This window comes from Pedobacter sp. GQ55, assembly GCF_059758925.1.
Map to the genome: position 1 here is coordinate 1 of NZ_JCAXEI010000003.1, position 57,671 is coordinate 57,671.

The window sequence follows — 57,671 nt, forward strand, 5'->3', positions numbered from 1 at the left end:
CGAGTTTCTGTCTTTTAAAAACCTTTTACGCTCGTTGCGTTTTGAGATTTCGGATGCTTTGAAAAAGAAAAATGCCAAGATATTGGGGGTTACAAGTCTTGATAGCAATGAGGGCAAATCCTTTCTGTCGGGCAGTTTGGCCTATGGTTTTGCAATGATGGGAGAAAAAGTGCTGTTAATTGGAGGAGAAACAAAAAAGGTGATGTCGGATTCAAAAGAACTGGCTATAAACCAGGATTTTGAGACCTTTTTAGTGAGGCGCGAAATTCAGACAGAAGATCTGATTACAATTTTGAATAAGAATGATGCGAATTCATCTTTATTGGAGAGCCAGAGTACAACAAGTTTAAGAAAGGGCTTTGAGGTTTTAAAAAACGAGTTTGATGTAATTATCATAGATGTAAACGGGCTTAAAGACATTAACAAAGCGAAAGAGTGGTTGCTTTTTACAGAGCTGAACTTAGCTGTTTTTGAATCCGGAAGATCTATATCAGATCCTCAAAAAGAGCTGTTGACATATATTAAGGGGCAACCTGGATTTATTGGTTGGGTTCTTAACAAAGTGAAATCATAAATAATCTATGTACCAATATTTATCCTCATTATCACAAACACGGCGCACAATAATTTTGTCGGTTTTAGGGATATTGGTTGCATTTGGGGTTAGTTTTCTAACCTATCTGAACCCAATGGGAGCGGTACTTTTGATTTTAGCGCCGTTATTTGTTGTTTTTTTGATCTGTCTTTTTAGAGAACCATGGATAGGTCTTTATGCGCTAACAGCTTATTGTTTTCTATTTGGGATCTTGTCGCGCGAAGTTGGTGGTATAGCTTATGGTATAGGAATAGAGGCCCTTTTATTGCTGATCTGGGTGATAGTAATCATTCAGCACAAGCGATATGACTGGACACGTTTAAATAACCCGCTGACCAAATTAATGCTGATGTGGTTTATCATTAGTGTAGTAGAAATTATAAATCCTGAAGGTGCCAGTGTGATGGGCTGGTTACAGGAGATAAGAAGTACAGCACTGTTTCCGATGCTGATCATCCCTTTGGTATTTCTATTGATTGATTCTGAAAAGAAATTGAACTGGGTGTTAATACTTTTGATGGCATTATCGCTGCTGGCGACTTTAAATGGTATTAAACAGCAGCATATAGGTGTTTCGTCTGGCGAGCAAAAATTTTTAGATGAAGTTGGAGCAGTTACCCACTTGTTATGGGGAAAGTTAAGGGCGTTTTCTTTTTATGGTGATTCGGGACAGTTTGGTGTTTCCCAGGCTTCCTTTGTAATGATTGCTATTGTGCTTGCAATAGCTCCGTTCAAATCGTGGAAAAGAGTGCTTGCCCTGGTTGCTGCCGGACTATCTTTTTACGGAATGTTGATTTCGGGAACAAGGGGTGCGTTTTTTGCTTTGGTGGTAGGTGCATTGTGTGTTTTCTTTCTGACCAAAAATTTGAAAGTAATCATTCTTGGGGTAGTTGTAGCTGTGTTGTTTTTTGGGTTTTTAAAGTTCACCACCATTGGTAATGGTAATTACGGTTTGTACAGATTACGAAGCGCATTGAACTTTAAAGAAGCCTCATTAAATGTTAGGTTTAACAACCAAAAGGTTCTTAGCGCGCGTTTGCATGACAAACCTTTTGGTGGGGGACTAGGCGTAATTGGTACCTGGGGTAAACTTTATAATAAGGATAAGTTTCTTTCGACAATTGAACCTGATAGCTACTGGGTTAAAGTTTGGGCTATGTACGGTGTTGTTGGACTAACAATTTGGTTTTCTATGATGATGTATATTCTGGGTAAGTGTAGTGGGATAATCTGGAAGATCAGGAATGTGGGGCTCAGGTATAAATGTATTGCAATGCTTTCGGCAACAGCGGGTATTTTTTTATGCAGCTATGGTAATGAGGTGATTAATTCAATGCCATCGGCCATTGTAGCAGCTTTATCTTTCGCACTTATTTTTCAGAGTGTGAATTTTGATAAAAGGGAGCCTTTGCCATCAAATAATAATAGTGAGCCAAGTAACGATACTGAAAGAAGTAATGATCAAGGGCTAATTATCATGTCCTAGTGCAATAGAATTTAATATTTATGTCGATAGTCAATAAAATAAAATCAAATCCCAGGCTAAAAAAGCTGCTGCATAAGATGTTGATACCTGAAAATGATCATAAGCCACGACTTTGGGTTAGACTTTTTGTGAATCCTTTTATACATAAAAAAGGATCAGGGAGCATTATCCGACGCCGAAATAGAATGGATGTTTTTCCATTTAATGAATTCAGTTTAGGTGAGAAATCTATAATTGAGGATTTTGTAACTATCAATAATGGAGTGGGTAATGTGTTAATAGGCAATAATACGATTATTGGAATTGGCAGTGTGGTAATTGGTCCGGTTGAGATAGGGAATACTGTAATGTTGGCACAGAATATAGTTGTTTCGGGACTGAACCATGGTTACGAGGATATTCACGTTCCGCCAAGTAAACAGAAGGAGATTCGGAAAAAAATTACCATTGGTGATGATGTTTGGATTGGTGCAAACAGTGTGATTACTGCTGGTGTAACGATAGGTAAACATGTTGTTATTGGGGCAGGAAGTATAGTAACCAAGGATATCCCGGATTACTGTGTAGCAGTAGGCAACCCGGCAAGAATAATAAAGAAGTATTCTGAAGATACTAAATCCTGGATGTCTGTTTAGTTTTTCTAAATGGCAGCAAGTAATTAACTAGACATGATCAATAGAGATGTAATTATTATTGGACAGCAACCCTGGGATACTGAAATTGGCAGTAACTGCAAAAATATTGCGCTCGAACTTTCAAAAAATAATAAAGTATTATATGTGAACTCCCCGCTTGATAGAATTACCCGATATAAAGATCATGACAATTTAAAAATTAAAAAACGTTTGCGGGTAATTGAGGGAAAAGAGAAAGGATTAATAAAAATTAAGGATAACCTTTGGAATCTGTATCCGGATTGCATGGTTGAATCTATAAACTGGATTGCAAATCCATCTATATTTAATTATTTGAATAAGAGAAACAATAAAAAGTTCTCTAATTCGATAAAAAAGGCTTTAGAGGAATTGGGTTTTAAAGATTTTCTGCTGTTTAATGACAATGAATTATTAAAAGGCTTTTATTTAAAGGATCTATTACATCCTTCACTAAGTATTTATTATTCTCGCGATTATATTCTGGCTGTTGATTACTGGAAAAAACATGGGAAAAGACTTGAACCTTTAATTATTGCTCAAAATGATTTGTGTTTGGCAAATTCTCTATACCTAACTGACTATTGCAAAAGCTATAATGAGAACTCTTATTATGTTGGCCAGGGCTGTGATATTGAGATGTTCAAAAATGCCCATGTAAGTGATAAACCTAAGGAGTTCGCAAATATTAATACCCCGGTTGTTGGTTATGTTGGCGCTTTAAATAGCATACGATTGGATATATCGCTATTATACCATATTGCAAATAAAAGGAAGGATTTAACTTTTGTTTTGGTAGGTCCAGAAGATGATGATTTTGCATTTAGTAATTTACATGATCTGGAAAACGTGATTTTTACAGGGATAAAGAGACCGGAAGAGCTTCCCTTGTATATGGGCTTTTTTGATGTATGTATTAATCCTCAATTAGTGAATATGGTAACAGTTGGTAATTATCCGAGAAAGGTGGATGAATATTTAGCAATGGGTAAGCCAATAGTTGCAACACAAACAAGAGCAATGGAAATTTTCTCTTCGTATGTATATTTAGCAGAGAATAAAGAAAGTTTTGCGCTGCTTATACAAAGAGCTATTGACGAAAATACTGAAGAGTTGCAGGTGGCGAGAAGAGCTTTTGCCTCAAGCCATAGTTGGGAAAATTGTGCCAATGAAATCTATAAAGCTATTTTTAAATCTTTAAAAACAAAAGAATCTTAATGGATATAATTTATACTCTCTTTATTGTTATTCAAGTTCTAATTGGGGTACATTTATTTACCCCCTTAATCTTGTTTCTTTTTAAGTTTTTTAATAAGCAAAGCATAACTAATAACTCAGCCGGAACCGATTTTGATTATGCTGTTATTGTTACTGCATATCAGCAGACCACTTTAATTCCAATGGTGGTAGATTCTATTTTGAAGGCGAATTATACCAATTACATTATTTATGTTGTGGCAGATAACTGCGATGTTAGTGATTTGAATTTTACAGACAACAAGGTTGTTGTTTTGAAACCGGAAGAAGTATTGGCCAGTAATACCAAATCGCATTTTTATGCAATAGACAGATTTCAAAGAGATCATGAAATAATAACAATAATTGATAGTGATAACTTAGTTCATCCCGAATATTTTATTGAATTGAACAAATTCCTTTCAGCGGGTTATACCGCAGTTCAAGGGGTAAGGGCAGCTAAAAATTTAAATACCCCATATGCGTGCCTTGATGAGGCGGGAGATATATTTTACAGGCTGATTGATCGAAAACTTTTATTTGAAGCTGGATCATCTGCAGCGCTTTCAGGATCTGGGATGGCTTTTACGACAACGGTTTATAGGGATTGTCTGGAGCATACACCAATTACGGGTGCTGGTTTTGATAAAATATTACAATATGAAATTTTAAATAGGGGTTACAAGATAGCATTTGCTGAGAATGCAATTGTGTATGACGAAAAAACAAGTAAAACCGGTCAGTTGGTAAACCAGCGATCAAGATGGCTGAATACCTGGTTTAAGTATTTTTTTCTTGGCCTGAATCTATTTGGCAAATCTATTGTGAATTTCAATCTGAATCAGGGATTGTTTAGCCTTATGTTGCTTAGACCGCCACTATTTATATTGCTAATTCTCTCAGCTACTTTTTTTGTATTGGACTTGTTTTTTATTCCACTATTCACAATTTATTGGCTACTTGGAGCGATCGTATTTATTGTTTCTGTGCTTTCGGCACTGAAATATTTTAATGCGGATAAAAGAATCTACAGCTCTTTAAAAAACGCACACAAATTTATGTATTACCAGGTTTTAGCACTTTTAAAAGTTCGAAAAGCCAATAAAATTTCGGTAGCCACAGAACACTATTATAAAGAAGAGATAAAGAAATAGACTATAAAGTAAAGAATCGATAGATGAAAAAGAAGTTGCGTATTGGGATAGAAGTTCAGCGTATTTTCAGAGCGAAAAAGCATGGGATGGAGGTTGTTGCATTAGAACTGATAAATGAAATCCAGAAGTTAGATAAGTACAACGAATATATTCTATATGCAAGAAATGACGTAGATAATACTTGCGTTAAAGAACAGGATAATTTTAAAATCAGGACGTTTTCTTCAAGTTCGTATCCAACATGGGAGCAATTTGCTTTACCAAATGCGGTAAAGAAAGACAACTTAGATTTTCTTCATTCAACATGCAATACTTCGGCGCTTAATCTGTCGGTTCCTTTAATACTTACTTTACATGATATTATTTACCTTGAGAAAACGGACTTTAAAGGAACTTCATACCAGAATTTTGGCAATCTATACAGAAGGTTTATAGTGCCTAAAATTGTGGATGAGAGTAAGTTGATCATCACCGTTTCGAATTTTGAGAAGGAGGTGATCCTGAACAAACTGAAATTGCCGGAGGATAAGGTTAAGGTGATCTATAATGCGGTGAATCCTAAATTTAACGCTGAATATTCTAATGAAAAGCTTCTTGCTTTTAGGAATACTCATAGATTACCGCAAGAATTTATCCTTTTTTTAGGAAATACTGCGCCTAAAAAGAATACTTTAAATGTAATTAAGGCATATACTGAATATCGTTCCGTTATTAGTGAGGGATTGCCTCTGGTTATTTTAGATTATGACAGGAAATTAGTTGAAGATACACTGAAGGAATTAGGTAAAGAACAATTTATTGAAAACTTTATTTTTCCGGGATATATTCCTTCTGATGAGATGCCTTTGCTTTATAATTGCTCAAGCCTATTTTTGTATCCGTCTTTGCGTGAAAGCTTTGGGTTGCCTATTTTAGAAGCTATGGCTTGTGGAGTACCTGTTATTACTTCAAATACTTCGTCTATGCCAGAGGTGGCTTCGAATGCAGCATTGTTTGTTAACCCATTTGATCATATTGAGATTAAAGACGCAATGATTCGTTTTTTTGCCGATAGTGCTTTGCGGTCGGAAATGAGGGAATTGGGATTAAAAAGAGCTGCGAATTTTACCTGGAAATCTGCAGCGGAGCAATTGCTCTCCATATATAATTCATTTATCCTTTAGCTAGTAATAAAAGAATGCTATGAATCGGAGACAGGTTATATATAGAATATTAGGAATTTCAGCAATAGCTGTAAGTGGAGCTGGATTTTGGAAATACCGGGCCATTTATAAGAAACCTGATCTTTTATATCTGATGAGTAAAAAATCGCTTATAGCCGAAATAGCTGAGACCATTATACCTGCTACAGATACCCCAGGGGCTAAAATGGCAAAGGTTGAGGACTTTATTATTAAGATGGTTAGAGATTGTACAGCAACAAAATCTCAAAATAATTTTATAAAAGGACTAGGTGATTTGGAAGCGTACACCGAGCAGAATTACAGTAAGCCATATATTTTATGTAATGTGAAAGAACGGGAAGCTGTACTAACTCATTTTGAGAATTTAGAAGAATCGCATTACCTGATTCGTAAACTGAAACAGAAAATACTAGGGGACAATTTCTTTTATATGTTTAAGTCTTACACGGTGACCGGCTATTGTACCTCTGAGCCGGGCGCTACCAAAGGATTATCATATGACTATTTACCCTCAACTTTTGAGGCATGTCTTACAATTGGGGATAAACAAAAATCTTGGGCAACAAAATAATTTGTAAATGATAAACGCTTTTGAAAAGTCTGTTTCTTATGATGCGATTGTGATCGGATCAGGAATTACCGGTGGTTGGGCCGCTAAGGAGTTGTGTGAGAAAGGCCTTAAAACACTTATGCTGGAGCGAGGAAGAGATATCCGTCATATTAAAGATTATCCAACGGCTAACTTAAATCCATGGGATTTTGAATATAGATTAAATAATACAAATAAGGAGTCAACAGAGAATCCGATACGAAGCGGAACATCTGACGAAAGTGATCGTATGTTTTATGTGAGTGATAAGGAGCATCCTTATATTCAGCATAAACCCTTTAATTGGATAAGAGGTTATCAGGTTGGTGGTAAATCTTTAATTTGGGGAAGACAATGTTATCGGTTAAGCGATCTTGACTTTGAAGCAAATATTAAAGATGGTGTTTCTATCGATTGGCCAATAAGATATAAAGATGTTTCTGGGTGGTATGACTATGTTGAAAGGTTTATTGGTGTTAGTGGTAAGCATGAAAACCTTCCGTATTTACCTGATGGCTGCTATCAGCCTCCGATGGAGCTTAACTGTATAGAAAAACATCTTGCCTCATCTATAAAAAAGAATGATGAGCATAGGTTGCTAACTATTGCCCGTGTTGCAAATTTAACAAGGGGACTGACCGATAGAGGACCTTGCCAGAATAGAAATTTATGCACCAGGGGATGCCCTTACGGCGGATATTTTAGCAGTAATAGCGCTACAATACCGGCAGCAGCTGCAACAGGAAATTTGACAATCAGGCCTTTTTCAGTTGTTAAGGAAATTATTTATGATGAAAAACTTCAAAAAGCCACAGGGGTAAGGATAATAGATTTGAACACGCTTGAGGAGTTTGAATTTAATGCGGGGATTATTTTTGTTAATGCTTCGACAATTGATACCACTTCGATTCTATTAAATTCTAAATCGTCGAGATTTCCAAATGGACTTGGTAATGATAGTGAGCAATTGGGGCATAACCTGATGGATCATCACTCTTCTTCAGGAGCTTCTGGGGTGCATGAGGGTTTTAAAGATGAATATTATAAGGGGAGGAGACCCTGTGGTTTTCTTATCCCAAGATTTAGAAACATAGAAAAGGGAGACAACGTCGACTTTTTAAGGGGATACAATTTTCAGGGAAGAGGCGAAAGAGAAGGCTGGCAAGAGAAAAAAAATAATTTAAAGGGATTTGGATCTACCTTTAAAGATCAATTAACTAAACCCGGATCTTGGTCTGTATGGATGGGGGGATGGGGCGAATGCCTTCCGTATTTTGACAACAAAGTAGCGCTTTCGGAGAATGAGAAAGATAAATGGGGATTGCCTTTGATTGAGATAGATTTCTCATTTAGAGAAAATGAACATTTAATGATGAAAGATATTCAGAATACAGGAGCGATTATGCTTGAAAAGGCTGGATTTAAAGATGTTAATACTTTCTCTTATAACACACCAGGTGGAGCAACAGTGCATGAAATGGGAACTGCGAGAATGGGCAATGATCCTAAAACATCTGTATTAAATAAACATAACCAAATACATGCTGTAAGAAATGTGTTTGTTACAGATGGAAGTTGTATGACTTCATCTGCATGTCAAAATCCTTCATTAACCTATATGGCGTTAACTGCCCGTGCATGTGATTATGCTGTTAGTGAAATGAAAAAGGGAAATATTTAAATTTTAGCTTAAAGTAGATCAATACAATGAAATCGAAGATTGCCTTCTTGTTAAGTTTAGCTAAAAGTAAACATATCTTATCTCTAACCAGTAACGGCATAAACGCCGTAATTGGAGTTGTAACGCTGTCTATTCTTTTTAGACATTTAACAAGGGAGGATATGGGTAATTGGGGTTTCTTTTTAACGATTTTGTTATTGGTGGATACCTTTAGATCCGGATTTTTGTCTACCGCCTTTGTAAAGTTCTTTTCGGGATCAACTGAGAACAGAAAAAAGGAAATAATAGGTTCAACATGGTTTATCGCGATTATGATAACGCTGTTTTTTGCGGTATTGAATGTTCCTGCTTATTTTGCTTCAGGTTATATTGCCGACCCTAGTTTTAAGCTTTTTCTCCAATTCTTTAGTGTTAATTACATCTTATCACTTCCATTTTTTGTTTCAAATTGCATTTTGCAGGGAAAACAAAGGTATGATCGTTTATTATTCTTAAACTTTGCTAATCAAGGTTGTTTCTTGTTGTTGATTCTTCTGAATTTAAAAGGAATTACCATACACACGGTTTTGTATTGCTATTTGTCTGCAAATTTTGTGTCGAGTTCAATAGCTTTGTTTTTTAGATGGACCGATATTAGCATGCTGAAATATAAAACCAGGTCCGCTATATCCGAAATCTATAATTTTGGAAAATACAGCGTGGGAACAAATTTGAGTGCAAATCTGTTAGGTTCTGTTGACTCGTTTATCATCAAACTTTTTCTTGGCCCCTCGGTTCTGGCGGTATACAATGCAGGAACTAAATTGGTGCAGATTATCGAGATTCCTTTAAGAAGTTTTGTTTATACAGCTATGCCAACCTTATCAGCCTGCTTTAATTCAAATGAAAAGACGAAGGTTATTCTTGTTATGAAAAAGTACATTGGAATGATAACGGTAGCACTGATGTCGGTTAGTGTGTTAGTCATCATTTTTGCAGATTTAGCTATATTAATTTTTAGCGGACCCAAATATGTTGCAACTGAAGCACCAAATATATTGAGGATATTTATGGTTATTGCATTCCTTTACCCAGCTGAACGCTTTTTTGCTGTTACATTAGATGTAATTCATATGCCTAAGGTTAATTTGCTGAAGATTATGCTTATGCTGTTCGTAACGGTATTAACCGACTGGCTTGCAATAGTGATTACAGGAAACGTTTATGTAGTAGCTACAGCTTCTGTTTTTTCTACGCTTACAGGACTTATAGTGGGATATTTTGCCTTAAATTATTATTATCAAAAATTTACTTTCTTTGATATGTTCATAAACGGGTATAGAGAAATAATTTTATTGTTAAAAAGATATTACTCAAAGTTTTTTGGTAAGAAATATCAACTTAAATAAGAATATCTTTTATTCTACTGCCCCAATTGAAGGATTGCTTGTTGATCTCGTTCTACCGTAATAGTCTACACTTATTAGTTTGATTAAAGAAGCATCGAAATTTTGAAGCGAAATTGCTCCTCCTGAACTTTTGGCTGCCGAATTGGAAGCTAAACCAAACTTTACATTGTCCGTTATTCCGGCATCCGTATAGGTTTTGAAATATTTGTTGGAATATGAGGTGGGTTTGGTACTACCCAACTGATTCCAGATAGGGTTTGTATTATACTGACCAACCAAAGGGAATTGGTACCCCAGGTTATTAAAAACCTCGCACTTTCCACCTTCCTGTGTATATAAGTCTAAAATCTGAGCAGGGAAGGTACCTGATTTTGGTAGTAAATTTCCACATGTATTATTAAATACTTTCGCATTTACATATGTTGTTTTCCCTGGCATAATGTTTCTTTTGAACGTTTGGAGTTCAAAGGCACTATATTCTCTTGAATTGGCAACAATATTATTGAATATTAAAACTTCTTTGGGACTATCACCTAAGCTAAAACACCAGGCTCTTATAGCATTTCCCTGATGATCTTTTACGTAATTATTATAAAATTTACCATTACCAATCAGATAGAAGATTCCGTTGTGATTGCTGCTCTCTTGATTGATATCTTTTATAGAATTATGATGGATATTATAGGAATCTACGCTCTCTAATACCACTGCACTTCCTACTTTTCCGGAGTTTTGAAATGTAACATAAGCAATTTCAATATCCTTTATCAGTCCTTTTATAACGTTGTCCTGAGCAGATCCCCTGAATCTGATTAATGTACCTGTGTTGTCACAATCAATGTTCAGAAATTTTAAATTTTTACTATAAGAAGTTTCTGAGCCATTGTAGATGTTTTGTGGGATATATTGAATACAACCATACGTTACAAGATTTTGAAATGATACATTTTGCAGCGTGAAGTTGTTGATGTTGTCTGTTAATTGAACTGGGGCTCCATCTACAGTTCTATCTTTAAAAAGAAATCCTCTTGAGATTCCCGGGGTTCCATTTCCACTAATAGTAACATTGTTTAAATTGGAGAGTTTTATTTGCTTGTTTCCAATCAGTTGAACAAGTCCGTCGTTTTGAACTATTACCGGTTTGTTAGCACCATTAATATTACTTATTTGTATACCATTATAGGACCCGCCTTTTATTTTGATTATAGTATTTGATGTTATTCCCAGTGTTTTTCCATCGATAGATAAATTACCTGAACCGGTTCCTAAATTTAAGATAGCTGCATCTGCTGGAGCAGCCACTGTATCTTTTGGAGGAGGGGCCGGTTTTTCAGTTTCAGGGAGTGGGACTTCCTCTACAGGAATTGTATTTTTTTTACAGGCTAATAAAATGATAATTGTAAATAAGAATAGATAACTCCTTGTTTTTACTGTCATAATTTAGATGTAAAATAATTTTTAATTACTATTGATTTTCGTTCGAAACAAATAACATTTACCATTACGACACTGTTTAATTATGAATCCCTATCTAATAATTAAGTGGCGTAATATTTGTAATGGGGAATGTTTTTCTCACTAAAAATAGTTTTTTTTCTTGAGAAAGAATGTTTTTTTATTTTTTTTTAAGCTTTAAAGTGCTTAAAGCTTCATTTGCTAAATTAATCGACAATAATATGTGTTTTGTGTGGAAAATTTTCCCCAATTTTTAATGTTTATTTCATCTAAATTGGACTTTCATTGAACTTATATCATTAATCAAATGCGGTAATGAATTGTTTCTGTTTCTAATTTAAGTTGTTAATTGTGAAAGCTTTATCACCTGTAAAAAGTTGTGGTATTACTTAGTTTAGGTTATCTTTAAAGGATATTGAAAACAATCGCAGTAAACAGACCTGTTTTGGATAGCTTATTGTTTTGAGTTTAATTGTATCTTATCGATCTACCAGTTATTAAATAGATATAAAAGCGTATTTTAATGAATTTTGTTTTTGTCAGTTTGCAACGAATAAATACAGATCGGGAGTCAACTTCCACAAGCTTAGCTAAAGAATTGGCAAAAAAGCACAGAGTATTATTCGTAAATCCTCCTATTGATAGAAAAACACTACTGTCAAAACACAACGACCGTTATGTAAAAGAGCATATTGAGCTTATAAAAAATGGCGGTACAGGAACAAGGAGTTTAACTGATAATCTATACGTATTAAATACGAATAGCTTGTTAGAGTCAATTAATTGGATTCCCTCAACAAAAGTATTTTCGCTTTTCAATTATGTAAATAACAGGCGTTTTGCCAGGGACATTAAGCACGCATTATTGGCCCTAAACTTTGACTCCTTTATCCTTATCAATGATAAAGATATATTCAGGAGCTTTTACCTAAAAGAATTATTAAAACCTGACCTATATATATATCTTGATAGGGATTATACGCTTGGTGTTGATTATTGGAAAAGACATGGTGAGGCGCTGGAACCTAAATTGATAAAAAAGTCGGATCTTGTAATTTGTAACTCTAATGACTTTGTTAGAAGCGCCAAAAAATATAACCCAAATAGTTTTTACATTGGAAACGGCGTAGATCTTAAACTTTTTAATAACGATATATTACATGATATCCCGGAGCGGCTAAAAAATCTGGATAAACCAATAATAGGTTATGTTGGGGCGCTAAGTTCTTTAAGACTTGATCTGGATTTAATCGTCAGGATAGCAATTGCAAAACCAGAATATAATTTTGTTTTAATTGGTGAAGAGGATAAGGAATTTAGTAAGAGTATTTTACATGAGATGAAAAATGTTCATTTTTTTGGTAAAATAGATAAGAAAAATATTCCTTCTTATGTGCAATATTTTTCCGTTTGTATAAATCCACAGTTACTTAATGAAATTACTATTGGTAATTTTCCTTTAAAAATAGTAGAATACCTTGCGATGGGGAAACCTGTAGTTGCAAAGTCTACAAATACAATGAAAGAAGTATTTTCAGAATACACTTATCTTGCTGATGATGCGCTAGAGTTCGCAAATTTAATAACAAAGGCCTTATCTGAAGATAATTCTGCCTTACACTCGGAACGGATTTCTTTTGCAAAGGGCTTTAGCTGGGATAAGGTTGTTTCGTTGTTAAATGAATCAATAAGGTCTTGTACCAACAATAATCAAACGCTGATCTAAATGTTAGCATAAATATTGATTTACTATAATTTTTATTGGCAATCCAAACTACTACGCTCATAGATGAACCGAGACAAACAGTATAATAAATGGCTAGAAACGTCCCATCTGACGCAAGACTTAAAATCGCATTCTATTTCAGGTGGTTTTAATACTGTTGCCGGTCAGGTATTGTCTTTTGGGATAAATATTCTGTCTACCATTATACTAGCCAGATTATTGGTGCCCGGAGATTATGGTTTGGTAGCTATGGTAACCACAATAACCGGGTTTATCACGGTTTTTAAAGACTTAGGTTTATCATCGGCAGTTATTCAAACAAAGGAGCTCAAGGACGAGCAGGTGAACTCTATCTTTTGGATAAGCATCGGGGTTAGTTTTGTTATAGCACTAATTGTTTCACTTTTAGCACCGCTTTTAGTTGCCTTTTATAAGGAAGAGCGACTGCTGAATATGACGCTTGTGTTTGCCGCAAGTATTTTTATTACGGGATTTTCCCTTCAGCATAATGCGTTAATGAAGCGGCAGATGAAGTTTAAAACTTTGTCGAGAATTCAGATTTTAAGCACTATAGGTAGTTTACTTACAGGTATGTTTCTGGCATGGAAAGGATTTGGTTATTGGTCAATTGTAGCTATTTCCGTCTCCAGTCCAATATATTCGACTATATCACTCTGGTTTTTATGCGATTGGCGGCCTCGACTTGGTTTTAATTCAAAGGGAATAAAAACATTAGTGTCTTTTGGCGCTGGTTTAACCGGATTTGATCTGGTAAATTATTTTTCCCGAAACATGGATAATGTTTTAATCGGAAAGTTCTCAGGATCAAGTGCATTGGGGATGTACTCAAAAGCCTATCAGTTGTTGCTTTTGCCAATTACTCAACTCCGGGATCCATTAAATGCGGTTGCGCTGCCGGCTCTAAGTAATCTTCAAAATGATAAATGGAAATACAATCATTTTTTTTGCAGATACCTTTTTACACTGGCCTTTTTCTCTATGCCCATTGTGATTTATTTTGCAATTTTTTCGCACGAAATTATCTTTATTGTTTTAGGACAAAAATGGATTGCTGCATCTGCTATATTTAAATTGCTAGCTGTATCTGCTTTTATCCAGCCTGTTGCAAGTACTCAGGGACTGCTACTGATAACTACCGGGAAAGCAAAAAAATACTTTTACCTAGGTATTATCAACTCTACTTTAGTTGTAGCCGGATTCTGCATTGGAATAAATTGGGGTACCACTGGTATTGCCATATCGTATGCAATTGTGACTTATGTATTGTTTATACCATTATTGCTCTATAGTTTGAAAGATTCGCATCTTTCTATTTTACAATTTCTAGAGGAAATTTTCTTGCCTGCAGTGTTTGCGCTAATTAGTGGTGCGGGTATGTTTTTTGTAAGAGCAAATTTGGGTGGCAGCAATTCATTTCTGACTTGCATTATAGGTTTTTTTGTGGGGGCTATTATCTATATAGGATTATGGTTTCTGACAAAGTTTACCAGAAAAAAAATGAATAGGATTCTTGAGATTGGTCAGTTCCTAATTAATAAGAATAAATTAAAAGCTTAAATAATCTAAAAAATGAACTACAGATCAATTGAAGATTTAAATCACACAATTACTACCAATCTTTCTAAAGTACCTTTGGAGATAGATTTAATTGTGGGGGTTCCCAGAAGTGGATTGCTTGCAGCGAATTTGCTGGCCTTACATTTAAATCTTCCCTTTACTGACGTAGAAGGATACGTTAATGGAAGAATCCTTCAGTCAGGAGAGCGATTAAAATCTTATATCAAGCCTTTTAGTGAATATAAAAATGTACTTATTGTTGAGGATAGCATTTGGTCTGGCAGCTCCATAATTAATGTTAAAAATAAGCTTAAAGGACTTTATCCGGAAAAGAAAGTACTATACACCGCTGTGTATGCTGTAGAAGAGACTAAAGATAATATTGACTTTTACTTTGAAATATGTCCGGGACCAAGAATTTTTGAATGGAATATGATGCACCATGATTTACTTGAGAATTGTTGTTTTGACATCGACGGTGTATTGTGCATAGATCCAACGGAAGAGGAAAATGATGACGGATCTAAGTATGAACATTTTTTAGAAAATGTAGAGCCATTTTTTAGACCAAGTAAAACCATTGGCTATTTGGTTACCAATAGGTTAGAGAGGTATAGAGCGCTAACCGAGGCTTGGCTAGCGAAGCACAATGTAAAATATAATCATCTGATTATGTTAGATCTTCCTGATAAGGCAGCAAGATTAAAGGCTAATAATCATGGCGGTTTTAAAGCGTCTGTATACGTGAAATATGATTGCTATCTGTTTATTGAAAGCTCTATATGGCAAGCAAAACAAATAGCTGACCTTTCAGGGAAGCCTGTTTATTGCACTGATGAAAGAAAAATGGTTTTCCCTAATAGTATGGGGAAATCGAAATTTCTATTAAGAAAAGTAATTAAAAAGCTAATTAGAAGATAAAAGTTAAATTTTTATAATAAAAAGATGAAAAAAACAAATCGAATTATTAATAGCATTTTAATAACATTTATCGTTTTTTTTACTTGCTGTACACCTGATAGAAAGGAGTATGTAGAAGTTGAACCCCTTAGGGATAAGCAGGTCAAGATTAAGGATATGTTTGGTATTAATGGCTTTGAATGGGATTTTTATGATCTGCAATATAATTTTGATACCACAAAATATAATCTGATAACCAATTTTGATGGCTTTAGACATTTTTTGGATTGGGAAAGGATCGAACCTGAAAAGGATGTCTTTAGATTTAACCATAAGCCTGAGGGCGGATGGAGTTATGATGAGATTTATCAAAAGTGTTTTAAAGATAGCATGTTGGTTGTAGTAGATTTACAGGTTACACCCAGCTGGCTAATAAATACGTACCCTGAACCCAGGCGTCAGAGAGATTTGATGCCGATAAAATTCGGCGATAAAAGAGATGCTCCATTATCATACATAGAAATTGGAAAGGCAGGATTTCAATTTGCAGCCAGATATGGTCAAAATAAGAAAATTGATAAAAATCTAATAAAAGTTCCTAAGGAATCTCATGAACCAATTATAGGTCTAGGTTATATAAAATACATAGAAAGTAGTAATGAGCCAGATAAGTGGTGGAAGGGTAAAGATTGTGAACAAAGTCCTGAAGAATATGCAGCTCAGCTTTCCGCATTTTACGATGGTCACAAAGGCAAATTAGGAAGAGGTGTGGGGGTTAAAACGGCCGATTCTACTATGAATGTGGTTATGGGAGGGCTGGCAAAACCAAATGTAGAGTTTGTAGAGCGGATGGTTGAGTGGTGTAAGAAGAATAGGGGATACAAAAAGAATGGTGAAGTTGATTTATGTTTTGATGTTATAAATTATCATATGTATTCTAATGATTATACAGGATGGTTTGCCAAATTCAAAAGTAAAAAGAGAGGAGTTGCTCCTGAAACTAATGAAATGACTGAAATTGCGAAAAGTTTCGCTGACTTGTCTTCAAAACTAGGAAATATGCCGGTATGGTCTACTGAAACCGGATATGATATAAGTGAAAAAAGTGTTCAAAGAGCCATTCCGATAGGATCAAAGTCTAATCTGATTACACAAGCAGATTGGTTACTTCGTTTAGGGTTATTGTATGCCAGATTAGGAATTGATAAGGTTTTTTATTACCAATTATATGATAATAATGATCCGGGGACTGATCCTGGAACTTCATTTGGATATTCAGGTCTTGTAGAAAAAAATAAGAAAAGGAGACCCGCTGCAGATTATATCCATCAAGTTACTAACCTAATGGGCGACTATTATTATTTCAATTCTATTAATGAAGATCCGGTAGTTGATATTTACCAGAATGGGAAAAAAAGAATGTATGTTTTAGTTGTTCCTGATGAAACAGATAGAAAAGAGAAATATTTGTTAGACTTAAATCAGGCAAAAAAGGCAGTAATACATCAGCTGAATCCTGGTTCTGATCAGATGATAACCAAGGAAGTAGCGACTAAAAATGGGCTGTTGGAAGTTGAAGTAACAGAGACCCCAATTTTTATAGAGGCAAAATGAGTCAAATTACCATAATTACTGTAAATTTTAATCAAATTAGGGTAACTGAAGATTTTTTAAGATCTGTATTGCGCAATGCCCCGAACGAAGACATTGAGCTTATTTTGGTTGATAATGGGAGTAGTGATGACAATGAAGCTTATTTTAAAAAGATATATCCTGAGGTAGTATATATAAGATCGGATAAAAACCTGGGATTTGCCGGAGGCAACAACCTGGGAATACGAGCTGCTAAAGGTGAATATATTTTACTGCTAAATAACGACACGGAAATAACTGAAAATATGATTCCGGCTCTTTTAAATGAAATGGAGCTGCGTCCAGATATTGGGTTGATTTCGCCATTAATCTTGTATTATGAAGACCCGAAAATTATTCAATATGCGGGTTTTACGGAAATGAATTATTTAACAGGTAGAAACAGGGGCATAGGGAATAAGGAGGTTGATCACGGACAATACAATTTGGACAGCAGAGAAACCGGTTATTGCCATGGGGCAGCAATGATGTGCAGGAAAAAAGATCTTGAACTTGCGGGTTTAATGTCTGAAGACTTTTTTCTTTATTATGAAGAATTGGATTGGTGTGATAAGTTTAAGAAAATAGGTAAAAAAGTATGGTTTACCGGCAAATCGAAAATTTACCATAAGGAATCGATGAGTGTAGGTAAGGAAAGTAGAATTAAGACATACTTTATGACTAGAAATAGAATGCTATATATTAGAAGAAATACATCTTTATTAAATACAATTATCTTTAGCATCTATTACATTTGTTTTGCATGCCCAAAGCAGATTATATCTTATATCTTCAAAAAAAGATTGGATTTAGTAAAGTGGGTGTTTAAGGGCGTGTTTTGGAATCTTACAAATTCAAAAAGCAGCAATAAATTAGGATTTAAAATTTAGGGAGAAATGATAATAGCTTTTTGGGTTTCCCTGTTTATTATTCTTTACACATTTATTGGGTATGGATTTGTTTTATTTTTACTTGTTAAAATAAAGAGACTATTCTATACCCCAGCTTCATTTGATGCTAATCTGGAGTTTCCTAGCGTAACCATACTTGTAGCTGCTTATAATGAAGAAGACATTGTTGAGGCTAAAGTGGAGAATACTTTAAGATTGGATTATCCGCAGGAAAAAAAGCAAATTATTTTTGTAACTGATGGCTCAACGGATAGTACTACTGATAAGCTTAATAGATTTAATGATGTCTTGGTATTACATGAAGATTCAAGAGCTGGAAAGATGGCGGCTATTAAAAGGGCAATGCCATTTGTTGAGGGTGAGATATTAATTTTTACGGATGCCAATACCTTTTTAAATAATGAAGCGATTAAGGAATTGGTTAAGCATTATAGGAATGATAAAGTTGGGGCAGTAGCCGGAGAAAAACGAATTTTTGTGGATCAGACTGCTGACGCGAGCTCTGCCGGTGAAGGGTTTTACTGGAAGTATGAGTCGTTACTAAAAAAATGGGATTACGAATTATATTCAAATGTTGGAGCTGCAGGAGAATTATTCAGTATAAGAACTAAGCTTTATGAGAATGTTGAATCAGACACTATCATTGACGATCATATGATTGCAATGAGGATAGCTGAGAAAAGTTACATTATAGCTTATGAGCCAAAAGCCTATGCAATGGAGACTGCTTCTGCTAATACCGCTGAAGAATTAAAGCGGAAAATAAGGATTGCCGCCGGAGGGATACAATCTATTTTTCGTTTAAAAAAAGCTGCAAATCCTTTTAATAATCCGGTTTTTACATTTCAATACATTAGTCATCGTGTTTTAAGATGGACCATAACACCATTCTTATTAATCGCTTTGTTCGTTGTGAATGGACTTATAGTATATTACTACGATTCCTTATTCTATAATACTGTATTTATTTTACAGGTATTATTTTACATCTTAAGTGCGCTCGGGCTCATTTTTGAACGTAAAAATATTCGTGTAAAAGCCTTTTTTGTTCCTTATTACTTTTGCTTGATGAATTATGCCGTAATCGCCGGAATAATCAGGTATTTTAAAAAGAGCCAAAGCGCTGCCTGGGAGAAATCAAAAAGAAAATAGCTTTGTAACTTATTTATTTATAATCCCAGTAATTCAAACTCGCTTCTTGTTCTTCAAAAGCAATGCAACCAGCATATTCTTTATCAGGCATAAAGCTTTTGAGAATGTATTTAACTTGTTTTCTGGTAATTGAAGTGTTCAAGCTGTTAAGCTCATTCATATTGTCAATTAGACCTTCGCCCGAAGCTTTGAGCACAGCCTCTTTTCTTGTCCATATGGAATAGAAGCTTGAGCTTGTATTTTCATTGCTTATTAATTTTAATTCCTCTGGGCTAAAACTAGAAGAGGTTATGTCGTGATAATTGAAATGATGGTCTATATATTCAATATCAATTCCTATTTTAAATGGGCTGGTTCCAATGAGGATGTAGTTTTTACTATGGGTAACATTAAATTCAATACCACTAACTGCTGGCTTCTTGTTCTTTGATTTATAGATGCATATTTTTGCTGGTGATATTAAAAGAAATTCTGATAAAATATTTCTTAAGGCATATTTAGAAACAATGTATCTTTTTCTGTCATTTTCTCTGAAGAAACGAAAGGCCTTTTCAATTTCTGTGTATGAGAGATTAGACTCATACACATTGCAGATTTGATTGAAATATTCATTTACATTTATTCGAAATATATTAATTGTGCTCTTATCGTATGCAACGTTCATTGTTGTGGCAATCCACTTTACATTGTCATTAACATTTAATAGCTCCATAACTTAATAATTCTAAACCTTAGTATTAATTACTCTCTGCAGAACTTTTGCTAGCTTTTGATCATTAGGTGAAGCTAAAAATGTTTTGTGATCGCCTGGAACAGAGTGAATATCTATACCTTTTTTGCCATACTTCCGCCAACCTAAGTAAACACGATCGTCTAGAAAATAGATCCTTTTTTCTACTCTAAAGAGATCAATTGTAAGATCTACAGGTTTTAGTTGATATTTTTTGTAAGCCATTTCATAGCTTTCATAAACCTCTCTTTTATATGTAAAAACCTCTTTGTCTATCTCCTTGTTTTTTAAGAAAATAGGTTTTAATTTTCTTTTGGATATTCGCAATTGGTAAGACAGCGTTTGCATAGGATTATCCAAAAATAATTTAGCTATAAAAGGACCCTTTTTTAACTGACGAACTATTTTCTCTTTAACCTTTTCTATGCCAGTTGCAGATGATCCGGCATAAGTGTCGAATATTCCGAGCATTTTTATCTCTTTGCCCTTTTCAAGTAATTGTTTGGCCATCTCATATGCTATTTTACCTCCCATAGAGTACCCGGCAATTAAATATGGTCCATCCGGATTTGCTTCCAGAATCTCAGCATTATATTTAGTAGCAATTTCTTCAATTGTGTCAGGCACGTCGCTGTCCCCATTTAACCCCAGGCCTTGAAGTGCATAAACCGGCTGATCTTCATCCATAAATCTAGAGATAGATTTGAATACGAAAACATTTAAGCCTCCACCATGAACCAGATATATTGGAGGTTTATTTCCACTTGTTTTTAATGGGACCAGAGAATCCCAATTTAATTTATCCTGTGGGGTTAGTAGCTTAGCGAGTGTTTCAATTGTCGGGTTTTCAAATAGGCTGGATAGGGGCAAACGGAGACCTGTTTTCTTTTCTATCGCGCCCATTACCTTAACAGCAATTAAGGAGTGTCCTCCTAATTCAAAGAAGTCGTCTGTAATTCCTATTTTACTAACATCAAGATTGGAAGCCCATATTTCTATAAGTAGATTTTGCTCAGAGGTTCGAGGGGCAACATAATCATTTTCTGTGATCTGGTTCATTGCCACTTTTGGGAGTGATTTTCTATCTAATTTTCCATTCGCAGTTAGTGGGATTTTATCTATCTGAATTAAAATCCTTGGTACCATAAACTCTGGAAGCGTCAATTTTAAATGTTTTAATATTGCATCCTTATTAAAAATAGAATCAACCACAACATATGCTACCAGCCTTTTTTCATCATTAGTATCTTCATCCACAATTATTGCACATTGCCGTATATCTTTACACTTAAGCAATGCATTTTGTATCTCGCCGAGTTCTATTCTATTGCCTCTAATCTTAACCTGATCATCTATACGACCTAAAAACTCTATATCTCCATTAGCTAGCCATCGTACCAAATCGCCGGTTTTGTAAAACCGGGTTTCTATTTCTTCAACATAGCGATCTATAAACATTTTACTGGTCAATTCAGGGTTATTTAAATAACCCCGTGCCACCCCAAGACCACCAATATACAATTCTCCAGGAACGCCAATTGCACAATAATTTGCATCTTTATTGAGAACATGAGGGATGGTATTTCCAAAAGGTTTACCAATGGGAGCTGATGTTGGATAATCCACATCTTTATCTACTAAATGTATTAGCTTACCTATTGTAGTTTCGGTAGGTCCGTAGTGATTTACAACTACACATTCACTATTGGCCTTTCGAATTTCTTTAATATACTCGCCAGGCAATGATTCTCCGCCAAACATTAATAGTTTTGAAGGTAAAAGGAAATTGCTCTGATGCCTTAAAAACCTCCAGTGCGAAGGAACGATCTTTAAACAATCGATGTTATAATTATTAAAATACTGATGTATATACTCAGGATTGTTGAATCTATCTTTAGCAAATAGATGTAGCTCTCCACCGGATATTAAAGCACTGAAAAGAACAGTATTCCCTAAATCTGTTGCTATTGTAGACCCAAGTGCAAAACTTTTACAGTCTTTTAGTGTACTTAATTTTGAATTTAATCCTTCAAAATAATCCATTATTGATCCATGCTCAATCATAACTCCTTTCGGGTTTCCGGTTGAGCCAGAGGTGTAAATGATATAGATCAGATTTTCAGGTAATATTTTGATGGCAGGGTTGGCTGTGGAAGCATGCCATATCTGGCTTTCACTGTCGTCCAGGCAAATCAATTCTCGATTGCCTACTTCCTTAATTCGTTTTATCGTTTCAGTGTCGCATATTAACATGCTTGCTGTCGATTCAGAAATCATATAGCTAATCCTTTGTTCCGGGAATTCAGGATCAATTGGAATATAGGCTGCCCCAGCCTTTATAGTTCCGATTATTCCAATTATTGTCTCTAAAGATGGTTTTATGCATATTGCAACAAGTGTTTCTGTTTTGACTCCTTTGCTAATTAAATGGTTTGCTAGTTGATTAGACTTTTCGTTTAACTGAGTGTAAGTTAATTTTTTACCCTCATATACTACAGCATTACTATCGGGGCTGTCAAGAACTCTTTGGTTAAACAAATCTAAAATCGTTGTGTCGTCAATTAGAGTCCGATTTATTGTGGTGGGGAACGGATTCTTGTTTACTAATGAGTCTTTGATAAGTACTTCAGGATTATCCGTTACGGTTTTTAATAAAGACTCAAATTCCGACATCATACTGTCGATGGTATCGGATCTGAATAGATTCGTGTTATATGCCCATTCAAATGTCATTGCGTTTTTAGAGCCGGTAACATTTAAAGAAATTTCGAAGGTTTGAGCCACTCTAGCATTGGAAAAAAGTCTATGAGTTAAACCATCAAATGATACTTTTTCATCCATGCCCATGTCTATGTTAAAAACAATAGGAACCAGGGGTATGTGAGCTTTATCTCTCTTAATGGGTAACTTTTTGAGCAATTCACTAAAAGTTAATCTTTGGAAATCGTAAGCGTCATACACTTCTCCCTTTCTTCTTTTTAGGTAATCTAAGAAAGAAGATTTCGGATCAACTTTGCTGTCAAGCGGTAGTAAATTTACGCAATGGCCAACCAGACCAAAGTTTCCTGTTGCAGCCTGGCCAGACGATGGAAGCCCGATGACAATATCTTGTTGCCCTGTTCGGTGATGTAATAAGATTTCGAATACGCTTAGAAGCGTAATAACTACACTGCTACCTGCCTTTGCTGATAACAATTTTATTGGATTCAATAAATCATTTTTCAGAATATAATCATTTCGTTTACCAGTATAAGTCCGAACCGAAGGCCGTGTGTAATCTATGGGTAAGTTAAGTGCAGGAACGTTATTCTTATACTTATTGATCCAGAAATTCTGGGTTTCAATATATTCACTGCTATTTGTAAAGTTAATCTGTTGTAAGGTATAATCACTGATTTGTTCTGCTGGTTCCAATTGAGGTAAAGTGCCATGTACGTAGGAGTTATACATTTTACTTAGGTCTTCCAGAATAATTCCAATTGACCAGCCATCGCCAATAATGTGGTGTATTATTAGTGTGAAATAATGAGCATTTTCTTCAATCTTGTGCAGGTATATTCTAAATAATGGACCTTCATAAAGATCAAAAGGAGTAGCCATTTCCTTGTGAATAAACTCATGAAAATCGTTCAACCTTTTGTCTGAATCAATACCAGTCAAATCATCAGTAATGATTGAGGACGAGAGTTCTTTATATATTATTAAGTTTTCTCCATTTTTACTGACAGTAGATCTTAGCGCTTCGTGCCTGGCAATTAAGCTATTGATGGCTTTTTTAAATGCATCCTGATAGAAGACCCCTCTTAACTCAAGTGAAACAGATTCATTATAAGCCAGACTTGCTTCATCGCCACCTAAAATACAGGATAGCCATAATTCTCTTTGCGGTTCATTGGTAATTGTTACTTTTTCAATCTCATTTTCACCAAAGGGATTAAAATCTACAGCAACATATTCAAAATCTTTATTCATTAGTAATGGCGTTAGAAACGTATCTGTAAATACTGATCTTTATTCTGTTCATCTTTAATGAACCATGCCGGATTTCCTTCAACATCCTTTCCTAGTCTGGCACCTCTAACAGGAGGGTTATCAGCATTGATCACGATTTTATCTGTGCCGAATTTTGAATATGTTTTTGAATTGGACTCTGTAACAGGCCCACGCAAAAAGAAACCTGCATTAATCATTTCATCCATACTCTCTATAAAGCAATCGATTAATTGCTCAATATCGCTGTACGATGTTGCTTCTGTCACAAAGCATGGGAACCCGTCAAGTATATGGATGCCTTTTTCTCTCATTAGGGTAAACATCAATTCACTGTAGGGAATCTCCTCATTGAACTTAACCTTCCATAATGATCCGTAATTGGCAACAAAGAATGGGAGTTGTCTTTTTTCTATTTCCTTATTAAGTGTTCTGGCAATGTGGTCTCCTTTTTCATTTAGCTCCAATTGTAATTTCGGGCCTTTTTCTTTCATGTATATTAATGATGCTTTTGCGGAAGCCAAAGCTAAAGGGTGACGTACAAATGTTCCTGCAAAATAAGTTACACCAACTTCGGGGTATGAGCTATCTCCATAATTCCAGGTTCCTCCATCAAGGGCATCCATAAATTCTTTTTTTCCGGCAATAACGCCAATAGGAATTCCAGCGCCGACCACCTTACCATAAGAAGCAAGATCTGCACGTACATTAAATAAAGTCTGTGCACCACCAGGATGCATCCTGAAACCAGTGATTACCTCATCAAATATTAAAGCTGATCCGCTGGTAGTGGTGATTTTTCTTACTTCTTTAACAAAATCTATTGGTACAAATTCAGGACGTCTGCTTTGTATCGGTTCAATAAGGACTGCAGCGATCTCATCCGCTCTCTCTTTGATTATAGCTAAAGCTTCGTCAGTTCCATAATCGAGGACAAGTATGTTTTTAACGGCATCAGGCATTATGCCCGCTGCTGCCGGAAATGATTTTAATTTCTTTGTGCCTCTAACCAGTACTTCGTCAATAATGCCATGGTATGAACCGGTAAAGGCAACAATTAAAGACCTTCCGGTAACCGTTCTTGCAATTCTAATACAGCCAAGCACTGCTTCAGAACCTGTACTGCAAAGGGCCGACCTGTCGAACCCGGTAAATTCACATACTAATTTACTTACTTCTGCAGCAAGCTCGTGCTGTGGGCCTACTTCATATCCATTTTCAATTTGGTCATGCATTGCTTTTTTAATAACCTCTGGTTGGTAACCAAGCAAGTTAGAGCCAAATCCGTTTAATACATCTATATATTCATTGCCATCAAGGTCCCACATTTTACTGCCACTCGATTTGTTTATTACAATGGGGTAGATTAGTTCTTTTGTTAAGGGTTTAAAACCTGAAACAACTCTTGGGTCAGCCATGTAGTTCCGGCTTGCGGCTGCATACTTTTTACTTTTAATTGTCTTGTGGTTATAGCGCTCAATTAATTTTTCGAGAAAGCTTAATTGGTCTTTGCTGAGTTCGGTTGATTGACGATCTATTTTAGGTGTTGCCCCAAATGGTTTCTGAATTTCAGATTTTTCTTGAATGCTAAGTTCTGGTTCCTCCTGTTGTTTAGGTTTTGGTGATTCTACTACAATAGGGGTAGCCACAGGAGTATTCCCATTCATTAACGAAACCTGTTTAGATAAGATTTCTAACTGTTGAGCGATAAGTCCCAGTGCCGAATTGTTGTAGTCGCTAGCGTTTCCAAATGAAACAGGAGCAATAATCTGATGATTATTTCCATTAAGAACTGGACTATTGTTTTGTATTGGGGTATGGTTTTCCTGAACGGTATTTTTATCTATATAATCTGTTAAGGATTCAATAGTTGGATACTCTTCATTTAATTTCCTGAAGGTAATAGGCAAATTAAATTCTCTTTTCAAGGAGATTGCTATCTGAGTAAGTAATAAAGAGTCCAATCCTATTTCAACGAAGTTTTGATTGGCGGCAACATTTTGCATTTCTATTCCGGATGCATCTTCTAGTACTTGTCTGATCTTTATTGCTAGATTATTCTTTTTCATTGCAAGAGTGTTATTGGTGTTTGGTTTATTGTTATTATCCTCGGATATTATTTTGTTTATTACAATTGCATCCACCCAGTGCTTCTTTCTATCAAACTGATAGGTAGGAAGATCTAAGAAGGATCGCTTCTGATGGTTATAAAAATTATCCCAATTTGGTTGTAAGCCATAATTCCAAAGCTGGCCTAATGTGTTTAGTATAATGCAATAATCGTTCTCATTATTTGCAAGGCTCTGCATTGCCCTTACAGAAGTCGACTTTAACGCGGCGATCTGTCTTACCAGAGTAGTTGTTACTGAGCCTGGTCCAACCTCCAGGAAAATTGGAGAATTGTAAGTAAGTACGGTATCTATAGCTTTAGAAAATTGTACTGTATTTCTTAGATGACTAGCCCAATATTGAGGATTTGTTGCCTCTTCATCGGTTAAAAGTATACCGGTAACTGTTGATATAATTGGTATTTGAGGAGCAGAAAGTGATATTCCAGAAACTACTTTTTGAAAATCATCAACTATTGGATCCATCATAGAGGAATGGAAAGCATGGCTTGTAAAGAGTAGTTTGTTAGGAATCTCTTTCGTATCGAGTAGTTTGCTGAGTTCCAGGATTTGGTTTTCTGGACCTGCTATAACGCAAAGTTTCGGACTGTTTACTGTTGCAATTGATAATTCTTCGCTTAAGAAATTGGTTATTTGATCCGATTCGCTTCTCACAGATAACATAGATCCTGCAGGAAGTGCATTAACCATTGCCCCCCTAACTGCAATTAGTTTTAACCCATCCTCTAACGAAAAAACTCCCGAAAGGTGTGCTGCAACATACTCTCCAATGCTATGACCGCAAAGTAGAGTAGGAGTAATACCCCAATTCAACCACAGACTGGCAAGTGAATATTCAATTACAAATAATGCAGGTTGTGTGTATCTGGTTTGTTTTAATAGTTGTTCTGCTTCTTCATTAGCTGGGTTGGCAAATATGATCTCTCTAATGTCTAGATCTATATATTGCTTAAGTATTTCCGCACAACGATCTACGGCTTCTCTAAATATTGGCTCGTCTTTATATAGATCAGCAGCCATGTTTAAGTATTGCGCACCTTGACCTGGGAATGTAAATACAACTTCGTCAGGTACTTCGCGAAGATTATTTGTTGTGCCTGTTTTAGGTAGTTCCAAATTGAATTGACTTACAATAGATTCCATGTTGTTTACAACTGCAAATCTTCTATAGGAGAAGTCGTTCCTTGTTTTTTGAAGAGTATAAGCAATGTCTGCAATATTAATATCCTTATTCTTTTTTACATAATTAGATATTGATACAGCGTATTGTTCTCTACTGTTTTCTGATTTGGCCGACCAGGTAATTAAGTCGTAAGGTCTTCCGGTTGATGATCCTGATTCCAGATTTTCATATTCTTCAATAATCACATGTACATTTGTTCCTCCCACACCAAATGAACTTACACCTGCAATTCTTTTAGTGTCACATGTCCAATCACTCAGACTATCGTTAACATAAAATGGGCTATTTAGAAAGTCAATGTTCTTATTCCCTTGCTTATATCCCAAAGAAGCAGGTAGTTTCTTGTGATGTAGAGACAGACAGGCTTTAATTAAGCCTGTTACTCCTGCGGCCTGTGTTAGGTGTCCGAAATTGCTTTTAATTGATCCTATAGCGCAAAATTGAGTTTTATGCTGATGACCAAAAGCCTTAACCAATCCATCAAATTCAATTGGGTCGCCAATTGGGGTTCCGGTGCCATGTGTTTCAATATAGCTGATTTCTGAGGCATCAATATCTGCATCTATTATCGCCTCTTTAATCGCATTTGCCTGTCCTTCAGTGTTCGGGGCGGTAAAACTTCCTTTTTCTGCCCCATCGTTGTTTAATCCAACACCTTTAATTACACCGTAAACGAGATCACCATCACGTTTAGCGTCTGTTAATCTTTTGAGTAGAACGACACCGGCACCATCACTAAATACAGTTCCTGTAGCATCATTATCAAACGGACGGCAATGGCCATCAGCACTCAACATACTGCCTTCCTGATAAATGTGTCCGCTGTTAATAGGAGAGGTGATGCTGGAGGCCCCAGCGATAGCTGCATCACATTTTCCGGAACGCAGACTATTTACCGCTTCTGCTACTGCAAGTAATGAGGTTGAACAGGCCGAATTCACACTTACAGCTTGCCCTTTTAGGTTTAAATGATATGCTGTTCTTGAAGCAATGTAATCTTTTTCGTTTACTGTAAGTACTTGCAAGCCACCTACGTTTTCTATTAAATCGGGATATTGTAATAAATTGTTTACATAATAAGTATTGCTTCCGCTACCTGCATAAATGGCGACTTTCTTAGAATAAACTGGGAATAAATGCCCCGTTTTTTCCAATACTTCCCAAGCTATCTCTAAGAATATTCTTTGCTGCGGATCCATCAAATCTGCCAGTTTTGGATTGATTCCAAAAAAAGCAGGATCAAATTTTTCGGCATCCTTAATTATCCCTCTGGCTTTAACGTATGCTTTATCATTTTTTATGTGATCTGGAATGCTGATGTCTAATTCTTCATTGCTGAAAAATTTGGTTGTTTCTTTACCTTCGATAAGTAAATTCCATAAGTCGTCAATAGTTTCTGCCCCTGGGAATCTACCAGCCATCCCTATTATAGCTATATGCTGCGAATCACTCGTATGATGACTTTCTTTAACTAAGGTGGCATGCTCAGGAGCCTTGTTTTCAAGAAATTCGGCTATCCCAGCAGCAGTAGGATATTGGTATAATTTGGTGATAGGTAAATGATAATTGAATTGATATTTTAGCTCTGCTACTGTTTTTTGAGCAAGAAGAGAATTGCCCCCAAGCTCAAAAAAATTGTCTTCAATTCCAATTTCGTCATATTGGAATATATCTGTGAATAAGCCTATAACATCCTTTTCGAGCTTTGTCTTCGGGCTTTTATACAGCACATTTAGATCAGGCCTTTTAAGATCTGGTTTTGGTAGCGCTTTCCTGTCTACTTTTCCACTTGTTGTTTTAGGGAGCTCTTTAAGCCAAACAAAGCCCGATGGAACCATGTAATCAGGTAGAAGGTTGCTTATGTGGTATCTAACCTTATTACTGTCTCCTGCGGCCTTATTTCCTGTTAGGTAGGCTACCAATGCTTTTTTGCCTGGGTAGTCTTCTCTTAATATCACTATTGCCTGGTTAACGCTTTCTTCTTTCATCAGGGCAATCTCAATTTCGCCTAGTTCAACCCTGTTGCCTCTGATTTTAATTTGCCCGTCTTTCCGGCCTTTAAACTCTATTTCTCCATTGTCTAAAAGCCTACCGAGATCCCCGGTTCTATAAAACTTAATTTGTCCTAGGGTTGGGTGGGTAAGTTCAATGAATTTCTCATTTGTTAGTTCTGGCTGATTAAAATATCCATTTGACAGGCAGGGGCCTGAAATACATATTTCACCAATTTGTCCATTTTCAAGAAAAGTTAATTTTTCATCAATAAAATAAATAGATGACTGTGCTATTGTTTCCCCAATTGTGGGTATTGATGCCCAACTATTGGGGTTGCCTTTGAGCTTTAGTTCCGTTACCCATATGGTTGTTTCGGTTGGTCCGTATACATTTACCAAACTTGAATTGGAAATAGAAGAAAAGAATTCTCTTATATTGGGTGTGATTTTAAGTAGTTCTCCCCCGGTTATTAGCTCTTTTAAGTTAGCGGGAAACCTCTGTTCTTTTGTAGCAGCTTCTGTAAAATATTGAAGCGTAACATAGGGCAAAAAGGCTTTGTTTATGTTATTCGAGATAATAAAATCTAAAAGTTTTGTGCCATCAAGTCTATAATCATCGTTAATAAGGTAAAGTGTAGCGCCTGTTGTTAATGGAACGAAAATCTCTTGAAATGATGCATCAAAACTGAGATGGCAAAACTGCAGCGCATTGATGCCTTTGCCATTAAGCGCATGATCATTTTGCCATTGTAAAAAATTAATCAGGCTTTTATGACTAATACATACTCCTTTTGGTTTTCCTGTGGAGCCTGATGTATAAAGAATGCATCCATTTTCAGATTGCAGGAAATTATCGTTTTTAGCCGTTTCAGGGTATGATTTGTCTGAAATTATAACATGATGCCCCAGACTCGTAAAGATGTCAGATTCGTTTAGCAACGCGATACATGTGCTTACTCCAGAGTCTTCTTTAATCTGCAATAGTCTGTTTTCAGGATAGCTGGAGTCTAATGGTAAATAAGTTTTTCCTGCTTTTAGAATTGCCAATAATCCAACAATCATTTCTATTGAACGGGTTGCACTTATTCCAATGATTTGCTGATCAAAAGCTTGGTTTAAAATAGCGGTTGCTAAATTTTCAGCTCTATTATTTAATTCACGGTAGGTAATAGACTTTTCGCTAAAAACTATAGCAGTAATTTCTGGAAAATCCTGAGCTGCAATATTAAATAACTGGTGAACCGTTAACTTGTTTTGGGTAATTGATATTTGGTCTGTAAACATTTGAGAGGGATTGAATAAATTAACCTGACATATGCTGACTTGCAAAAGTTATTCCTTTTTATTAAATTTTCATTTGATTTGGGTTCATTGTTCCTTTTAATGTGGAGATTATAGGAGAAGAAGGCGAGATGACGATGAAATAGTATTGCAAAAAAAAGACCCTTATTGAAACAATAAGAATCCTTTTGGAGATTTTAGCTTTTAAAGGCTAAATTATTTTTTCTCTGGCGGAGTGGATACAATTTCTCCCCACTCGTTAACATAGGCCATCATGCTTTCAAGATCACCGCCAGAGGAATTCTGTTGACGTTCAAGTTTACGTTGCTCTTTATCTTCTTTTTTCTTTTGTCTGTTTTTTTCTAGTTGCTTCTTCATGAAGGTAGCCTGAGATTTAGCCATAAATTCAATGTATTAGTTAAAAAATAACTCTCCTCTGGTTTTACCTGTCTGCCAGCATGTAAACTTATATTGTTTACTGTAAATATGGCTTAATAATTAATTCTCGGGCGACAACGGATCAGCAGCCAGGAGGAATTGAAACCCAATCAAAAGGTTTGATTGGCAAGTAAATATTAAGAGAATAGTATAATGATATCCCGTTTGTGCAAATATACTAAATTTCTGGTTAAGAATCAATATTTGAAACAACTAGATGCTTAACGGGAAGTTAAACGGTAACTATATTTTTTATAAGCCAACCCTAATGGCGTAGGTTACTTTAACGCGGGCCTTTAATTCTTTAGTGGTAGCTGTTCTTAATTTGGCTGAAAGATTATAGGTGAATGAAGGGGAGGTAAGGAAGCTTCTTACATCCGAACTTCCGGATGTTATTGGAATGGTAATTTTAGTGGCGCGAGTATTTGGAGGATTTACTGTAGCAATTGATTGTTCTGTTTGTCCGGATGCCTGTAATTTGACAATTATGTTTTCTATATTTTGAATGTTGTTTAAACTATCTGCATCTAAAAGTTCTAAGTTGAATTCTTTGATGCGTATGTTTTTTACATTACTCAATCCAAAACTTGATGATTCCTTATTAATCAAAGAATCGAGATTTAAGTTTTTTACGTTGAGGTCTCCAATCAATGTTCCCGACTCGGTACTCGCAATCTTTGGTATTGTAAAAGATATGCCATCGGCAGGAGTAATGAAAAGATCACGTTCGATGGACTCTTTAATGTTATTGCAAGATAAAAGTACCGTTGCAATTATTAGAGCGGATGCCAGCAAAGTATTAATTTTAGTTCTCATATAAATTACTTTAATTTGATTTTTCATCTTCACAAAGGTTCACATTATTCTCCATACCACCAATTAAATGTTTGGAGAGCGGCGAGTCTAAAAAGCTATTTTTTTGCTAAACTTCCCATATATTTGGTAGTTGTAGGCCACAGAATATTGTATTGTGTGTTTATTTAAGTTGCTGTAATACAAAGTATTTACATATGTTTTTTTAAAGTTTTTAATTATTTAAACAGGTGTTTGAGGGGTTTGAGGGGGTTAAAATGCAGAACAATATTCTGTTTGTTGATTTATTGATCTGTAATACAGTTAGTTATGTTTGTTTTGGTGCACTAGTACTGCTGTCTGTTGTATGCGGCCGAAAAATCATTTCTCATGCTCTTAAATCGTTCAACTACGGTGGCAATGAAAGCTTCATCAAGGATTTGAAAGATCTCGTTTGCTCCTCCTCCACTGAGGTCAAGTTCTGATAATTTATAGCTTTGCTCGAGGGTTCCCTGCTCAAATTTGATGATGTATTTTTGGTTCATATTAAACAAGGTGATCTTGCATTCTGGATGTGGAAGTTCTGCTATTACTCTCATGCTTTCTGTAGTTTATTAAGTAAGAAATTTGATTTTGTCTTGAAAAAAAAGTCGCCTTTCATTTCGTCGGGCGACTTTTTTTGATGGTTATTTTATGAATCTGTAGATTAAAGTTTAACGCCCATTTCTTTTACAAGAAAATCAGCTTTGTCAATTTTTGAAGCAACCCATAGTACATAACGAATGTCTACGCCAATTGATCTGCTGTAGCTGTCATTCCATGCATAGTCATTTATTGTTGCTCCAAATGCACGGTCAAAATTTACGCCTACTAGTTCGCCATAGGCATTCATGATAGGGGAACCTGAGTTTCCGCCGGTTGTGTCCATGTTGTAAAGGAAAGAAACGGGGACGTCGTTAAGGTCTTTCTTTGCGTACGGGCCAAAATCTTTAGCGTTCCAAAGTGCTTTGATTTGCTCTGGGTAAGCAAATTCTGGATTCCCTGTCGCGCCCTTTTCAAGTATTCCTTTAATAGTGGTGTATGGCCTCATATACGAGGCATCGGCCGGCCAGTAACCTTTAACATAGCCGTAGGTTAACCTAAGCGTGCTGTTCGCATCAGGAATGAAGTCTTTGTTTACGAACTTCTCCTTAATGTTTACGTAGTCGCCCATAAGCTTGTTTAACAGCCCATCTCTGCGGTCTTTTTCGGGTTTTAACTCATTGATTTGTTTTGCGATATCATCCTCAAAGAGAAGTAGTCCATCATTATATGTAGAAATAGATTTTGGCGATTGAAGCAATACATTTAAAACGTAATTGGCTTCTTTTAGCTTTGTTACTTCAAAAACACTTTCGACATATTGATCGATTACGTCATTGCTATTGGCTCCTTTACTGGTGATTTTGTTAACGGCAGTTACTTTTTGGATTGGGCTGAACTGAGAAGCGTCTTCAAGCATTCTTTTGAATATCTTTCTATCTGCGTCTATGTCATATGATTCATAGGTGCTTGATAAGGTTTGTTTAAGTTTTTGGATGTTCTGATCAAAAAAGTCTTGTTTTTCATCTGCTGGCTGTGCTTTAAGGGCGGTCTTGAACGCGTTTATATTTTTAGCAACTGTTAAAAGGTTCGTTGAGCTATAAATCTGTGTAAGCCAAAGGTCGCGCTGGGCATCGGTATTGATGAGCTTATACAGGTTGTCTATTTCGGTCATCAGGTTTCCGTATTTTGCTTTAGCGTTAACATTATTATTGATGAACTGAATAAGGGCCTCTTCTTCCTTTTTCTTTTTTGAAATTAGATCTATCCCTTTTAGTCCCTGTAGTTTGCCTCTGTAGTTCTTTAAAACATTAGCGTTTCTTTTTATGCGGGTCGCCAGTTTAATTTCAGTAGGCTTGTCTTTTTTACCAATAGTTTCCATTGTTGAATTCTGGAAATCATATAGGTTAGATACGTAAGGCAGCAGGAACTTTTCCTGATACTCTATAAATGCAGCCGGACGATGGCGGAATGTTTTTCCAGGATATCCTAAGATGAAAACGAAATCCTCCTCGTTAGTGCCTTTGGGGTTTACTTTTAAGAATTTTTTAGGAGTGTAGGGTATGTTGTCTTTAGAGAATTTAGCAGGAGAGCCGTCAGGTGCCACGTAAGCACGCATAAAAGAGAAATCTCCGGTATGACGAGGCCATACCCAATTGTCTGTTTCGCCTCCAAATTCGCCGATTTGTCTGTTAGGTACATATACAAGTCTAACATCCTGAATAGTTTTGTAACGGAATAATACATAGGTTTTTCCGATAAACATTTCCGATACCTCTGCTTTAATACTCGGATCTTTCTTTTCTGCTTCGATAACGATGTTTTTCATTACATCATTGATCATTTTTAATCGTGAGGCAGGATCCTCTATTTGTGCCACAGCGCTTAAAACGCGATCAGATACATCTTCATAACTGTCAGTAATGCGGCATGTTAGTCCTTTTGCTTCAATTTCCTGTTCACGTGTTTTGGCGACAAATCCGTTTGTCAGGTAATCATGTTCTGCAGTGCTGGCAAGTTGTACCGCGCTGAAGGCGCAGTGGTGGTTGGTGATGATTAAGCCTTCATTTGAAACGAAAGATCCGGTACAGCCACCAACATTTACAAGTGCATCAACCAGGCTGGTACCTTTTGGGTTATATATGTTGTTTTGGTCGATTTTTAAACCCGCCTTTTTTAAGTCAAGTTTATGGATTTCGCTTAATGGGAACATTCCTTCTTCCCATGGCTTGTAACCCGATTGGATAATTCCGAGCGTAAGGAGTGAAGTGATAATTAAGGTTTTCTTATTCATCTTTATGGTTAATATGGTAGTTAAAACTGCAAATTTAGGGATTTTAATTATGCTTTTACCCATAGATGGCAGTATTGACTACCTGGTTTTGTATTTTTGCAATTCATTTACATAGATTAAAATGGCAGAGGATTTACGTATAATAACCGATATTAGTAAGGAAGAGCAATACCGCTCTTTGATTCCGCAAATCAAAGCTTTGATAAGTGGAGAGAACGATCAGATTGCTAATCTGGCTAATATTGCAGCAGCTTTAAAAGAACAGTTTAAATGGTTCTGGGTTGGTTTTTACCTGGTAAAAGGCGATGAGTTGGTGCTTGGGCCTTTTCAGGGCCCTGTAGCTTGTACCAGAATCAAAAAAGGTAAAGGTGTTTGTGGTACTTCATGGGAACAGGCGGAGACTTTGGTAGTGCCCGATGTGGATGCATTCCCTGGTCATATTGCTTGTGCTTCTGCTTCAAGGTCAGAAATTGTTTTGCCTGTTTTTAGTAACAATGAAATTGTAGGCGTATTAGATGTAGATAGTGAATATCTTTCTCATTTTGATAATATTGACGCTAAGTATCTAAAGGAAATAGTTAGTTTAATAGATGCCTAAATTAGCCTATTCTTTTTATCAAAATACCGATGTCAATGATCTTGCTGCACAGTTGCTTGGCAAGTTGTTGTTTACCAGAATTGATGGCGAACTGACCGCTGGAGTTATAGTTGAAACAGAAGCATATAAAGGAATAGAAGATAAGGCATCTCATGCGTATGGAGGACGCTTTACAAACCGTACTCAGGTTATATATGAGGAGGGTGGCTTGTCTTATGTTTATCTCTGCTATGGCATTCATCATCTTTTTAATGTAGTTACTGCCCCAAAGGGGACTCCGCATGCGGTTTTAATTAGAGGTATTGAGCCAGTGCAGGGAATAGATATAATGCTTAGGAGAAGGAATATGGCAATATTAAAGCCTAATATTACTGCAGGTCCCGGATCGCTTTCAAAAGCTATGGGAATAGATAAAGGCTTAAATGCAAAAGATCTATTGGGAGATGAGATATGGATTGAAGATAACGGGATTGTTTTTCCTGGCGATCAGATTGTTTCATCAGCAAGAATTGGTGTTGATTATGCAGAAGATCATGCTTTGCTTCCCTGGAGATATTACATCAGGGGGAATAAATTTGTGAGCAAGCCAAACAAATAAAACTGATTTTTATAGTAGGTAAAACCACTATTGTTGATAACAAATGAGGCAGGTGATTTAATTATCTGCCTTTTTTATTGATATTTGAATCGATGAATTTTGAGAACAATTTAGCCTTTGCTCAACGCCTGGATCAGGCAGATCCGCTTAGTGGTTTTAGGCATGATTTCTTATTCCCACAACAAAATGGAAAGCCATTTATTTATCTGTGTGGTAATTCTTTGGGATTGCAACCTAAAGCTATACGTAAGGTTGTTGATGAGCAGTTAAACAACTGGCATAACCTGGCTGTAGAGGGCTGGTTTGAAGGCGATAATCCGTGGATGTTTTATCATAAAGAGTTAAAAAAACTGATGGGTCCGTTGGTTGGGGCAAGCGCTAATGAGGTTTGTCCGATGAATACTTTAACGGTTAATTTGCACTTGCTGATGGTCAGTTTTTATAAGCCCGTTAAAGGCAGGTTCAAGATCATCATGGAAGCAGGCGCCTTTCCATCAGACCAGTATGCAGTTGAAAGTCAGATTCGTTTTCATGGATATGATCCTGAAGAAGCGATTGTTGAGGTGGCCCCAAGAACAGGTGAACATACATTAAGAACAGTAGATATTTTAGCACAGATTGCCGAACATAGGGATGGGGTAGCATTAGTGTTATTTGGTGGGGTAAATTACTTTACCGGGCAATGGTTTGATATGGAGGCCATAACCAAGGCTGGGCATGCTGCAGGAGCTATTGTAGGCTTTGATCTGGCACATGCTGCAGGCAATGTTCCATTAAAATTACACGATTGGGGTATCGACTTTGCTTGTTGGTGTTCTTATAAATATCAAAACTCAGGACCAGGTGGAATAAGTGGCATTTTTGTTCATGAAAAGCATTTTACAGATACCAGCCTGAATCGCTTCGCAGGGTGGTGGGGATACCAGGAAGCGCAACGATTTAAAATGGAGAAGGGCTTTTTTCCTGAAGCGGGTGCAGATGGATGGCAAGTGAGCTGCACTCAGGTAATGCCCATGGCATTATACTTTGCTTCCTTGCAGATTTTCGAAAAAGCCGGGTTTTTGGAACCAATAAGAAGTAAAAGTAAAGCTTTAACCTCTTATTTGTTTTATGTTATAAATCAGGTCAATAAAGATTTGCTTTATGAGCAGTTTGAGATTATAACTCCTGACAATGAAAATGAGCGTGGCGCTCAGGTATCTATTATTGCAAAGCAGAAAGGAAAAGAGATTTTCGAGAAACTGATAGCAAATAATGTTCTTGGCGATTGGAGGGAACCTAATGTAATCAGACTGAGTCCGGTTCCTTTGTATAATTCATTTGAAGATGTATTTCGTACAGGCGAACTTTTAGTAGAGATTACTAAAGGTGTTATTAATACTATTTAAGAGATTTTAATATGATAAACTATAATCCGAAAGACTGGTTCACTTTTATCTTTCATGTTCATAAAGCTGATACAATTAGAAAATTGTGGCCACTAATGATTAGCGTTGCTATTTTTTCGGCATTAATTGCTTTTTTGGAACTCAATTATCTGAAATTGGCAGAAACCACGTATGTTAAAAATATTGGAATGATGCACAACTTGCTTGGCTTTGTAATCTCCATGTTGTTGGTATTTAGAACCAATACTTCTTACGACAGGTGGTGGGAAGGCCGGAGGCTTTTGGGGGCACTAACCAATGTGAGTCGTAATTTTGCGATAAAGATTAAGTCGTTAAAGCTAAAAGAAGAGCATGTAGAATTTTTTGAATACGGAATTCCAAAGTATGCCTTTGCTTTAAAAGAGCATTTGAGGGAGAAGCAGTATTTCGGCAAAAACAGTTTCCTTATTGAGGTTGATGGTGGGAAGCACATTCCTAATCAGGTAGCAGCCAGTATTTCGTCTAAAGTTTTTGAATTGCAGGCAGCAGGAACTATCAGTCAGGAACAGTTAATTATACTTAATGCAGATGTTCAGCAGTTTACTGATATATGTGGTGGCTGTGAGCGCATTAAGAATACACCTATTCCGTATTCTTATAGTGCTTTCATTAAAAAATTCATTTTCATATATGTAATTACTTTGCCATTTGGCTGGGTATTTAGCTTAGGTTACTTTGTGGTTCCTATTGTGCCGTTTATACTGTATGTGCTGGCCAGTTTGGAGCTTATTGCAGAAGAGATTGAAAACCCTTTTGGATCTGATGCAAATGATTTGCCTGTCGACGAGATTTGTAATAACATTGAAAAGCATGTAGAGCAAATATTGCGATAAGATGGTTAAAATTGCCTGGCATCCTTTATTTGCACACCCTTTACCAGAGGGGCATCGTTTTCCGATGGTTAAGTATGAGTTAATCCCTGAACAGTTATTGCACCAGGGATTTATAACTAGTAAGAACCTATTTGCTCCTGATAAAGTAAGTGAAGAGGTGATCTTACTGACGCATAAGAATGAGTATTGGAAGGAGCTAAAGGATTTAACGCTTCCTGCAAAGGAACAGCGAAGGATTGGGTTTCCTTTAACAGCACAGTTGGTAGAGCGCGAGGTGAGGATTGCCCAGGGAACGATAGATGGTGCCCTGTATGCAATGCAGTTTGGTATAGCTTTTAATGTTGCAGGTGGCACGCATCATGCCGGGAGCAATTGGGGTGAGGGATTTTGCTTATTAAACGACCAGGCTATAGCAGCCAATTATTTGCTGGATAATGGTTTAGCTAGTCATATCTTAATTGTAGATTTAGATGTTCACCAGGGAAATGGTACAGCGGAGATCTTTTATAATGAACCGCGTGTGTTCACTTTCTCTATGCATGGCGACAAAAATTTCCCTTTTAGAAAAGAGCAATCTGATTTGGATATAGCTTTGGAGGATGGAATTGAAGACGAATTGTATTTAAGTAAATTAAAATCGCATTTGCCTCAGCTGCTAAAACATAAACCTGATTTTGTATTTTACTTATCAGGAGTAGATGTACTTAAAAGCGATAAGTTAGGTAAGCTGGCTTTATCAAAAGCGGCTTGTATGGAACGAGACAGGATGGTATTGCAGTTTTGTAAAAACAACAATTTACCAGTTCAGGTGAGTATGGGCGGAGGGTATTCGCCGGATATAAAAGATATTGTGGATGCACATTGCAACACATTTAAAGTTGGTTTAGATATTTTTGAATAATTATGAAGATTGTTATTGCAGAAAAGCCTTCAGTGGCTCGTGAGTTGGCTAAAGTCTTCGGCGCTACTACAAAAAAAGACGGCTATATAGAGGGTAAGGGATATTCTTTTACCTGGGCATTTGGGCATTTGCTTCAATTGGCTCCCCCTCAAGAGTATGGTTTTATTGGATGGCGGAGGCAACATTTACCAATGCTGCCTAAAAAATTTAAGCTTGGTATTAGAAAAATTAAAACTAAGGATGGGTTGGTGGAAGATCCGGGTGTTAGAAAGCAACTGGATATCATTAAGAAATTGTTTGATGAAGCTACCGAGATTATTGTGGCAACTGATGCCGGGCGGGAAGGTGAGCTTATTTTCCGCTATATCTACTATTTTTTGAAATGTAAAAAGCCTTTCAAGAGGCTATGGATCTCTTCGCAAACTGATGAAGCTATTAAGGAAGGTTTCAGAAATCTAAAACCAGGAACGGATTACGATACACTTTTTAATTCGGCACATTGCAGGTCTGAATCAGATTGGCTGGTAGGAATGAATGCAACCCAGGCACTTAGTATATCTGCAGGAGCGCGGTCGGTGCTTTCATTGGGAAGGGTTCAAACACCTACTTTGGCAATGATTTGCTCCCGCTTTCTGGAAATTAAGAATTTTGTGCCTCAACTATATTATCAGCTTGCAATACAGTTAGACAAGGATGGCCAGCTGTTTAAAGCAATCTCTGTAAATAACTTTGATAAGAAGGAGGAAGCAGAAGAACTATTCGCAAAAATTGAGGACTTTGCCTCTGGTTTTCCAAATGGAGGTAAGATCTTAACTGTAGAAGCAAAACCAAGAAAAGAGCCACCTCCCTTATTACATGATTTAAGTAGCTTACAGCAAGAAGCCAATAAACGCAAAGGATTTACAGCAGATCAGACGCTGAACTTGTTACAGGGCTTATATGAAAGTAAATTGGTTACTTATCCCCGTACAGGGAGCAGATATATTGGTGATGATGTTTTTGCTGGTGTTCCGAATCTTATAGATAAGCTGAAGGTGCATAAGGATTTTGGGAAACAGGCTGATTTTCTACAAACGGTACCTTTAAATAAGAGAAGTGTAAATGCAAAGAAGGTAACGGATCACCATGCTATTTTGCCTACAGGTGAATCTCCTTATCAATTGAGTGGCGATAAACAGGCCATTTTTGATATGGTAGTTGGCCGGATGCTTGAAGCGTTCCACCAGGAATGCGTAAAAGAAATTACAAAGATAACAATTGAAGCCGGCTCAGTTTTTATGGCAAATGGAACAGTAATTCGTTCTGCTGGCTGGAGATCGGTATTTAATGAATCGGATGACGAAAAGAAGGATGAAGAAAATCCATCATTACCGAAGGTAAAGGCAGGCGAGGAGCTTCCAATTGTAAATAAAGCTTTACTTGAGAAGCAAACAAAGCCTAAGCCGCTGTACAATGAAGCATCCTTATTAAAAGCCCTTGAAACCTCAGGAAAAGATATAGAGGATGAAGAATTGAGGTATGCAATGAAAGACAGCGGATTGGGAACTCCTGCTACCAGGGCTGCTATTATTGAAACGCTGATTAACCGCGAATATATTATCAGGGAAAAAAGAAATCTGGTGCCTACAACCAAAGGTTTAGCGGTTTATGATGTGGTAAAAGATCAGAAAATTGCGCAGGCAGAATTAACGGGGCAGTGGGAAAAGAGATTGGAAGAAATCCGCTCCGGAGCATCGGTAGCTGATTTTAAAGCCGAAATTACTGACTATACCAGGACTATTACGAATGAATTGTTACAATCGGGAATGGGCCTTGCAGAGAAGTTTGCAAAAGAACAGAAGCCTGATGAGAAAGTAAGCTTAAACAATATTGAAAAATAGATGTTGTTTATTTGATAGTCATCTATAACTTGAAACAATGAAAACTGATTTTGTAGAAATTTTTCAAACCATCAGGGCATCGCTGCAGCCTTATGCTACTGTGGGTTTTAGTAATAGAGTAAACAGTGAAACTTCCTTTGACCTTTGGAGTGATAAGAATGTGGTGATTGAAGGAAAGCAAAGAAATGAAGTTTTCTTTGCAAGTATAATTATTCTAAAAGGACATGTTGGGTTTTATTATATGCCTGTATACACAGAGCCTGATATGAAAAAGATTTTTGGTCCTGATCTGCTTAAATTGTTAAATGGTAAATCATGTTTTCATATCAAAAAACTGGATGATGCATTGATGTTGCAAATAGAGGAAGCTCTGGCGGCTGGGTTTAAACTTTATAAAGAAAAAGGTTGGGTATAAAACCAGTTTGGCAACAAGATGTAATTACCAGTTTTGGGAATATTGGTATTACCACACATGATATTAAATCGCTGGGATACAAACTGCTATCTATTGGGGCAGGGGAGGTTGTAGTTAATCTTATTTCACTTAAAAATACTTATCGTCCTGAAGATCTGATATTGTTACAGGAGCAATATCAATTGAAAAATATTTCTGTAGTACATTTATGGGAAGATATATGGGAGACTAGAAAAGCACAGGTAATAGGGCGAATCTCGTCCATCCTTGGCCTGAACAAACGTATTCATGCTCGTAAAACGAAGATTATTCAAATTACTCAAAAGCAGGCTGATGACTTCTTGAATAAGAATCATTTGCAGGCATCGGCCAAATCCAATTACAAATTCGGACTAAGTTTGGATGATCAGATCATTGCAGTCGGTTGTTTTAGTAACCTCAGGTATATGAAAGGACTTAGTCCAGGCTATAGATCTGCTGAGCTAATCAGGTTTGCCAGTTTATCTGGTTATACCGTTATCGGAGGTTTCACCAAGTTATTGCAACATTTTATTAAGAGTTATAAGCCAGATGATATAATGAGTTATGCTGATAGGGATTGGTCGTTAGGGAAAGCTTATGAGCAATCGGGGTTTAAACTCACTCAGGTAACACCTCCTTCGCAGATATGGCTAAAGCAAGATACTTTAGTTAGATATTTCGCTCATAGATTGCCTGCTGAGCTTATCGATGATGAGTATATAGAGATTTATAATACCGGTAATTTAAAATATATTTTATACTTATAATGCATCAAAATCCTTTGTTGATCATTTTGGGGCCAACTGCATCTGGCAAAACCAAGCTCGCTGTGAAATTGGCCGAAGCGCTAAAAGGAGAGATAATCAGCGCAGATAGCAGGCAAATCTTTAGGGGTATGGATATTGGTACAGGTAAAGATCTTAGTGAGTATGTGGTGAATGGAAAAGTTATTCCATATCATTTGATCGATATTAAAGAAGCAGGAGAAAGATATAACGTAAACGAATTTAAAGAGGACTTTTTTGCTGTTTTTCAGAAATTAACTCATCAAAGTGTACTTCCTATACTTTGTGGTGGTACAGGGATGTATCTTCACAGTATTCTTCAAAATCATGAATACACTGCTATACCAGTAAATAGTGAACTGAGGGACACTTTAAAAGACCTGGATAATGAGTTATTACGGAACAAATTGTCTGCTTATCCATCCGAATTTACAAAACAGGCAGATCAATCATCCCACAAAAGAATGATCAGGGCAATTGAGATTGCCGAATACCTGATGCATCACGATTTGCTATCAATTGAAAGACCTGGAATTGATCCACTGGTGATTGGGCTAATTTCGGATGTTGAGCTTCGGAGACAGAAAGTAATCGATCGTCTTGAGCTTAGGTTTAATGAAGGAATGATCGATGAGGTGAGGAAGTTAATTGCTGAAGGAGTTACTAAAGAAGACCTTGTTTTTTATGGCTTGGAGTATAAATTTATCGCAGCTTACCTTTTCGATGAGCTAAGTTATTCTGAATTAAAAGAAAGACTTGCTATAGCGATTTGCCAATTTGCAAAACGACAGATGACTTTTTTTAGGAAGATGGAGAAGGATGGGATTAAAATAAACTGGTTTAAAACGGAGCTAAATCCTGATGAGTTATTTGATAGCGTTCTAAGTACTTTTAAATTAAAATACAACGATCACAGTTAAGTTATGTGATATAATTGTTAGTGTAATTTAAAAGTTGTTATTCCTTTAATAATATATTTCTTTTCAACGTATGGCATGCAATTTGTAAATGATAAGGTGTATAGCAAAAAACTATGCATTAAATTTAAATAAACGATCAAATGAAAAATTCTACAAAATTCTTTGCGACTGCAGTAGCTGCAGTGGCGTTATTTTTTACCACTAATGCCAGTGCCCAAAAACTTGGTATTGGAGTGAACCTGGGGGTTCCAACAAACGATGGTTTTAGTTTTGCAATTGGTGCAGATGCCAGACTTCAATTTGATGTGTCGAAACAAATATCTATTCCGGTAACTACCGGTTATACTCATTTTCTTGGAAAAGAGGTGGCAGGAGTTGACGGACCTGATTTTGGCTATATTCCACTAAAAGCTGGTGTAAAAATATTCTTTGATGAAACCGGATCAGGTCTTTATGGTTTAGGTGAGCTGGGAGCTGCTTTTGGCGTTACTAATGGCTCAGGAACCTCATTTCTTTATTCACCTGCACTAGGTTATTCATGGAGTAATGGTTTGGACTTAGGAGTGAAATATGAAGGCCTTTCAAAAGGAGGAGGAAATATAGGACAAGTAGCGTTACGTGTAGCCTACGGATTCAAGTTATAATGTTGAAATTGAATATTTTATTTAAAGCCCCTGATTTTTTCAGGGGCTTTTTTAGTTATTTAAATATAAAATAGGTATTTTAACCAAAAAAACAATGTAATGGAGCTGTTTTAGATCTATATCAGCATGATTTGCTGTTTTAGATCTACATATAGATTCATAGATTTATAAAAATATAGATAAAGTATGAAAAAATATCTTGCGGCCGGAGTGCTTTTAATGGCTCTGTCTTGTACAAACACAGATAAAAAAAATACGCAGGCTTCAACAGATAGTATATCTGAAAGTAAGGTAGCAGCTACTGTTGTTGAATTAACCGATAGTAAAGTTCAAAATATTTATGACGGTTATATCTATTTAAAAGATGCTTTAGTAGAATCAAAGTTTGAAGATGCCCAAAAAGCAGCAGCCCAGTTAAAAACCAGCCTTACTAATTTTCCAGGTTGTGAGAATACGGCTATAATTGCAGAAAAAATAGCTTCGGCCAAAGATATAGCCTTACAAAGAAAAGAATTTACTTATTTGAGTTCAGATGTAATTGCGATGTTTAAACACGCTGATTTGAAAAAAGGCTCTATTTATGTTCAACATTGCCCTATGGCCAATAAGGGAGAAGGAGGAGATTGGCTGGCTTCCGAAAAACAGATTCAGAATCCTTATTATGGAGATGAAATGATGGATTGCGGCGCAGTTTTGGAAGAGATCAAACCTAGTAAGTAGTTATTAATCTTACTTGATTTTGACCCACATTTAATAATTATTTAACAGCTTTGTTATAGTTGATTTAATGCTAATAGAAAAGGATTAGTTAGTTTTGTTTATTATAAATTTAAGATATATATGTCAGATATTGCAGAAATTAAGATTGATGGGAAGGTATACGAATTCCCGGTTATAACAGGTTCCGAAGGAGAGAAGGCCATAGATATTTCCAAACTTAGAGACTTAACAGGTCACATTACTTTAGATTTTGGCTATAAAAACACTGGGTCAACAAAAAGTGCCATTACTTTTCTTGACGGTGAAAAGGGAGTTCTAAAATATCGTGGTTATCCAATTGAAGAATTAGCGGAAAAATCAACATTTCTTGAGGTAGCATATTTACTTATATATGGAGATTTACCTAAACAAACTGAACTGAACGATTTTCAAGCTCAAATTAGCAGACATACGCTAATTCATGAGGACATGAAGAAGTTCCTTGATGGATATCCTTCAAAATCTCATCCAATGGCGCAATTGTCTTCATTGGTTTGTTCATTGTCAACGTTTTATCCTGAATCATTAAATGCAAATTCATCAGCAGAAACGATGGATTTAACAATGATCAAGTTGTTGGCTAAATTCCCTACAATTGTATCTTTCATTTATAAAAAATCATTAGGTCACCCACTTATTTATCCTAAAAATAAGTTCGATTACGTTAGTAATTTCCTAAATATGATCTTTGGGCAACGTACCGAAGAAATAGAAATAGATCCGGTAGTAGTTAGCGCAATGAACACATTGCTTATTCTCCATGCTGATCATGAGCAAAACTGCTCTGCATCCACTGTAAGAATGGTGGGGTCTTCTGATTGTAACTTATACGCTTCGGTGTCTGCAGGTATTGATGCCCTATGGGGACCATTACATGGTGGAGCTAACCAAGCTGTAATTGAGATGTTAGAGCTTATTAAAGAGGATGGTGGAGATACCGAAAAATGGATCAACAAAGCAAAAGATAAGAATGATTCCTTCCGTATGATGGGCTTTGGTCATAGAGTTTACAAAAACTTTGATCCAAGAGCTAAAATCATTAAAAAGGCATGTGATGATATTTTAGAGAAATTGGGTATTGATGATCCTGTTTTAGAAATTGCTAAGAAACTGGAAGAGGCAGCATTAAGTGATCCATACTTTGTTGAGCGTAAGCTTTATCCTAATGTCGATTTCTATTCGGGTATAATTTACAGAGCACTTGGTTTCCCAACAGATATGTTTACAGTTCTTTTTGCTTTGGGTCGTTTACCAGGGTGGATTGCTCAATGGAAAGAAATGCACGAAAACAAAGAGCCTATAGGTCGTCCACGTCAAATATATGTAGGTCATACAAATAGAGAATTTATTGGTATAGAAAAGAGAAAATAGATTTAACATATATCTTAAATAAAAAAACCTTAGCTGCTTAGCTAAGGTTTTTTTATTTATTATACAAAGTAATATATGAATCGCTCAATTATCCATTCAGAAATGAAAGCTGCCATCATATACAAGAAGCAGAGTGTTATCATTTTCTTAATGGTCACTTTTCTGGAGCGCTGGTAGAATACAGCTAGCGCTTTATAGAGATACCAGATAATCCCAATAATTACTGCCCACTTAATGAGATCACTTATGGAGGATTCCATACCAAATAAATCTCTCCTCAAAGGAACTGTAACTATTTGAGTAATAAAAAAAGCTGTTGTTCCGTGTATAGTAAATATAAGGTGATCTAAATAATAGATGTGGTTTCTTCTGAAATTCCACATGATAAATAAAGCCAGTAAAGGCATTAATAAGAAGTATTGTTTTGGCCTATAATGTTCAAGTTCTTCTTTTACGGACCAGTTTCCAGATGCTGATTTTTGGTTTATAGCAATTTCACGTTTCTTAAAAATTCTATCAATCCAGGAATCACGATCTGCTTCATTTAGTTTTTGCTGCCTCAGCAAGTATGAACTATAAGTACTGTCTTGTTTAATAATATGTGATTTCTCATAGGACCTTAACACATCATCGTATTCATTGGTCTTTAAACTATCTATTGTATATTTAAGTTCTTTAATTTTCTTTTGTTGATCTGCGAAACTAAGTGATTTGAATTCGACTAAGTCAAGTTTTCTTTGCAAGTAGCTTGCCGATTTTCCAATAAAAGAATCATCGTCAATATCTTCGTCCTTTAAAGTTTCTTTTAGCGCTTCTGTTTTTGATTTTGCTGAATCCTTACTTGCAGAAGAATGAAATTCTACTGCTTCGGTTTTGTGCTCCAATTTATTTGGAACTACAATGAAATAAACAATAGAAACAAAGATATACATGCTAATTGGATTGATGTATCTGGCTCTTTTACCAGCTAAATAATCCAGTGTAACTTCTCCCGGTTTTGTAAGTAAGGGCGATAATGTTTGAAAAAACTTATTGTCGAAGTGGAAATAATGGGCAATACTGTGACTTATGAACTGCCAGAAATTTTCTTTAAGCTCCAGATTAGCCTGTCCGCAATTACTGCAATAATGTTTTTCTACATTTTGCCCGCAATTCAGGCAATTATGTTCTTTTCTATATTTCCCAGTTGACATAAATCTATTAAAAACGGTTACTAAAAAATCCTAAAATAATTAGTTTAATGGCTCATTGCTTTTATAGCCGATTCCTCTGCACGGTTATGTTTATACTTGAAAATAAACGGAAAAATAACTGCAAGCACTAGTGCATAGGATGCAAAAGTAATCCAGATTCCTTGCCAATCCTTGCTATGGTCGGCATAAGTAAAAAACTTATCAATAATTAACCCGCTTGTAAAACTTCCAAAAAGTGCTCCAAAACCGTTTACCATCATCATGAATAAGCCTTGTGCACTACCTCTTATTGTGGCGTCAATTTGAGTTTCCATAAATAAAGATCCAGAGATATTGAAAAAGTCGAAAGCCATACCGTAAACAATACAAGATAGGATGATCATCCATAAACCTCCTGCCGGATCAGCAAAAGCGAAAAGACCAAATCTTAACACCCAGGCTAGCATACTTAACAGCATCACATACTTAATTCCAAATTTCCTTAAGAAAAAAGGTATTGCAAGAATAAAAAGGGTCTCAGATATCTGAGAAATAGACATTATGATTGCCGGGTACTTTACCGCAAGTAGGTTTTCGTATTCCGGGATATTTTTAAAGTCGTGCAAATAGGTATCGCCGTAAGCATTGGTAAGTTGTAGGGCGGCCCCTAAAAACATAGAGAAAAAGAAAAATACAGCAAATTTCTTTTGCTTAAATAAAGTAAATGCCCTTAAGCCGAGTGCATCAACAAATGATTTCGAATCAATTCTGTTGGCAAGAGGGGGGCACTTAGGTAGTGTAAAGGCGTAAATACCTAAAGCCAGTGAAACAGCAGAAGCAATATAAAATTGATTAGAGGATGCCTCGTTTCCTGAAAGACTTACTACCCATAAAGCTGCAATAAATCCGATAGTCCCCCAAATCCTGATTGGCGGATAATCTCTTACAACATCTTTCTGAGCACTTTTTAATGCTGAATAAGCAACTGTAATAGAAAGAGATAGCGTTGGCATGTAAAAGAACATGTTTACGAGTATAACCCAGAAAAAGGTGGTAGGATTATCTACAAGAGGCAAAGAGAAAAGACTAACTGCTCCAAGGATGTGTAAAATTCCATATAGTTTCTCTGCGTTAATAAAACGATCGGAAATAATACCCATAAGAGCGGGCATAAAAATAGCAGAAATACCCATGGTCGAGAAGATTGCTCCAAACTCTGAACCGGACCATCTTTTATTTTGAAACCAATAAACTCCAATAGTAATGAGCCAGGAACCCCATATAAAGAATTGTAAAAAATTCATTAGAGTTAAGCGAAACTTAACATTCATAAATAATAGTTTAGTTGGTTTTTTAAAGTAATGGCTGAATATATAACTATTTTAAAATTGTTAAGCTGAATTTCTTTTATTTATTTCATCACGAATTCTTGCAGCCTTCTCATAGGCTTCTTCAGTAATCGCATCTTGAAGTTTTTGCTGCAGTTCTTCCAAGCTTAAGGCTTTGTAATTACTGCCTGGAATTGAAGTGCTGATGTCTTCTGAACCCTGTTCTTTAGGAATGCTGTCTATGTTTTCAAGAAATAGGAAATCATTTCCCTCAATTACAATTCCTGCTGAAGATAAAATGAATTCATAGGTATAGATAGCGGCATTAAAACGAACAGCCAAAGCTATAGCGTCTGATGTGCGGGCATCTATTTCATGAGTGGTTTCACCATCGGTACAGATCAGTTTTGCAAAAAAGACACCTTCTACCAAGTTATAAATCAAAACTTCCTGTATTTCAATGTTATAAGTCTGGGCAAATGTTTTGAACAGATCATGAGTTAGTGGCCTGCTTGGCGTCATTTTTTCAATTTCGATTGCAATAGCCTGTGCTTCAAATGCACCAATAATTATAGGCAAACGTCTTCTTCCGTTTACTTCGCCAAGAACCAGAGCATAAGCTCCTGATTGAGTTTGGCTATAGGATAAACCAACAATATCGAGTTTTACTTTTTTCATATTAAATAATATCCGGCAAAGACAATCTGCATTTGCCGGATATTTAGTTAACCTTTATGTGCTTTTAATGCTTCTATTAATTTTGGAACAACTTCAAATGCGTCACCAACAATTCCATAATCGGCAACTTTAAAGAAGGGCGCCTCGGGATCTTTGTTGATTACAACAATAACTTTAGATGAACTAACACCAGCTAAATGCTGTATTGCACCTGAAATACCTATTGCAATATATAAGTTTGGACTTATGGCGATACCTGTCTGACCAACGTGTTCCGAGTGTGGTCTCCAGTCAGCATCAGAAACTGGTTTAGAACAAGCAGTTGCTGCACCAAGAAGGTCAGCCAGTTCTTCAATCATTCCCCAGTTTTCAGGACCTTTTAATCCTCTTCCTGCTGATACAACAAGTTCTGCATCAGGTAAGGAAACCTTATTGGTTGCTCTTACTATTTCTTTAACGATAGCAGTAAGATCAGTTGCTTTAATTTCCGGACTAAATGCCTCAACAGTTGCATCAACTGCTGATTCTTTAACACCAAACGCATTTGGATTTAAAGCTAAAATTTTAACTGTTGACGTTAATTCTGTAATTGCAAAAGCTTTACCCGAGAAGGCAGTTTTTTTTACAAGAAACTTGCCGCCATCCAATTGAGGCAATTCTACAGCCCCATCTACCAATCCGGCTTTAAGTTTAACAGCCACACGAGGAGCTAAGCCTTTTCCTGAAAAAGAGTTTGATAAGACAACTACGTCTGCACTTTCTTTTTTTGCTGCTTCAGCAATAATTGAGGCATATGCCTGATTTACGAAATTCTTAAGCTGATCATTAGAAACATTTAAAACTTTAGAAGCTCCGTATTTACCTAATGCTTTAAGTTCACTTTCATCAACATTACCAATAGATATAGCGGTTAAACCACCACCTTGTTTATCTGCAATGGCTTTTGCATAAGATACTGCCTCGAAAACAGATTTCTTAAATTTGCCATCTACTTGTTCTACATATACTAAAACTGACATACGATCTTTATTAAATAATTTTTAAACTCTGAAATAGAACTTCAGTTAGATAACTTTAGCCTCCTGATGTAATAAGTCAATTAATTTAGCGGTCTCTTCTGCAGGAACCAGCTTAACTGCACCACGTGGAGGAGGAGTTTCAAATTGCTGAACTTTAGCAACCTGTTCAATTTCCTTAGCTTCAACCACTACAAGAGGTTTAGTTCTTGCCGACATAATGCCTCTCATGTTAGGTATTTTAGGCTCAGCAGTCCCCTCTGCACAACTTGCAATAAACTTGCCAGTTACAGAAACAACTTCTTTACCACCTTCAATTTCGCGATCAATTGTTGCAGTTGTTCCATCATAATCTAATTTTTTAATGATAGAAATAGACGGGATGTCAAGGAATTCGCCAATCATTGCAGCAACCTGAGACCCATTATAGTCTATAGATTCGCGACCGCAAAGGATCATGTCAAATTCAGTAGTTTTAGCGTATTCTGCTATCTGATAAGCTGTAAAATACGCGTCTCTTGGAATCGCATTAATTCTAACGGCGTCGTCAGCACCAATAGCAAGTGCTTTTCTTATGGTTGGTTCTGTCTGGCTTTCTCCAACATTTATTACGGTTACCGTTCCTTTACCACCCTCACAAAGCTCAATAGCTCTTGATAAGGCAATCTCATCATAAGGGTTAACAATAAATTGTACACCTGAGGTATTGAATTGTGTATTATCGTTAGTAAAAGTTATTTTTGTTGTTGTGTCGGGCACATTACTGATACAAACTAATATTTTCATATGTATAAATTTGTTTTAAAGGTAATGAAGCTGTTTTAGCTAAAATTGTCTTTTTGCAAATCTAATTAAAAAAGCAGGGATTAAAAATGCAAAGTACCCGATTAACCAAACTATTAAACTTTTTAGAGAGCGAACCTAATGATCCTTTCGTTTTGTATGCCCTTGCAACAGAATATAATTCAGCAAATGACCCTGAAAAAGCATTTGAATACTATTTGAAGCTTGTAGCTGAGCACCCTGATTATGTTGGAACTTATTATCATCTCGGAAAGTTGTATGAAAAAACAGGGAAAACTGAAGAGGGGATAAAAATATTCCAAAAAGGGATGCTTGCTGCCAAAAATAAAAGAGATATGCATGCTTTTTCTGAGTTACAAGGCGCGTATAATTCTGCAGCGGGTTTAGATTATGAAGATGATTAATCACTAAAAGATTGAGCAGTAAGAAGCAACTTTTATTTATCAGAAATGTGATACTGTTCACGTTTACTGCTTTTGGGGGTGCGCAAGCGCATTTGGCCTTATTGCTTAAGTATTTTGTAAAGGATGCCAAATACATCACAGAAGAAGAATTGTTGGAACTGAATGCGTTAGCACAGGTATTGCCTGGCCCGGCATCTACTCAAACACTGGTTGGTATTGCTTATAAAGTAGGAGGGTTAAAGCTTTCTTTAATCACTTTTATAATCTGGATTTTTCCCTCTGCTGCTATCATGACTTTTGCCGCTATCAGCTATGCAAAGGTTGACCACAAAGAAAAGTTTGTAGAGATATTGGAATATATACAACCGATAGCCTTGGGTATTGTTGCTTTTGGGGCTTACAACCTTTCAAGAAGGGTGCTCGTTTCACAATTGTCTGTATTTCTTGCCATTTCAGCTATAATTTCTACTCTCGTATTGAGAAATGCCTACGTATTTCCTATTGCCATTTTAATAGGAGGTATGATTTCTTCTGCTTTAGATGCTCCAAAAGAGGAAAGTGAGATCCGGGTAAAGTTATTCTCAAATATAAATCCTAAAAAACTGATCTATTTTGTAGGTGTGCTATTGTTTCTGGCCTTATTGGGAGCCATTATTAACCGTACTTCGCCTTTTAGTTTGCCTATCAGGTTGTTCGAGAATTTTTACCGTAATGGTATTTTTATTTTTGGCGGAGGGCAAGTACTTGTTCCGCTTATGTTTACTGAATTTGTGCAAATGAAGCATTACCTGCATTCGTCGGGCTTTCTGTCTGGTTTTGCATTGCAGCAAGCTTTACCGGGGCCAACGTTCTCATTTACCAGCTATGTTGGTGCACTAAGTATGAGGAACTTTGGATATGGAGTAACTGGTCAGATAACTGGAGGAATAGTAGCCGTTTTAGGAATCAATCTGCCTGGATTGATTTTGGTATTATTTATTGTTCCCTTTTGGGAAGATCTTAAAAAGATAGCACGTATTAAATATTCATTATCAGGGATAAATGCCGTGAGTGTGGGTTTTATTATTGCTGCATTTATTCTACTTGTAAAGCCAATAGGTATGGATTTTACAGCCATAACGGTCTTGATAATGACATTTCTTATTCTGAATTTCACTAAAATAAGCCCGCCTTTTATTGTTCTGGGAGGTATATTGTTAGGTTACTTTTTATAACCCTAAAAGAATTGCCTGATTAGAACGGAGCATCTTCATCATGCATGTCATCCATGCGCGATGGTTTAATGATTACATTTCCGGCAGGTCTGTCAAAATCTTGTGAAGGATGCATACCTGCACCAGGACTTTCCATAGAGAATGAGGTAGGTGCAGAGAAGCTCTCTTCCAAATCCGCAAACTTCACGTACTTACCAATAAAGCGTAGCGGTACAATTCCGGTTTCACCGTTACGGTGTTTTGCAATAATTACCTCACCAATACCAGCTTGCGAACGTCCTTGCTCATCTTCGGTAATACCATAATATTCTGGTCTGTATAAGAATAGTACCATATCCGCATCCTGCTCAATAGATCCAGATTCACGTAAATCTGATAGCATTGGTCGTTTTCCGTTCACACCAGGTCTGCTCTCTACCGCACGACTTAACTGTGATAGCGCAAGTACAGGTACGTTTAGTTCTTTAGCAACAGATTTAAGTGCTCTTGATATACTACCAATTTCCTGCTCTCTGTTACCACCGCCGCTTTGTCCTTCTCCCTTACCGTGCATCAACTGCAAATAATCGATGATGATTAGCTGCAAGTCATATTGAGATTTAAGCCTCCTGCATTTTGCTCTGAATTCGAAGATGTTAAGGGCGGGGGTATCATCTATTAATAGTGGAGCCTCTGTTAAGGTTCCTATTTTACTATGTAGCTGTTGCCATTCCCATTCTGCCAGATTTCCTTTTCTGATTTTTTCCTGCTCAATCTCGGTTTCTCCTGAAATCAAACGATTTACCAATTGAACCGACGACATCTCTAATGAGAATACTACAACAGGTCTTTTAAATTCTACAGCTGCATTACGTGCACAAGTTAGAACGAATGCGGTTTTACCCATCGCCGGACGAGCCGCAATAATTACTAAATCTGAAGGCTGCCATCCACCTGTAATACGATCAAGGTCGGTAAAACCTGATGGAACACCAGTTAAGCCATCACTTTTACCACGAAGCGCTTCTAAGGTCGCTAAAGATTGTTTTACAATCTCATCCATCTTTTGCGTATCTCTTCTTAAGTTGTTCTGAGCAATATCAAATAAGTTCTTTTCTGCGTGATCCAGCAAATCAAATATATCCGTAGTGTCTTCGTAAGCATTCTGAATAATCTCAGAAGAGATCCTGATCAATTCCCTTTGAATATATTTTTGGGAAATGATACGGGCATGGAATTCTATGTTAGCTGCTGAAGCTACCCTGTTTGTAAGGTTAGTAATATAATAAGCGCCACCAATCATTTCTAATTGTCCCAGCGTTCTTAATTCAGAGGTAACGGTTAAGATATCTACTGGTTTGGATTTCTGAAAAAGTCCCTGAATCGCTTCAAAGATTTTTTTATGCCCTTCATGATAAAATACTTCGGGTTTTAGAATGTCAATTACAGTGGATAGAGCATCTTTTTCGAGCATTAATGCACCGAGAACAGCTTCTTCAAGGTCTATAGCCTGAGGCGGGATCTTTCCCATCGTGGTCATAGAATTGCTTAATCTATTTTTCCGCGCTGTAAAATTTGCCTTGTCTTGTCCTTGTGTTCCGTTATCGCTGCTCATGAATACAAAAATAGACAAAAATTAGGTCTCTTCTTAAAATCTTTATGAACATTCCCACAACTTAAATTCATTCGTCTTAACATGACTTTCGTGAATTCGAACAATTTCCTAACAGCAAGATGTTGATAAGCAAAACACTCGCACTTAAAAATTAGGTTAAATTAATCGCAATTTTTGAGCTATTTTTGCGCTTCAATTTAAAGGACATGGAAAACTCAAGAAGGTCTGCCAGACCTAAAGAAAATAATGAGTTCGTATTTGGTATACGTGCAGTAATAGAGGCTATTAAGGCTGGTAAAGATATAGAGAGTATTTACATACAACGTAGTTTAACTGGTGAGATTATATTAGAGTTAAAACAGCTGTTAAAAGAGGTTGATGCACCGGTACATAACGTTCCGGTAGAGAAGTTGAACCGGATGACTCAAAAAAATCATCAGGGTGTAATTGCTGTAATTTCATCCATTACCTTTCAAAAAATTGAAGATATCATTCCATTAGTTTACGAAAAGGGGGAAACACCTTTGGTGTTGATTCTTGATGGAATTACGGATGTAAGAAATATGGGGGCCATAGCCAGAACTGCTGCCTGTGCAGGAGTCCATGCTATAATTGTGCCGACTAAAAATTCTGCGCAGATCAACGCTGATGCCATTAAAACTTCGGCAGGAGCTTTATTTAGTATACCGGTATGCAGACATCCAAATCTTCAAAAAACAGCCTTGTTTTTACAGGAATGTGGCTTACAAATTGTTGCTTGTACAGAAAAGACCAACGATTTAATATACGCTCCGGATTACACTGCCCCAACAGCCATCGTTATGGGAGCTGAGGATGAAGGTATTTCGAACGAAATTATGAGAATGGCCAACCACCTGGCTAAGATCCCAATGCTTGGCGAAATCAGTTCATTAAACGTATCAGTTTCTGCAGGTATTATCCTGTACGAAGCGATAAGACAACGTTCATAATTTGGAGTGATAAGTTTAACTTATCATTCCTCAAATAGATATCCACTATAGGCAAGTCCTTTAGCTACACTAATAAAATTATCTCCCGAGTGCATAGGCGTATTCGGGAATTTTGTTTTAAAGAGATCTTTGATTGCAGCAACCATAGATGTACCTCCGGTAAGGAAAAGGCTATCAATCTCATTTGCGGTGATTTGATGATTTAAAAGAAAATCATCAAGGTAGGCACTTATCTTTTTAATGTCCTTTTGAATGATGCCATTATATTGATCTATGGATACTTCATCGTTAATTTCAATACCCATTTTCGAATACTGAAACTGCGAAACAGGAAGTGATGATAATTCCACTTTTGTTTTTTCAACTGATTGAAAAAGAGAATATCCTAGATTATTATCGGTAAGGGTAATCAGGTTTTTGAATTTTCTATCCTGCTTAGAGTAATGATAATAGTTTTGAAGATCATTTTTAATCTTTATCCCATTAAAAAAGTTCATTTGCTCCCATGAACATATATTAGCAAATAAGGAAACTGGTACTGTAAGCATTTTTCCTGGTGCTGCTTCATATAGCGTGTGCTTTCCAAAATGAGGTGTTCCTTTGTCCCACATAAATGCCGAATCAAAGCTGTCACCCCCAATATAAATGCCTCCTGTTGCAATTATGTCCTTTCTTCTGTCTTTGCTGCCAACCTTCGCCGGGTCAAGCTCCAGAAAAGTAAAATCGGTTGTTCCACCACCCAAATCCGCTACCAGTACTTTTTCCTTTTTGGATATTGTTTTTTCATATGCAAAGGCGGCACCTATAGGTTCAAACTGGAATCTTACTTCTTCAAAACCGGCGTTTTCTGCTGCTTTGTTTAGTCTTTTTTGTGCAAGCGCATCCTTTGCAGTATTCTCATCGTCGAAAAAGACAGGGCGACCGATAATAGCTTTTTTACAGTCATCACCAATAACCTCATCGGCTTTTTCCTTTAACTCTCTTAATATCAGGGTAACAAGATCGGAGGCGTTGAACTTTTTGTTATGAATTCTAGTTTCTATAAAACTGCTTCTCGGCAGAATACGTTTTATAGATTTCATGAATCTACCTTTCATTCCATCCTTTATGTACTGACCTATGGCCTGGTCGCCAACTACATATTTTAGTGGTTCTGTAGCGCTTTGCTCGCTTTGGAAATATAGTATTGAAGGAACAATAATTGTTTTTATGATTTCCTTTTTCTCTTCATCAAAAATTGATAGAGCCGAATTGGTTGTGCCGAAATCAATTCCATATAAAAATTTAGACATTGCAACAGTGAAATTGGACGTAAATAAAATAATACATCCGGATTAAGGCCTGGCCTGATCCGGATGTATTAAAAGATAATTGAATGAGTTTAAATATATTTTGTGCCGAATTTCGATTTTACATCAGCAACAATTTGTTTTATGCTTTGTTCAGATGATCTTGGGCAAATTAATAGTGTATTGTTCGATTCTACAACAATGTAATCATGTAAATCCTGCAAAATCACCAATTTATTCTTTGGCACGTTTACCATGCAGTTAGATGAGTTAAACATCATCACCTTTTCTGAGGGAATTACTGCGTTGCCCACATAATCGTGCTCAGCAATATCATAGATAGAAGCCCAGGTTCCAAGGTCAGACCAACCAAAATCAGCGGGCAATACATATACATTATCTGCCTTTTCCATAATCCCGAAGTCAATGGAAATATTAGTACACTGCAAATATGCATTTCCAATAAATTCGACTTCGCTAGCTGTATTATATAAATCATTTCCCTGATGAAATATCTCGTACATCTCAGGCAAATGCTTAGAGAAAGCATTGTTAATTGATTTTGCAGACCATATAAAAATCCCGGCATTCCATAAGAAATCGCCACTTTGAACAAAAGATTTGGCCAGATCTAAATTGGGTTTTTCAGTAAAGATTTTTACTTTATGGATCTGCTCATCAGTTTTTAATGAATTCTCCGTGTATTGTATATAACCATAGCCGGTATCAGGTCTGCTAGGTTTTATGCCTAAAGTAATCAGACAATCATTTTCAGATGCTGCTTTTAAAGATTGTTCAATTGCTGCAATAAAAGCATCCTGATTGGTAATGGTATGATCAGAAGGCGCCACTACAATCGTTGCATTTGGATTAATCTGAGCAATTTTCATCGATCCATAAGAAACGCAGGGAGCTGTATTTCTCATAATAGGTTCTGCCAGAATTTGATTCTCATTCAAACTCGGAAGCTGCTCTTTAACGATATGTGTATATATTTCGTTAGTTACTACAAATATATTTTCTGGAGGACAAATCTTTAAAAAACGATCGTAAGTGCTCTGTATAAGTGTTTTTCCAACACCAAAAAAATCAATAAACTGTTTAGGATATTCTGTTCTGCTGACAGGCCAAAAACGGCTTCCAACACCGCCAGCCATTATTAAGGCGTAATTATTATTATTCATATCTGATATTACAGTCTCTTTAAATTATACCTTCCTGTAAAAGGTCGTGAAAATGTATCATGCCAAAATAGGTTCCATTGTCGGTAACCAATAGTTGCGTAATGTTGTTTTCTTTTATCATATCCAAAGCAGT

At 36.4% G+C, this 57,671-nt stretch carries 47 protein-coding genes (1 of these 47 running past the window's edge); 30 read left to right on the forward strand and 17 right to left on the reverse strand.

Annotated elements, in window-relative coordinates; translation table 11 throughout:
- The 9 genes from AC6CH7_RS08915 to AC6CH7_RS08955 form a co-directional block, all read left to right on the forward strand.
- The coding region (locus tag AC6CH7_RS08915) for a P-loop NTPase family protein (protein ID WP_498262358.1) at window positions 1–574 on the forward strand (574 nt) is incomplete at its 5' end.
- A gap of 7 nt (window positions 575–581) precedes the next feature.
- Window positions 582–2,081, forward strand: coding sequence for an O-antigen ligase family protein (locus AC6CH7_RS08920; RefSeq protein WP_498262359.1), 1,500 nt, complete (start codon window positions 582–584; stop codon window positions 2,079–2,081).
- Window positions 2,082–2,101: 20 nt separating this feature from the next.
- The gene (locus tag AC6CH7_RS08925; protein WP_498262360.1) at window positions 2,102–2,716 is read left to right on the forward strand and encodes an acyltransferase; all 615 of its coding nucleotides are present in this window, start codon (window positions 2,102–2,104) and stop codon (window positions 2,714–2,716) included.
- Window positions 2,717–2,749: 33 nt separating this feature from the next.
- Complete coding sequence (locus AC6CH7_RS08930; RefSeq protein WP_498262361.1) at window positions 2,750–3,952, forward strand: glycosyltransferase; 1,203 nt, start codon at window positions 2,750–2,752, stop codon at window positions 3,950–3,952.
- The gene (locus AC6CH7_RS08935) at window positions 3,952–5,124 is read left to right on the forward strand and encodes a glycosyltransferase family 2 protein (protein WP_498262362.1); all 1,173 of its coding nucleotides are present in this window, start codon (window positions 3,952–3,954) and stop codon (window positions 5,122–5,124) included. The genes AC6CH7_RS08930 and AC6CH7_RS08935 overlap by 1 nt, the downstream gene beginning before the upstream one ends.
- Window positions 5,125–5,147: 23 nt before the next feature.
- Window positions 5,148–6,287 carry a glycosyltransferase family 4 protein gene (locus AC6CH7_RS08940; RefSeq protein WP_498262363.1) on the forward strand — a complete coding sequence of 380 codons (1,140 nt, stop codon included), beginning with the start codon at window positions 5,148–5,150 and terminating at the stop codon, window positions 6,285–6,287.
- A 19-nt stretch (window positions 6,288–6,306) separates the two neighbouring features.
- Entirely contained in the window at window positions 6,307–6,879 is a 573-nt protein-coding gene (locus AC6CH7_RS08945) for a gluconate 2-dehydrogenase subunit 3 family protein (protein WP_498262364.1), read from the forward strand.
- 7 nt (window positions 6,880–6,886) lie between these two features.
- Window positions 6,887–8,578 (forward strand): GMC oxidoreductase, encoded by a 1,692-nt coding sequence (locus AC6CH7_RS08950; RefSeq protein ID WP_498262365.1) that lies wholly within the window; start codon window positions 6,887–6,889, stop codon window positions 8,576–8,578.
- A 26-nt stretch (window positions 8,579–8,604) separates the two neighbouring features.
- On the forward strand, window positions 8,605–9,966 hold the full coding sequence (locus tag AC6CH7_RS08955; protein ID WP_498262366.1) for a lipopolysaccharide biosynthesis protein: 1,362 nt from the start codon (window positions 8,605–8,607) through the stop codon (window positions 9,964–9,966).
- Between the two features lie 9 nt (window positions 9,967–9,975).
- On the opposite strand, the gene AC6CH7_RS08960 is transcribed toward AC6CH7_RS08955, so the two are convergent.
- Window positions 9,976–11,403: a hypothetical protein gene (locus tag AC6CH7_RS08960; protein WP_498262367.1), complete on the reverse strand. Its 1,428-nt coding sequence runs from the start codon at window positions 11,401–11,403 to the stop codon at window positions 9,976–9,978.
- Between the two features lie 541 nt (window positions 11,404–11,944).
- On the opposite strand from AC6CH7_RS08960, the gene AC6CH7_RS08965 reads away from it, so the two are divergent.
- The 6 genes from AC6CH7_RS08965 to AC6CH7_RS08990 all read left to right on the forward strand — a co-directional run bounded on the left by AC6CH7_RS08965 (window position 11,945) and on the right by AC6CH7_RS08990 (window position 19,320).
- Window positions 11,945–13,147 (forward strand): glycosyltransferase, encoded by a 1,203-nt coding sequence (locus AC6CH7_RS08965; RefSeq protein WP_498262368.1) that lies wholly within the window; start codon window positions 11,945–11,947, stop codon window positions 13,145–13,147.
- Between the two features lie 63 nt (window positions 13,148–13,210).
- Window positions 13,211–14,725, forward strand: a complete 1,515-nt coding sequence (locus AC6CH7_RS08970; protein ID WP_498262369.1) for a lipopolysaccharide biosynthesis protein — start codon at window positions 13,211–13,213, stop codon at window positions 14,723–14,725.
- A 12-nt stretch (window positions 14,726–14,737) separates the two neighbouring features.
- Entirely contained in the window at window positions 14,738–15,646 is a 909-nt protein-coding gene (locus AC6CH7_RS08975; protein ID WP_498262370.1) for a phosphoribosyltransferase family protein, read from the forward strand.
- A 24-nt stretch (window positions 15,647–15,670) separates the two neighbouring features.
- Entirely contained in the window at window positions 15,671–17,239 is a 1,569-nt protein-coding gene (locus AC6CH7_RS08980; protein ID WP_498262371.1) for a hypothetical protein, read from the forward strand.
- Window positions 17,236–18,147, forward strand: coding sequence for a glycosyltransferase family 2 protein (locus tag AC6CH7_RS08985; protein ID WP_498262372.1), 912 nt, complete (start codon window positions 17,236–17,238; stop codon window positions 18,145–18,147). Before AC6CH7_RS08980 ends, AC6CH7_RS08985 begins: the two co-directional genes overlap by 4 nt.
- 6 nt (window positions 18,148–18,153) lie before the next feature.
- Window positions 18,154–19,320 carry a glycosyltransferase family 2 protein gene (locus AC6CH7_RS08990; RefSeq protein ID WP_498262373.1) on the forward strand — a complete coding sequence of 389 codons (1,167 nt, stop codon included), beginning with the start codon at window positions 18,154–18,156 and terminating at the stop codon, window positions 19,318–19,320.
- Window positions 19,321–19,333: 13 nt separating this feature from the next.
- On the opposite strand, the gene AC6CH7_RS08995 is transcribed toward AC6CH7_RS08990, so the two are convergent.
- The 7 genes from AC6CH7_RS08995 to AC6CH7_RS09025 form a co-directional block, all read right to left on the reverse strand.
- Entirely contained in the window at window positions 19,334–20,032 is a 699-nt protein-coding gene (locus AC6CH7_RS08995; RefSeq protein WP_498262374.1) for a 4'-phosphopantetheinyl transferase family protein, read from the reverse strand.
- Between the two features lie 12 nt (window positions 20,033–20,044).
- The gene (locus tag AC6CH7_RS09000; protein ID WP_498262375.1) at window positions 20,045–24,022 is read right to left on the reverse strand and encodes a non-ribosomal peptide synthetase; all 3,978 of its coding nucleotides are present in this window, start codon (window positions 24,020–24,022) and stop codon (window positions 20,045–20,047) included.
- 11 nt (window positions 24,023–24,033) lie between these two features.
- Window positions 24,034–30,630, reverse strand: coding sequence for an amino acid adenylation domain-containing protein (locus AC6CH7_RS09005; protein WP_498262376.1), 6,597 nt, complete (start codon window positions 30,628–30,630; stop codon window positions 24,034–24,036).
- Window positions 30,631–30,843: 213 nt separating this feature from the next.
- Window positions 30,844–31,005: a hypothetical protein gene (locus tag AC6CH7_RS09010; protein ID WP_232325457.1), complete on the reverse strand. Its 162-nt coding sequence runs from the start codon at window positions 31,003–31,005 to the stop codon at window positions 30,844–30,846.
- 312 nt (window positions 31,006–31,317) lie between these two features.
- Complete coding sequence (locus tag AC6CH7_RS09015; RefSeq protein WP_498262377.1) at window positions 31,318–31,881, reverse strand: hypothetical protein; 564 nt, start codon at window positions 31,879–31,881, stop codon at window positions 31,318–31,320.
- 323 nt (window positions 31,882–32,204) lie between these two features.
- Window positions 32,205–32,456 carry a hypothetical protein gene (locus AC6CH7_RS09020; RefSeq protein WP_498262378.1) on the reverse strand — a complete coding sequence of 84 codons (252 nt, stop codon included), beginning with the start codon at window positions 32,454–32,456 and terminating at the stop codon, window positions 32,205–32,207.
- 107 nt (window positions 32,457–32,563) lie between these two features.
- Entirely contained in the window at window positions 32,564–34,732 is a 2,169-nt protein-coding gene (locus AC6CH7_RS09025) for a S46 family peptidase (RefSeq protein WP_498263091.1), read from the reverse strand.
- 121 nt (window positions 34,733–34,853) lie between these two features.
- Here AC6CH7_RS09025 and AC6CH7_RS09030 point away from each other — a divergent pair, with 121 nt between their 5' ends.
- The 12 genes from AC6CH7_RS09030 (at window position 34,854) to AC6CH7_RS09085 (ending at window position 45,884) form a co-directional block, all read left to right on the forward strand.
- A complete protein-coding gene (locus AC6CH7_RS09030) occupies window positions 34,854–35,330 on the forward strand; it encodes a GAF domain-containing protein (protein WP_498262379.1) in 477 nt (158 codons plus the stop codon).
- Window positions 35,323–35,928, forward strand: a complete 606-nt coding sequence (locus AC6CH7_RS09035; RefSeq protein WP_498262380.1) for a DNA-3-methyladenine glycosylase — start codon at window positions 35,323–35,325, stop codon at window positions 35,926–35,928. Before AC6CH7_RS09030 ends, AC6CH7_RS09035 begins: the two co-directional genes overlap by 8 nt.
- Window positions 35,929–36,020: 92 nt before the next feature.
- Window positions 36,021–37,316: a kynureninase gene (gene kynU, locus AC6CH7_RS09040; RefSeq protein WP_498262381.1), complete on the forward strand. Its 1,296-nt coding sequence runs from the start codon at window positions 36,021–36,023 to the stop codon at window positions 37,314–37,316.
- Window positions 37,317–37,327: 11 nt separating this feature from the next.
- A complete protein-coding gene (locus tag AC6CH7_RS09045; RefSeq protein WP_498262382.1) occupies window positions 37,328–38,188 on the forward strand; it encodes a bestrophin family protein in 861 nt (286 codons plus the stop codon).
- Between the two features lies 1 nt (window position 38,189).
- Entirely contained in the window at window positions 38,190–39,089 is a 900-nt protein-coding gene (locus tag AC6CH7_RS09050) for a histone deacetylase family protein (protein ID WP_498262383.1), read from the forward strand.
- A 2-nt stretch (window positions 39,090–39,091) separates the two neighbouring features.
- Window positions 39,092–40,969, forward strand: coding sequence for a DNA topoisomerase III (topB, locus tag AC6CH7_RS09055; protein ID WP_498262384.1), 1,878 nt, complete (start codon window positions 39,092–39,094; stop codon window positions 40,967–40,969).
- Window positions 40,970–41,006: 37 nt separating this feature from the next.
- On the forward strand, window positions 41,007–41,384 hold the full coding sequence (locus AC6CH7_RS09060; protein ID WP_294870080.1) for a hypothetical protein: 378 nt from the start codon (window positions 41,007–41,009) through the stop codon (window positions 41,382–41,384).
- Window positions 41,375–42,172: a hypothetical protein gene (locus AC6CH7_RS09065; RefSeq protein WP_498262385.1), complete on the forward strand. Its 798-nt coding sequence runs from the start codon at window positions 41,375–41,377 to the stop codon at window positions 42,170–42,172. Before AC6CH7_RS09060 ends, AC6CH7_RS09065 begins: the two co-directional genes overlap by 10 nt.
- Entirely contained in the window at window positions 42,172–43,110 is a 939-nt protein-coding gene (gene miaA, locus AC6CH7_RS09070; RefSeq protein WP_498262386.1) for a tRNA (adenosine(37)-N6)-dimethylallyltransferase MiaA, read from the forward strand. Before AC6CH7_RS09065 ends, miaA begins: the two co-directional genes overlap by 1 nt.
- A 140-nt stretch (window positions 43,111–43,250) precedes the next feature.
- On the forward strand, window positions 43,251–43,754 hold the full coding sequence (locus tag AC6CH7_RS09075) for a hypothetical protein (protein WP_498262387.1): 504 nt from the start codon (window positions 43,251–43,253) through the stop codon (window positions 43,752–43,754).
- A 186-nt stretch (window positions 43,755–43,940) separates the two neighbouring features.
- Window positions 43,941–44,474 carry a DUF3347 domain-containing protein gene (locus AC6CH7_RS09080; RefSeq protein WP_498262388.1) on the forward strand — a complete coding sequence of 178 codons (534 nt, stop codon included), beginning with the start codon at window positions 43,941–43,943 and terminating at the stop codon, window positions 44,472–44,474.
- 120 nt (window positions 44,475–44,594) lie between these two features.
- Window positions 44,595–45,884: a citrate synthase gene (locus AC6CH7_RS09085; protein WP_498262389.1), complete on the forward strand. Its 1,290-nt coding sequence runs from the start codon at window positions 44,595–44,597 to the stop codon at window positions 45,882–45,884.
- Between the two features lie 59 nt (window positions 45,885–45,943).
- Here the strand turns inward: AC6CH7_RS09085 and AC6CH7_RS09090 are convergent, their stop codons facing one another.
- Genes AC6CH7_RS09090 through AC6CH7_RS09110 form a run of 5 tightly spaced genes read right to left on the reverse strand, consistent with a single transcriptional unit; the run spans window position 45,944 to window position 50,864 of the window.
- Complete coding sequence (locus AC6CH7_RS09090; RefSeq protein WP_498262390.1) at window positions 45,944–47,077, reverse strand: DUF3667 domain-containing protein; 1,134 nt, start codon at window positions 47,075–47,077, stop codon at window positions 45,944–45,946.
- Between the two features lie 44 nt (window positions 47,078–47,121).
- Window positions 47,122–48,387 carry a nucleoside permease gene (locus AC6CH7_RS09095; RefSeq protein WP_498262391.1) on the reverse strand — a complete coding sequence of 422 codons (1,266 nt, stop codon included), beginning with the start codon at window positions 48,385–48,387 and terminating at the stop codon, window positions 47,122–47,124.
- Between the two features lie 60 nt (window positions 48,388–48,447).
- Window positions 48,448–49,062 (reverse strand): bifunctional nuclease family protein, encoded by a 615-nt coding sequence (locus AC6CH7_RS09100; RefSeq protein ID WP_498262392.1) that lies wholly within the window; start codon window positions 49,060–49,062, stop codon window positions 48,448–48,450.
- A 47-nt stretch (window positions 49,063–49,109) separates the two neighbouring features.
- Window positions 49,110–50,081 carry an electron transfer flavoprotein subunit alpha/FixB family protein gene (locus AC6CH7_RS09105; RefSeq protein WP_498262393.1) on the reverse strand — a complete coding sequence of 324 codons (972 nt, stop codon included), beginning with the start codon at window positions 50,079–50,081 and terminating at the stop codon, window positions 49,110–49,112.
- Window positions 50,082–50,126: 45 nt separating this feature from the next.
- Window positions 50,127–50,864, reverse strand: a complete 738-nt coding sequence (locus AC6CH7_RS09110; protein ID WP_498262394.1) for an electron transfer flavoprotein subunit beta/FixA family protein — start codon at window positions 50,862–50,864, stop codon at window positions 50,127–50,129.
- Between the two features lie 86 nt (window positions 50,865–50,950).
- On the opposite strand from AC6CH7_RS09110, the gene AC6CH7_RS09115 reads away from it, so the two are divergent.
- The gene (locus tag AC6CH7_RS09115; RefSeq protein ID WP_498262395.1) at window positions 50,951–51,286 is read left to right on the forward strand and encodes a tetratricopeptide repeat protein; all 336 of its coding nucleotides are present in this window, start codon (window positions 50,951–50,953) and stop codon (window positions 51,284–51,286) included.
- Between the two features lie 11 nt (window positions 51,287–51,297).
- Window positions 51,298–52,500, forward strand: coding sequence for a chromate efflux transporter (chrA, locus tag AC6CH7_RS09120; RefSeq protein WP_498262396.1), 1,203 nt, complete (start codon window positions 51,298–51,300; stop codon window positions 52,498–52,500).
- Window positions 52,501–52,519: 19 nt separating this feature from the next.
- On the opposite strand, the gene dnaB is transcribed toward chrA, so the two are convergent.
- The gene (gene dnaB, locus AC6CH7_RS09125; RefSeq protein ID WP_068889365.1) at window positions 52,520–54,094 is read right to left on the reverse strand and encodes a replicative DNA helicase; all 1,575 of its coding nucleotides are present in this window, start codon (window positions 54,092–54,094) and stop codon (window positions 52,520–52,522) included.
- A gap of 206 nt (window positions 54,095–54,300) precedes the next feature.
- Here dnaB and rlmB point away from each other — a divergent pair, with 206 nt between their 5' ends.
- Entirely contained in the window at window positions 54,301–55,065 is a 765-nt protein-coding gene (gene rlmB / locus AC6CH7_RS09130) for a 23S rRNA (guanosine(2251)-2'-O)-methyltransferase RlmB (RefSeq protein WP_172663181.1), read from the forward strand.
- A gap of 23 nt (window positions 55,066–55,088) precedes the next feature.
- Here the strand turns inward: rlmB and AC6CH7_RS09135 are convergent, their stop codons facing one another.
- The 3 genes from AC6CH7_RS09135 to AC6CH7_RS09145 all read right to left on the reverse strand — a co-directional run.
- The gene (locus tag AC6CH7_RS09135; RefSeq protein WP_498262397.1) at window positions 55,089–56,357 is read right to left on the reverse strand and encodes an Hsp70 family protein; all 1,269 of its coding nucleotides are present in this window, start codon (window positions 56,355–56,357) and stop codon (window positions 55,089–55,091) included.
- A gap of 89 nt (window positions 56,358–56,446) precedes the next feature.
- Window positions 56,447–57,538, reverse strand: coding sequence for a mannose-1-phosphate guanylyltransferase (locus tag AC6CH7_RS09140; RefSeq protein WP_498262398.1), 1,092 nt, complete (start codon window positions 57,536–57,538; stop codon window positions 56,447–56,449).
- A 19-nt stretch (window positions 57,539–57,557) separates the two neighbouring features.
- Window positions 57,558–57,671: the final stretch of a KpsF/GutQ family sugar-phosphate isomerase gene (locus AC6CH7_RS09145; protein WP_498262399.1), read on the reverse strand. 852 nt of this gene lie beyond the right edge of the window; only the last 114 of its 966 coding nucleotides appear in the window; its start codon lies beyond the right edge, outside the window; the stop codon is at window positions 57,558–57,560.

Coding starts and splice junctions, on each gene's coding strand:
- AC6CH7_RS08920 (WP_498262359.1), top strand. CDS start 582: ATGTACCAATATTTATCCTCATTATCACAAACACGGCGCACAATAATT.
- AC6CH7_RS08925 (WP_498262360.1), top strand. CDS start 2,102: ATGTCGATAGTCAATAAAATAAAATCAAATCCCAGGCTAAAAAAGCTG.
- AC6CH7_RS08930 (WP_498262361.1), top strand. CDS start 2,750: ATGATCAATAGAGATGTAATTATTATTGGACAGCAACCCTGGGATACT.
- AC6CH7_RS08935 (WP_498262362.1), top strand. CDS start 3,952: ATGGATATAATTTATACTCTCTTTATTGTTATTCAAGTTCTAATTGGG.
- AC6CH7_RS08940 (WP_498262363.1), top strand. CDS start 5,148: ATGAAAAAGAAGTTGCGTATTGGGATAGAAGTTCAGCGTATTTTCAGA.
- AC6CH7_RS08945 (WP_498262364.1), top strand. CDS start 6,307: ATGAATCGGAGACAGGTTATATATAGAATATTAGGAATTTCAGCAATA.
- AC6CH7_RS08950 (WP_498262365.1), top strand. CDS start 6,887: ATGATAAACGCTTTTGAAAAGTCTGTTTCTTATGATGCGATTGTGATC.
- AC6CH7_RS08955 (WP_498262366.1), top strand. CDS start 8,605: ATGAAATCGAAGATTGCCTTCTTGTTAAGTTTAGCTAAAAGTAAACAT.
- AC6CH7_RS08960 (WP_498262367.1), bottom strand. CDS start 11,403: ATGACAGTAAAAACAAGGAGTTATCTATTCTTATTTACAATTATCATT.
- AC6CH7_RS08965 (WP_498262368.1), top strand. CDS start 11,945: ATGAATTTTGTTTTTGTCAGTTTGCAACGAATAAATACAGATCGGGAG.
- AC6CH7_RS08970 (WP_498262369.1), top strand. CDS start 13,211: ATGAACCGAGACAAACAGTATAATAAATGGCTAGAAACGTCCCATCTG.
- AC6CH7_RS08975 (WP_498262370.1), top strand. CDS start 14,738: ATGAACTACAGATCAATTGAAGATTTAAATCACACAATTACTACCAAT.
- AC6CH7_RS08980 (WP_498262371.1), top strand. CDS start 15,671: ATGAAAAAAACAAATCGAATTATTAATAGCATTTTAATAACATTTATC.
- AC6CH7_RS08985 (WP_498262372.1), top strand. CDS start 17,236: ATGAGTCAAATTACCATAATTACTGTAAATTTTAATCAAATTAGGGTA.
- AC6CH7_RS08990 (WP_498262373.1), top strand. CDS start 18,154: ATGATAATAGCTTTTTGGGTTTCCCTGTTTATTATTCTTTACACATTT.
- AC6CH7_RS08995 (WP_498262374.1), bottom strand. CDS start 20,032: ATGGAGCTATTAAATGTTAATGACAATGTAAAGTGGATTGCCACAACA.
- AC6CH7_RS09000 (WP_498262375.1), bottom strand. CDS start 24,022: ATGAATAAAGATTTTGAATATGTTGCTGTAGATTTTAATCCCTTTGGT.
- AC6CH7_RS09005 (WP_498262376.1), bottom strand. CDS start 30,630: ATGTTTACAGACCAAATATCAATTACCCAAAACAAGTTAACGGTTCAC.
- AC6CH7_RS09010 (WP_232325457.1), bottom strand. CDS start 31,005: ATGAAGAAGCAACTAGAAAAAAACAGACAAAAGAAAAAAGAAGATAAA.
- AC6CH7_RS09015 (WP_498262377.1), bottom strand. CDS start 31,881: ATGAGAACTAAAATTAATACTTTGCTGGCATCCGCTCTAATAATTGCA.
- AC6CH7_RS09020 (WP_498262378.1), bottom strand. CDS start 32,456: ATGAGAGTAATAGCAGAACTTCCACATCCAGAATGCAAGATCACCTTG.
- AC6CH7_RS09025 (WP_498263091.1), bottom strand. CDS start 34,732: ATGAATAAGAAAACCTTAATTATCACTTCACTCCTTACGCTCGGAATT.
- AC6CH7_RS09030 (WP_498262379.1), top strand. CDS start 34,854: ATGGCAGAGGATTTACGTATAATAACCGATATTAGTAAGGAAGAGCAA.
- AC6CH7_RS09035 (WP_498262380.1), top strand. CDS start 35,323: ATGCCTAAATTAGCCTATTCTTTTTATCAAAATACCGATGTCAATGAT.
- kynU (WP_498262381.1), top strand. CDS start 36,021: ATGAATTTTGAGAACAATTTAGCCTTTGCTCAACGCCTGGATCAGGCA.
- AC6CH7_RS09045 (WP_498262382.1), top strand. CDS start 37,328: ATGATAAACTATAATCCGAAAGACTGGTTCACTTTTATCTTTCATGTT.
- AC6CH7_RS09050 (WP_498262383.1), top strand. CDS start 38,190: ATGGTTAAAATTGCCTGGCATCCTTTATTTGCACACCCTTTACCAGAG.
- topB (WP_498262384.1), top strand. CDS start 39,092: ATGAAGATTGTTATTGCAGAAAAGCCTTCAGTGGCTCGTGAGTTGGCT.
- AC6CH7_RS09060 (WP_294870080.1), top strand. CDS start 41,007: ATGAAAACTGATTTTGTAGAAATTTTTCAAACCATCAGGGCATCGCTG.
- miaA (WP_498262386.1), top strand. CDS start 42,172: ATGCATCAAAATCCTTTGTTGATCATTTTGGGGCCAACTGCATCTGGC.
- AC6CH7_RS09075 (WP_498262387.1), top strand. CDS start 43,251: ATGAAAAATTCTACAAAATTCTTTGCGACTGCAGTAGCTGCAGTGGCG.
- AC6CH7_RS09080 (WP_498262388.1), top strand. CDS start 43,941: ATGAAAAAATATCTTGCGGCCGGAGTGCTTTTAATGGCTCTGTCTTGT.
- AC6CH7_RS09085 (WP_498262389.1), top strand. CDS start 44,595: ATGTCAGATATTGCAGAAATTAAGATTGATGGGAAGGTATACGAATTC.
- AC6CH7_RS09090 (WP_498262390.1), bottom strand. CDS start 47,077: ATGTCAACTGGGAAATATAGAAAAGAACATAATTGCCTGAATTGCGGG.
- AC6CH7_RS09095 (WP_498262391.1), bottom strand. CDS start 48,387: ATGAATGTTAAGTTTCGCTTAACTCTAATGAATTTTTTACAATTCTTT.
- AC6CH7_RS09100 (WP_498262392.1), bottom strand. CDS start 49,062: ATGAAAAAAGTAAAACTCGATATTGTTGGTTTATCCTATAGCCAAACT.
- AC6CH7_RS09105 (WP_498262393.1), bottom strand. CDS start 50,081: ATGTCAGTTTTAGTATATGTAGAACAAGTAGATGGCAAATTTAAGAAA.
- AC6CH7_RS09110 (WP_498262394.1), bottom strand. CDS start 50,864: ATGAAAATATTAGTTTGTATCAGTAATGTGCCCGACACAACAACAAAA.
- AC6CH7_RS09115 (WP_498262395.1), top strand. CDS start 50,951: ATGCAAAGTACCCGATTAACCAAACTATTAAACTTTTTAGAGAGCGAA.
- dnaB (WP_068889365.1), bottom strand. CDS start 54,094: ATGAGCAGCGATAACGGAACACAAGGACAAGACAAGGCAAATTTTACA.
- rlmB (WP_172663181.1), top strand. CDS start 54,301: ATGGAAAACTCAAGAAGGTCTGCCAGACCTAAAGAAAATAATGAGTTC.
- AC6CH7_RS09135 (WP_498262397.1), bottom strand. CDS start 56,357: ATGTCTAAATTTTTATATGGAATTGATTTCGGCACAACCAATTCGGCT.
- AC6CH7_RS09140 (WP_498262398.1), bottom strand. CDS start 57,538: ATGAATAATAATAATTACGCCTTAATAATGGCTGGCGGTGTTGGAAGC.